Source organism: Xanthomonas cucurbitae, from assembly GCF_002939885.1.
GTDB lineage: Bacteria > Pseudomonadota > Gammaproteobacteria > Xanthomonadales > Xanthomonadaceae > Xanthomonas > Xanthomonas cucurbitae.
In genome coordinates, this window is the sequence record NZ_MDED01000010.1 from 57,672 (window position 1) to 114,069 (window position 56,398).

The 56,398-nt window shown below is 65.8% G+C and carries 51 protein-coding genes and 2 pseudogenes; 28 read left to right on the forward strand and 25 right to left on the reverse strand.

What is annotated here, in order from left to right; translation table 11 throughout:
* Positions 1-53: 53 nt before the first annotated feature.
* The 7 genes from XcuCFBP2542_RS07380 to purU all read left to right on the forward strand — a co-directional run bounded on the left by XcuCFBP2542_RS07380 (position 54) and on the right by purU (position 6,977).
* The gene (locus tag XcuCFBP2542_RS07380) at positions 54-971 is read left to right on the forward strand and encodes a LysR family transcriptional regulator (protein ID WP_104602952.1); all 918 of its coding nucleotides are present in this window, start codon (positions 54-56) and stop codon (positions 969-971) included.
* Between the two features lie 283 nt (positions 972-1,254).
* Positions 1,255-2,061: a TatD family hydrolase gene (locus tag XcuCFBP2542_RS07385; protein WP_104602953.1), complete on the forward strand. Its 807-nt coding sequence runs from the start codon at positions 1,255-1,257 to the stop codon at positions 2,059-2,061.
* Positions 2,062-2,388: 327 nt separating this feature from the next.
* A complete protein-coding gene (locus XcuCFBP2542_RS07390; RefSeq protein ID WP_104602954.1) occupies positions 2,389-2,892 on the forward strand; it encodes a hypothetical protein in 504 nt (167 codons plus the stop codon).
* 359 nt (positions 2,893-3,251) lie between these two features.
* Positions 3,252-4,133, forward strand: a complete 882-nt coding sequence (locus XcuCFBP2542_RS07395; protein WP_104602955.1) for an NAD-dependent protein deacetylase — start codon at positions 3,252-3,254, stop codon at positions 4,131-4,133.
* Positions 4,134-4,181: 48 nt separating this feature from the next.
* Positions 4,182-5,321, forward strand: coding sequence for an NADH:flavin oxidoreductase/NADH oxidase (locus XcuCFBP2542_RS07400; protein WP_167526809.1), 1,140 nt, complete (start codon positions 4,182-4,184; stop codon positions 5,319-5,321).
* A 180-nt stretch (positions 5,322-5,501) separates the two neighbouring features.
* Positions 5,502-5,897 carry an XVIPCD domain-containing protein gene (locus XcuCFBP2542_RS07405; RefSeq protein WP_104603006.1) on the forward strand — a complete coding sequence of 132 codons (396 nt, stop codon included), beginning with the start codon at positions 5,502-5,504 and terminating at the stop codon, positions 5,895-5,897.
* 228 nt (positions 5,898-6,125) lie between these two features.
* Positions 6,126-6,977 carry a formyltetrahydrofolate deformylase gene (purU, locus tag XcuCFBP2542_RS07410; protein WP_104603007.1) on the forward strand — a complete coding sequence of 284 codons (852 nt, stop codon included), beginning with the start codon at positions 6,126-6,128 and terminating at the stop codon, positions 6,975-6,977.
* A 201-nt stretch (positions 6,978-7,178) separates the two neighbouring features.
* Here purU and XcuCFBP2542_RS07415 read toward each other — a convergent pair whose 3' ends face one another.
* On the reverse strand, positions 7,179-8,060 hold the full coding sequence (locus XcuCFBP2542_RS07415) for a methylenetetrahydrofolate reductase (RefSeq protein ID WP_104602956.1): 882 nt from the start codon (positions 8,058-8,060) through the stop codon (positions 7,179-7,181).
* A 163-nt stretch (positions 8,061-8,223) separates the two neighbouring features.
* Positions 8,224-9,138 (reverse strand): LysR family transcriptional regulator, encoded by a 915-nt coding sequence (locus XcuCFBP2542_RS07420; protein WP_104602957.1) that lies wholly within the window; start codon positions 9,136-9,138, stop codon positions 8,224-8,226.
* Between the two features lie 181 nt (positions 9,139-9,319).
* Between XcuCFBP2542_RS07420 and msuE the strand changes: the two genes are divergently transcribed.
* From msuE to XcuCFBP2542_RS07435, 3 genes are all read left to right on the forward strand, one after another.
* Positions 9,320-9,913, forward strand: a complete 594-nt coding sequence (msuE, locus tag XcuCFBP2542_RS07425; RefSeq protein WP_104602958.1) for an FMN reductase — start codon at positions 9,320-9,322, stop codon at positions 9,911-9,913.
* Between the two features lie 155 nt (positions 9,914-10,068).
* On the forward strand, positions 10,069-11,052 hold the full coding sequence (locus XcuCFBP2542_RS07430) for a DUF1852 domain-containing protein (RefSeq protein ID WP_104602959.1): 984 nt from the start codon (positions 10,069-10,071) through the stop codon (positions 11,050-11,052).
* Positions 11,053-11,080: 28 nt separating this feature from the next.
* Entirely contained in the window at positions 11,081-12,109 is a 1,029-nt protein-coding gene (locus XcuCFBP2542_RS07435; protein ID WP_104602960.1) for a methionine synthase, read from the forward strand.
* A 150-nt stretch (positions 12,110-12,259) separates the two neighbouring features.
* Here the strand turns inward: XcuCFBP2542_RS07435 and XcuCFBP2542_RS07440 are convergent, their stop codons facing one another.
* Positions 12,260-13,702 carry an OprO/OprP family phosphate-selective porin gene (locus tag XcuCFBP2542_RS07440; RefSeq protein ID WP_104602961.1) on the reverse strand — a complete coding sequence of 481 codons (1,443 nt, stop codon included), beginning with the start codon at positions 13,700-13,702 and terminating at the stop codon, positions 12,260-12,262.
* A gap of 442 nt (positions 13,703-14,144) precedes the next feature.
* The gene (locus XcuCFBP2542_RS07445) at positions 14,145-15,032 is read right to left on the reverse strand and encodes an NmrA family NAD(P)-binding protein (protein ID WP_104603008.1); all 888 of its coding nucleotides are present in this window, start codon (positions 15,030-15,032) and stop codon (positions 14,145-14,147) included.
* A 135-nt stretch (positions 15,033-15,167) separates the two neighbouring features.
* On the opposite strand from XcuCFBP2542_RS07445, the gene XcuCFBP2542_RS07450 reads away from it, so the two are divergent.
* The 3 genes from XcuCFBP2542_RS07450 to XcuCFBP2542_RS07460 all read left to right on the forward strand — a co-directional run bounded on the left by XcuCFBP2542_RS07450 (position 15,168) and on the right by XcuCFBP2542_RS07460 (position 17,099).
* Positions 15,168-15,599 carry a winged helix-turn-helix transcriptional regulator gene (locus XcuCFBP2542_RS07450; RefSeq protein ID WP_104602962.1) on the forward strand — a complete coding sequence of 144 codons (432 nt, stop codon included), beginning with the start codon at positions 15,168-15,170 and terminating at the stop codon, positions 15,597-15,599.
* A 364-nt stretch (positions 15,600-15,963) separates the two neighbouring features.
* Entirely contained in the window at positions 15,964-16,434 is a 471-nt protein-coding gene (locus XcuCFBP2542_RS07455; RefSeq protein ID WP_223214389.1) for an SCO family protein, read from the forward strand.
* A gap of 83 nt (positions 16,435-16,517) precedes the next feature.
* Entirely contained in the window at positions 16,518-17,099 is a 582-nt protein-coding gene (locus tag XcuCFBP2542_RS07460) for a copper chaperone PCu(A)C (protein WP_104602964.1), read from the forward strand.
* Between the two features lie 158 nt (positions 17,100-17,257).
* Here XcuCFBP2542_RS07460 and XcuCFBP2542_RS07465 read toward each other — a convergent pair whose 3' ends face one another.
* From XcuCFBP2542_RS07465 to XcuCFBP2542_RS07510, 8 genes are all read right to left on the reverse strand, one after another.
* Positions 17,258-19,393, reverse strand: a complete 2,136-nt coding sequence (locus XcuCFBP2542_RS07465; protein ID WP_104602965.1) for a TonB-dependent receptor — start codon at positions 19,391-19,393, stop codon at positions 17,258-17,260.
* A 482-nt stretch (positions 19,394-19,875) separates the two neighbouring features.
* A complete protein-coding gene (locus XcuCFBP2542_RS07475) occupies positions 19,876-20,583 on the reverse strand; it encodes a superoxide dismutase (RefSeq protein ID WP_104602966.1) in 708 nt (235 codons plus the stop codon).
* 68 nt (positions 20,584-20,651) lie between these two features.
* Positions 20,652-22,097 (reverse strand): PepSY-associated TM helix domain-containing protein, encoded by a 1,446-nt coding sequence (locus XcuCFBP2542_RS07480; RefSeq protein WP_425478011.1) that lies wholly within the window; start codon positions 22,095-22,097, stop codon positions 20,652-20,654.
* 310 nt (positions 22,098-22,407) lie between these two features.
* Positions 22,408-22,908 carry a DUF2946 family protein gene (locus XcuCFBP2542_RS07485; RefSeq protein ID WP_249027624.1) on the reverse strand — a complete coding sequence of 167 codons (501 nt, stop codon included), beginning with the start codon at positions 22,906-22,908 and terminating at the stop codon, positions 22,408-22,410.
* A 192-nt stretch (positions 22,909-23,100) separates the two neighbouring features.
* Positions 23,101-23,436, reverse strand: a complete 336-nt coding sequence (locus XcuCFBP2542_RS07490; RefSeq protein ID WP_104602967.1) for a hypothetical protein — start codon at positions 23,434-23,436, stop codon at positions 23,101-23,103.
* Between the two features lie 13 nt (positions 23,437-23,449).
* Entirely contained in the window at positions 23,450-23,704 is a 255-nt protein-coding gene (locus XcuCFBP2542_RS07495) for a hypothetical protein (RefSeq protein ID WP_104602968.1), read from the reverse strand.
* Between the two features lie 234 nt (positions 23,705-23,938).
* Complete coding sequence (ilvD, locus tag XcuCFBP2542_RS07500; RefSeq protein WP_104602969.1) at positions 23,939-25,777, reverse strand: dihydroxy-acid dehydratase; 1,839 nt, start codon at positions 25,775-25,777, stop codon at positions 23,939-23,941.
* A 351-nt stretch (positions 25,778-26,128) separates the two neighbouring features.
* Positions 26,129-26,671, reverse strand: a complete 543-nt coding sequence (locus XcuCFBP2542_RS07510; RefSeq protein WP_104603013.1) for a gamma carbonic anhydrase family protein — start codon at positions 26,669-26,671, stop codon at positions 26,129-26,131.
* Between the two features lie 421 nt (positions 26,672-27,092).
* On the opposite strand from XcuCFBP2542_RS07510, the gene XcuCFBP2542_RS07515 reads away from it, so the two are divergent.
* The 5 genes from XcuCFBP2542_RS07515 to XcuCFBP2542_RS07535 all read left to right on the forward strand — a co-directional run bounded on the left by XcuCFBP2542_RS07515 (position 27,093) and on the right by XcuCFBP2542_RS07535 (position 33,164).
* A complete protein-coding gene (locus XcuCFBP2542_RS07515) occupies positions 27,093-28,403 on the forward strand; it encodes an MFS transporter (RefSeq protein WP_104602970.1) in 1,311 nt (436 codons plus the stop codon).
* Positions 28,404-28,531: 128 nt separating this feature from the next.
* Positions 28,532-29,755: a cyclic di-GMP phosphodiesterase gene (locus XcuCFBP2542_RS07520; protein WP_104603014.1), complete on the forward strand. Its 1,224-nt coding sequence runs from the start codon at positions 28,532-28,534 to the stop codon at positions 29,753-29,755.
* A 454-nt stretch (positions 29,756-30,209) separates the two neighbouring features.
* Positions 30,210-30,695: a MarR family winged helix-turn-helix transcriptional regulator gene (locus tag XcuCFBP2542_RS07525; RefSeq protein WP_104602971.1), complete on the forward strand. Its 486-nt coding sequence runs from the start codon at positions 30,210-30,212 to the stop codon at positions 30,693-30,695.
* A 175-nt stretch (positions 30,696-30,870) separates the two neighbouring features.
* Positions 30,871-31,638, forward strand: coding sequence for a coniferyl-alcohol dehydrogenase (locus XcuCFBP2542_RS07530; protein ID WP_104602972.1), 768 nt, complete (start codon positions 30,871-30,873; stop codon positions 31,636-31,638).
* Positions 31,639-31,682: 44 nt separating this feature from the next.
* The gene (locus XcuCFBP2542_RS07535; RefSeq protein ID WP_104602973.1) at positions 31,683-33,164 is read left to right on the forward strand and encodes a benzaldehyde dehydrogenase; all 1,482 of its coding nucleotides are present in this window, start codon (positions 31,683-31,685) and stop codon (positions 33,162-33,164) included.
* Positions 33,165-33,252: 88 nt separating this feature from the next.
* Here the strand turns inward: XcuCFBP2542_RS07535 and XcuCFBP2542_RS07540 are convergent, their stop codons facing one another.
* Positions 33,253-34,149, reverse strand: a complete 897-nt coding sequence (locus tag XcuCFBP2542_RS07540) for a helix-turn-helix domain-containing protein (protein WP_104602974.1) — start codon at positions 34,147-34,149, stop codon at positions 33,253-33,255.
* A gap of 98 nt (positions 34,150-34,247) precedes the next feature.
* Here XcuCFBP2542_RS07540 and pobA point away from each other — a divergent pair, with 98 nt between their 5' ends.
* Complete coding sequence (pobA, locus tag XcuCFBP2542_RS07545; RefSeq protein WP_104602975.1) at positions 34,248-35,435, forward strand: 4-hydroxybenzoate 3-monooxygenase; 1,188 nt, start codon at positions 34,248-34,250, stop codon at positions 35,433-35,435.
* A gap of 98 nt (positions 35,436-35,533) precedes the next feature.
* Positions 35,534-36,091 carry a helix-turn-helix domain-containing protein gene (locus tag XcuCFBP2542_RS07550; protein ID WP_146090311.1) on the forward strand — a complete coding sequence of 186 codons (558 nt, stop codon included), beginning with the start codon at positions 35,534-35,536 and terminating at the stop codon, positions 36,089-36,091.
* Here the strand turns inward: XcuCFBP2542_RS07550 and XcuCFBP2542_RS07555 are convergent.
* The 12 genes and pseudogenes from XcuCFBP2542_RS07555 to XcuCFBP2542_RS07610 all read right to left on the reverse strand — a co-directional run bounded on the left by XcuCFBP2542_RS07555 (position 36,088) and on the right by XcuCFBP2542_RS07610 (position 49,063).
* A protein-coding gene (locus tag XcuCFBP2542_RS07555) for an IS3 family transposase (protein ID WP_104603015.1) occupies positions 36,088-37,190 on the reverse strand; the annotation gives its coding sequence in 2 pieces (ribosomal slippage) (positions 36,088-36,941 and positions 36,941-37,190; 1,104 coding nt in all). The genes XcuCFBP2542_RS07550 and XcuCFBP2542_RS07555 overlap by 4 nt on opposite strands.
* Positions 37,191-37,251: 61 nt before the next feature.
* Positions 37,252-37,368, reverse strand: a pseudogene (locus XcuCFBP2542_RS20285) (helix-turn-helix domain-containing protein); the annotation flags it as partial.
* A gap of 46 nt (positions 37,369-37,414) precedes the next feature.
* Entirely contained in the window at positions 37,415-38,302 is an 888-nt protein-coding gene (locus XcuCFBP2542_RS19985; RefSeq protein WP_104602978.1) for a hypothetical protein, read from the reverse strand.
* Between the two features lie 278 nt (positions 38,303-38,580).
* Positions 38,581-39,270, reverse strand: a pseudogene (locus tag XcuCFBP2542_RS07570) (IS5 family transposase); the annotation flags it as partial.
* Between the two features lie 109 nt (positions 39,271-39,379).
* Positions 39,380-40,774 carry a trypsin-like serine peptidase gene (locus XcuCFBP2542_RS07575; protein ID WP_104602979.1) on the reverse strand — a complete coding sequence of 465 codons (1,395 nt, stop codon included), beginning with the start codon at positions 40,772-40,774 and terminating at the stop codon, positions 39,380-39,382.
* Positions 40,775-40,976: 202 nt separating this feature from the next.
* Positions 40,977-42,476 carry a glycerol kinase GlpK gene (gene glpK, locus XcuCFBP2542_RS07580; protein WP_104602980.1) on the reverse strand — a complete coding sequence of 500 codons (1,500 nt, stop codon included), beginning with the start codon at positions 42,474-42,476 and terminating at the stop codon, positions 40,977-40,979.
* Positions 42,477-42,606: 130 nt separating this feature from the next.
* Positions 42,607-43,428 carry an MIP/aquaporin family protein gene (locus XcuCFBP2542_RS07585; protein WP_104602981.1) on the reverse strand — a complete coding sequence of 274 codons (822 nt, stop codon included), beginning with the start codon at positions 43,426-43,428 and terminating at the stop codon, positions 42,607-42,609.
* A 166-nt stretch (positions 43,429-43,594) separates the two neighbouring features.
* Positions 43,595-45,109, reverse strand: coding sequence for a glycerol-3-phosphate dehydrogenase (gene glpD / locus XcuCFBP2542_RS07590; RefSeq protein ID WP_104602982.1), 1,515 nt, complete (start codon positions 45,107-45,109; stop codon positions 43,595-43,597).
* Positions 45,110-45,325: 216 nt separating this feature from the next.
* Complete coding sequence (locus XcuCFBP2542_RS07595; RefSeq protein ID WP_104602983.1) at positions 45,326-46,150, reverse strand: DeoR/GlpR family DNA-binding transcription regulator; 825 nt, start codon at positions 46,148-46,150, stop codon at positions 45,326-45,328.
* A 34-nt stretch (positions 46,151-46,184) separates the two neighbouring features.
* Positions 46,185-47,168: a PDR/VanB family oxidoreductase gene (locus tag XcuCFBP2542_RS07600; RefSeq protein WP_104602984.1), complete on the reverse strand. Its 984-nt coding sequence runs from the start codon at positions 47,166-47,168 to the stop codon at positions 46,185-46,187.
* A complete protein-coding gene (locus tag XcuCFBP2542_RS07605) occupies positions 47,161-47,964 on the reverse strand; it encodes a GntR family transcriptional regulator (RefSeq protein WP_104602985.1) in 804 nt (267 codons plus the stop codon). The genes XcuCFBP2542_RS07600 and XcuCFBP2542_RS07605 overlap by 8 nt, the downstream gene beginning before the upstream one ends.
* A gap of 22 nt (positions 47,965-47,986) precedes the next feature.
* Positions 47,987-49,063 carry an aromatic ring-hydroxylating dioxygenase subunit alpha gene (locus XcuCFBP2542_RS07610; protein WP_104602986.1) on the reverse strand — a complete coding sequence of 359 codons (1,077 nt, stop codon included), beginning with the start codon at positions 49,061-49,063 and terminating at the stop codon, positions 47,987-47,989.
* 256 nt (positions 49,064-49,319) lie between these two features.
* Here XcuCFBP2542_RS07610 and XcuCFBP2542_RS07615 point away from each other — a divergent pair, with 256 nt between their 5' ends.
* The 8 genes from XcuCFBP2542_RS07615 (at position 49,320) to pcaC (ending at position 56,357) form a co-directional block, all read left to right on the forward strand.
* Positions 49,320-50,183 (forward strand): CoA transferase subunit A, encoded by an 864-nt coding sequence (locus tag XcuCFBP2542_RS07615; protein ID WP_104602987.1) that lies wholly within the window; start codon positions 49,320-49,322, stop codon positions 50,181-50,183.
* The gene (locus tag XcuCFBP2542_RS07620) at positions 50,180-50,968 is read left to right on the forward strand and encodes a CoA-transferase subunit beta (protein WP_104602988.1); all 789 of its coding nucleotides are present in this window, start codon (positions 50,180-50,182) and stop codon (positions 50,966-50,968) included. Before XcuCFBP2542_RS07615 ends, XcuCFBP2542_RS07620 begins: the two co-directional genes overlap by 4 nt.
* On the forward strand, positions 50,965-52,173 hold the full coding sequence (pcaF, locus tag XcuCFBP2542_RS07625) for a 3-oxoadipyl-CoA thiolase (RefSeq protein WP_104602989.1): 1,209 nt from the start codon (positions 50,965-50,967) through the stop codon (positions 52,171-52,173). Before XcuCFBP2542_RS07620 ends, pcaF begins: the two co-directional genes overlap by 4 nt.
* An 82-nt stretch (positions 52,174-52,255) precedes the next feature.
* Positions 52,256-52,987 (forward strand): protocatechuate 3,4-dioxygenase subunit beta, encoded by a 732-nt coding sequence (gene pcaH / locus XcuCFBP2542_RS07630; protein WP_104602990.1) that lies wholly within the window; start codon positions 52,256-52,258, stop codon positions 52,985-52,987.
* A gap of 4 nt (positions 52,988-52,991) precedes the next feature.
* Positions 52,992-53,555, forward strand: coding sequence for a protocatechuate 3,4-dioxygenase subunit alpha (pcaG, locus tag XcuCFBP2542_RS07635; RefSeq protein WP_104602991.1), 564 nt, complete (start codon positions 52,992-52,994; stop codon positions 53,553-53,555).
* 247 nt (positions 53,556-53,802) lie between these two features.
* Entirely contained in the window at positions 53,803-55,155 is a 1,353-nt protein-coding gene (locus XcuCFBP2542_RS07640) for a 3-carboxy-cis,cis-muconate cycloisomerase (RefSeq protein ID WP_104602992.1), read from the forward strand.
* Between the two features lie 10 nt (positions 55,156-55,165).
* Positions 55,166-55,948, forward strand: coding sequence for a 3-oxoadipate enol-lactonase (gene pcaD / locus XcuCFBP2542_RS07645; protein WP_104602993.1), 783 nt, complete (start codon positions 55,166-55,168; stop codon positions 55,946-55,948).
* Between the two features lie 22 nt (positions 55,949-55,970).
* Positions 55,971-56,357: a 4-carboxymuconolactone decarboxylase gene (gene pcaC, locus XcuCFBP2542_RS07650; RefSeq protein WP_104602994.1), complete on the forward strand. Its 387-nt coding sequence runs from the start codon at positions 55,971-55,973 to the stop codon at positions 56,355-56,357.
* Positions 56,358-56,398 lie beyond the last annotated feature (41 nt).

Here is a 56,398-nt window from a genome sequence, read left to right on the forward strand (position 1 = left end):
TGCGTGTTCCTCTTGCCAACGCACGCCATGCAACGCCAGCCCAACTCCAGCGCATGCTGACCTTCTCCCGCTTCACCCGCTACTTCATCGAGGTGGCCCGCTGCGGGAGCATCCGCAAGGCGTCGGAGGTGCTGCATGTGTCGGCCTCGGCGATCGACCGGCAGATCCTCAAGGCCGAGGCCGAACTGGGCGCGCAGCTGTTCGAGCGCCTGCCCGGGCGGCTGCGCCTCACGGCCGCCGGCGAGCTGCTGCTGGTGGACGTGCGCGGCTGGGAGCAGGCCTATGCACGTACGCTGGAACGCTTCGACGAGCTCAAGGGGCTGCGCCGCGGGCATGTGGAGATCGCCATGATCGACGCGCTCAGCGAAGGCGTGGTGCCGGCGGCGGTGGCCGCCCTGGTGCAGGAGTACCCCGGCCTTACCTTCAACCTGTCCACCGCCGGCAACCAGCAGGTGATGGAGAGGGTGACCTCGGCGGACGTGGACATCGGCCTGCTGCTGGACCCGGTGAGCGGGGCGGACCTGGAAGTGCGGGCATTCGCGGACATCCCGCTGGGCATCGCGATGCCGGTGGGCCACCCGCTGAGCGCACGCACCGAGGTGCAGCTGAACGAGGCGCTGGAGCATCGGCTATTGCTGCCGGCAGCGCCATTGATTGTTGGCGAGCACGCCAAGGTGCTGTACCAGCGCCAGCATATCGACGTGAAGCGGCTGACCCATTGCAATGACGTGCGCAGCTTGCGCGGCCTGGTGCTGGCCGGTGCCGGGGTGGCGCTGATGTCGTGGCTGGACGCGGCGCCGGACGTGGCCGACGGCCGTCTGGCCTTCGTCCCGTTTCGCCGGCATCTGACCAAGCCGATGACGCTGGCCTTGTGCGTGGCCCCGCAACGCCAGTTGTCGCGCGCGGCGCAGTTGGCGATCCAGGCGCTGGCCGCACGCATCGATGCGATGGCGGTGCCCGTGGTGGGTTGAGTGTGTTGCGCAAGCGGCCCTCACCCCTGCCTCTCTCCCGCAGGCGGGAGAGGGGAACGGCAACGCACTGGCTGCGGGGCGATGGTGTGCAGGTGCTGCTGGTGGCATGCAGTGCTGTCAGCCGTGTTCGGGCAGGTAAAGCGCGCGCAGCTGCTGACGAAAGTAGGCAGATGGTGCAGCAGCTGTCCCTTCTCCCGCTTGCGGGAGAAGGTGCCCGCAGGGCGGATGAGGGCAACCCTCACCCAGTACAATCGCATCTGCTCTTTCAGGCCACACCCGCACCATGCAGTTGATCGATATCGGCGCCAACCTCACCCATGACTCGTTCGATCGCGATTGTGAGGCAGTGCTGCAACGCGCCCGCGACGCCGGCGTGACGCAGCTGGTCGTCACCGGCGCCAGTCGCGAGCATTCGCCGCTGGCGCTGCAACTGGCGCAGCAGCATCCTGGGTTCCTGTACGCCACCGCCGGCGTGCACCCGCATCACGCAGTGGAATTCACTGCCGAATGCGAAGCGGAAATGCGCGCCTTGCATGCGCATCCGCAGGTGGTGGCGGTGGGCGAATGCGGGCTGGACTACTTTCGCGATTTTGCGCCGCGTCCCGCTCAGCACAAGGCGTTCGAACGCCAGCTGCAATTGGCGGTGGACAGTGGCAAGCCGCTGTTCCTGCACCAGCGCGATGCGCACGAGGACTTCATGGACATCCTGCGCAACTTCGATGGCAAGCTGGGTGCGGCGGTGGTGCATTGCTTCACCGGCACGCGCGAGGAATTGTTCGCCTACCTGGATCGCGACTACTACATCGGCGTTACCGGCTGGCTATGCGACGAGCGTCGCGGCGCGCACCTGCGCGAGCTGGTGCGCAACATCCCCGCCAACCGGCTGATGATCGAAACCGATGCGCCCTACCTGCTGCCACGCACGCTCCAGCCCATGCCCAAGGATCGCCGCAACGAGCCAATGTTCCTGGCCCATATCGCCGAGGAGCTGGCGCGTGATCGTGGCGAAGCGGTGGAGGTGACCGCCGCCAACAGCACCGCGGCGGCGCGTCGCTTCTTTCGATTGCCGATGCCTGCCGCAGACGCTTGAATAAGCGGCTGTACGCGGTGACTGCGTTGACGAGCGGGCGCAGTGCCACGATGCAGATGCCTTGACCATCACTGCGTCGGCGTGTCTTACCACGCCTGCCAATGCAGCCGGCAGGTGTGTTGTACTGCATCGGTATGCGTCATTGGCCTTACTACCAACATAGAGACCAGGGTGCGTTTGGATATCAAGGTGCACTCATGGAGTGCACATTTTCTACCGTCGAAAGCGCTGTACAGTGCGGTATTTGACGGCATCTGACACATTCAGTTGCTGCGTAATCTCACGAGATGGTTTGGTCATCCTGCGGTCTTTTTGCGGTCACAGCGCATGTCCATCTTCCCCTGCGGGCAATTGGCCCATCGCAACGAAAGGAAGAAAAACATGCACATTCCCAGCGCACTGAACCGCAGCATGCTCGCCGTGGCTGCAGTGCTCACTCTCTCACTGTGTGGCGTCACTTCAGCCTATGCGCAAGCGGTCAGAGCCAGCGGTGACTTCTCCTATCAGGCCACCGCCGTCAAACGTCTCGCCAACTGCGCGGCATCGGCGTGGTACAACGATTCAAGGGTTGGCGGTGCCATCAACGAATGCAATAACGCCGACACCGACGCCAAGTGGGACAGCGTCCATCTGAACGCGGCAACCTACATGGAGATCACTGGTGAACGGGTCGGTTACGGAAATGGCGCATGCCCTGCACAGCACGGTTTTCAGTACATCAAGTGTTTCTACGTGGCAGGCCGCAAAAAAGGCAATCCGGTCATGACGGTATCGGCGGTGTCGTACGGGTCAGGAGGAATGACGGCCCGAGTCAGCTGGTACTATCAGTAACGCGATGACGGGCCGTGTACTGCGCCGTCTCGATGATCGGGACGGCGCAGTGCCGCCTTACGCAAGCCGGAATAGATGTAATCGCCAATGCTAGCCGCACCAGCGGCATGCGCCTGTCGATATCCAGTGGGCCAGGCCGACAGGGGAAGCGGTCATCATCTGCAAAGCGTCTCTGGCGCGCCATGCGTGACCTTCACAGATGTTGCGCCGTGTCCGGTGACAATGCGCACTGCAGTACGCACGGTTCGCTTCGCTGCACCATCGCGGCATCCCGTGCTGCAGTCGGTTCGGTAACGCTTGCGGTACGTTGCGCGCGACTTGCATTTGCAAGGTGACCTCATGGCGATTGGAGTTGTTCGATGACCGCTGCCCCCGCCCAAGCCGACGACGCGTTGCAGGCGTTCATCCAGCGCCACCAGCGCCTGTTCGTGCTCAGTGGCGCCGGGTGCAGCACCGATTCGGGCATTCCCGATTACCGCGACCTGCAGGGTGGCTGGAAGCGTCCACAACCGGTGACGTTCCAGGCCTTCATGGGTGAGTTATCCACGCGCCAGCGTTACTGGGCACGCAGCCTGGTCGGCTGGCCAAGGTTCGGGCTGGCCAAGCCCAATGCCACCCATCACGCACTCGCCGCACTGGAAGCGCGTGGCCAACTGGAATTGCTACTCACCCAGAACGTGGACCGCCTGCACCAGGCTGCCGGCAGCCTGGCGGTGATCGATCTGCACGGCCGGCTGGATGTGGTGCGCTGCATGGGCTGCGAACGCCGCCTGCCGCGCACCGAATTCCAGCTGCTGCTCGAACAAGCCAACCCCGGTTGGGCGGAACTGGACGCCGCCCAGGCCCCCGATGGCGATGCGGATCTGGACGATGTGGCGTTCGATCGCTTCGTGGTGCCGCCATGCCCGGTATGCGGCGGGGTGCTCAAGCCAGACGTGGTGTTCTTCGGCGAGAACGTGCCGCGCGAGCGGGTGGAGCGCGCGTTTGCGCATCTGCAGGCCGCCGATGCGGTGCTGGTGGTGGGGTCGTCGCTGATGGTTTATTCGGGCTTTCGCTTCGTGCAGGCGGCAGCGCGCAACGGCGTGCCAATCGCGGCGCTGAACTTCGGGCGTACGCGCGCCGACGCGCTGTTGAGCCTGAAGGTGGAGCGTTCGTGCGCGGATGCGCTGGCCTTTCTGCAGCCATCGCCTGATCCGCTGCACACCGTAGCGGCTAGCGACGCCAGTGCACGCTGTGCATGACGCTGTGATCCATTGCAGCGGTTGTGCAGTGGTGCGGCACGCAGTGCAATGGGGATCTTCCCTGTGTGCCTGGATGCTGCCTTGAGCCAGTTGTTTACTCCCATCGCGTTCGGCCCGCTGACGCTCGCCAACCGCATCGTCATCGCACCGATGTGCCAGTACTCCGCACAGGATGGCTGCGCCACCGATTGGCATCGCATTCACCTGGGTACGCTGTCGCAATCGGGCGCGGGCCTGTTGATCCTGGAAGCCGCTGCGGTGCTGCCGGAAGGGCGCATCAGCTACGCCGATCTCGGGCTGTACAACGATGCCAGCGAGCGCGCGCTGGCTGACGTGCTGCACTCGGTGCGCCGCTGGTCGCCGATGCCGATCGGTGTCCAGCTGGCACATGCCGGGCGCAAGGCCTCCACCGACCTGCCGTGGAATGGCGGCGAGGCGATCGCATCCGACCACGCCAATGGCTGGCAGACCGTGTCGGCCTCGGTGCTGCCGTTCCGCGACGGCCAGCCATTGCCGCAGGCGTTGGACCAGGCCGGTATCGATATGGTGGTGGCCGCGTTCGTGGACTCGGCCATCCGCGCCGAACGCCTGGGCCTGCAGCTGATCGAGTTGCATGCCGCGCATGGCTATCTGATGCATCAGTTTCTATCGCCGTTGAGCAACCAGCGCAGCGATGCCTATGGCGGCTCATTGGAAAACCGCATGCGGCTGACGCTGCGCATCTTCGATGCGGTGCGCGCGGCGATATCTGCACGGATGGCGGTGGGCGTGCGTCTCTCGGCCACCGACTGGGTGGACGGTGGCTGGGATCTGGAACAGAGCATCGCGCTGTCCAAGGCGCTGGATGCGCGCGGAGCGCACTACATCCATGTCTCCAGCGGCGGGCTGGATCCACGCCAGCAGATCGCGTTGCAGGACGGTTACCAGATTCCGTTCGCGCAGGCGATCCGCGCGCAGGTGGGCACGCCGGTGATCGGCGTGGGCCTGGTTACCGAGCCGGCGCATGCCGAAGCGATTCTGCAGCAGGGCCAGGCCGACGCCATCGCGCTGGCGCGCGGCCTCCTGTACGACCCGCGTTGGCCGTGGCATGCCGCCGCTGCGCTGGGCGCCAGCGTCACGCCGGCACCGCAATACCTGCGCTGCGAGCCACGCCAGGCGCGCGGTGTGTTCGCCAGTGGCCCGGCTTGAGGCAAGCTGCGCGAGCGGCTAAGGTGCCTGCTCGATTCCGTCTGGCGACGATCTGCGCGATGCGCAACGCATTCCAGCCACCACAGCGCCTTCCAAGGAGAATGCGATGCGACACCCGCACATCAGGCCCGGTTCCCGCGCGTGTCCATCGCGCGTAGCGGCCTGTGCCGGGCACGCAGCATGAGCACGCCGCCTCCGGTCGTCGATCAGGGCCAGGTCGGCCCGGACCATCCCGAGCATCCGGACCATTGCCTGTACGCGCAGATTCGCGAGGCGGTGTGCGCACTCGATACCGAATTGAACAAACCTGCCGACGAGGCCAGCGAACGCATGGTCGCGCGCCTGCTGCCGCTGGCCAAGCAACATGGCCTGGACCGGGTGGATCATGTGGTGCTCAGCCGGCACCTGGGCGAAGTGGGCGAGAACGTGTTCCTGGTGCGCGGCGAGCTGTCCGACCCGGCGCATCTACGCGCACATATCACCACCCAGGAAGTGATGGACACCACGGTGGAGGCGTCGATGCTGCAATTGAACGAGATCAACCGCCGGCTGATGCTGCGCCTGCCGCCGCGTTGAGCGCGACCAATCGGCCTGGCTGGGTGGCCGCGTGATGCAACGCCCTGCTGCCTGTTGCGCTCCAGACGTATCCATCAAGGCTGTCAGAGCGGCGGATGTGTGGCCCGGATATGTGCGCAGTCATCTGCGTCGGGTCAGGGCTGTAGTTGGCCCCGCGCTGCATCCGCTGCGACAGTTACGTACGCAAGCACCGCGCCGGGGGAGATGCGCATTGGCTATCATCGCCCGATGCGCTCCGACTACATTCTTACGCTGTCCTGCCCCGACCGCACCGGTATCGTCTATCGCGTGACCGGCCTGCTGTTCGACCTGGCGTGCAACATCCTCGATGCCCAGCAATTCGGCGATGACGAAAGCGGCCGGTTCTTCCTGCGCGTGCATTTCGACAAGCCGCCCGGCACCGGGATCGCCAGCCTGGAGCAGCGGTTTGCGCTGCTCGCCGACACGTTCCAGATGACCTGGCAATTGCACGATGCGCGCCGCCGCGCGCGGCTGCTGGTGCTGGTGAGCAAGCAGGGGCACTGCCTCAACGATCTGCTGTTTCGCACGCACAGCCGGCAATTGCCGGTGGATATCGTGGCGGTGGTCTCCAACCATGCCGATTTCGCGCCGCTGGCTGCGTCCTACGGCATCGACTTCCACCATCTGCCGGTCAACGCCGATACCCGCGCCACGCAGGAAGGCCGGTTGCTCGCCCTGGTGGAGCACTTGCAGATCGACCTGGTGGTGCTGGCCCGCTACATGCAGATCCTCTCGCCCACGCTGTGCCGCGCACTGGCCGGGCGCGCGATCAACATCCACCACAGCTTCCTGCCCAGCTTCAAGGGCGCGCAGCCGTATCACCAGGCGCACGCACGCGGGGTCAAGATCATTGGCGCCACCGCCCATTACGTCACCGAAGACCTGGACGAAGGTCCCATCATCGAACAGGACGTCGCCCGCGTGGACCACGCCATGACCCCGCGCGATCTGGTGCGCGTGGGCAGCGATACCGAATCGCTGGTGCTCGCCCGCGCCGTGCGCCGCCACGTCGAGCACCGCATCGTGCTCAATGGGCATCGCACGGTGGTGTTTCGCTGACGACGTGCCCGCCGTCAGTGCAGCATTGGGCAGCGACCCATTCCGCAGCAAGGCGGCGTTTCCCTCGGGACGTGGATTGGCGAGTGGTGTCGATCGATCCATGACGGCTATCCCAGTCACGAAGATGGCCGTCTCCTTGGGGCCGGGCATTGCATTTGCCGCCTGGCTTACGTCCGCTTCGCCTTGCCGCGTTGGTATTGCTCACCGCAGTGCGGTTGGCGTCCAGGTACTGCTCCGGGAGCGGTAGTGCTCCACCCACGCGACCGAACGTGCAACACCGCCGAACGGAAACACGTGCAGGCGGACATCGCCATGTGCATGCATCAGGCCGGCGGCAAGGCGATCGACGAAGCGGTCCGGCCCTGCCGTTCCAAGCAGCTTGCCGATCGAGATGCCGTAGCTGGACAGCATCGCCGCGCTGGTGCTCACACCGCACCTTGCGGCATAGCGGGCGAGCACTGCAACGCCGGCAGGACCTGGCACACCCACGCGCACCGGCGTGTCAATGCCACGCGCGCGTAGTGCCTCCAGCCACCGCAATACAAGGTCGGCATCGAACGCGAATTGCGTCACGATCAGCGGGGCCATGCCGCGCTCGGCGATGCTGCGACACTTGCGGTCCAGTACATCCCATTGGGCGCCTGCATGCATGGCTGGATGGCCTTCCGGGTGTCCGGCCACGCCGATGCTCTTGATCCCTGCGCGCTCGAAGACGCCTGTGGCGATCAGCGACGCGCTGTCCGGAAAGGGCCCGATCGGAGACGACCGATCACCCGCGATCACCAGGCAGTGCTCAACGCCGGCAGTATCGACGGCGCGGCTGAGGAAGGCTTGCAAGTCGTCGAGCGAGGTGACGCGGCGCGCCACCAGGTGCGGCATGGGCGCAAAACCAAGCGCGCGCACGTTCCGCGCGGCGGCCAGACGCATCGCGTCGTCCTGGCCGGGAAGGGATGGGATGGCAATGAGGGAGCCGGGTATGATCCGCAGCGCCACTGCGGACAGCGCGGCAATGTCGTTCGCGCCCACTTCCAACGAATAGGCGTCGATGCGTGTGCCGGCGGGCCCGATCGTGTCTTGATGCATCAACGGTTGTGCCGTCCTTCAATGATGGGGTGGCTTCGGAACATCCGCACGGAGTGAACACCGCAGAACGGCGCCCTGGCCCTCATCGGCGCAGCAGCCATGCAGCGGATGACGTCGTGGCAGCCAGGCAGGGCACGTGGCGCGCGCCGGGCGATGGTGCACATCAGCGGGTTGCCGGCGGACGGGCGGTGGCATTGGCAGGCTGGCGCGCCAGTTCGATGAAGGCCCGCAGGTAGTCGATGGCGATATCGGCCTCGCGCGCGCCCAGGAAGATCTGCTTGGGAATGCCGCGCGCACCCAGCCGGACCGGCACCACGTCCATCCTCGCCGCATATTCCTCGACCAGCCAGCGCGGCATGGCGGCCACGCCGCGGCCACTGGCCACCATCTGCATCATGATGTCGGTGGTTTCGATGGCCTTGTGGCGGCGGGGCGTGACACCGGCCGGCAGCAAGAACTGGCTGTAGATATCCAGCCGCTCCAGGTCCACGGGGTAGCTGATGAGCACCTCGCGGGTCAGCTGTTGGGGCTTGACGTAGGCCGCCGACGCCAGCGCGTGGTCCTTGGCCACGACCAGCACCTGCTCGTAGTCGAACACCGGCTCGAACCTCAGCCCGGGTTTGAACAGCGGGTCGGGGGTGACCAGCAGATCGATCTCGTAGCCAAACAACGCGCCAATGCCGCCGAACTGGAACTTCTGCTTCACGTCCACATCCACATCCGGCCACGTGGCCAGATAAGGCGACACCAGCTTGAGCAGCCATTGGTAGCAGGGATGGCATTCCATGCCGATGCGCAGCGCGCCGCGCTCGCCCTGCGCAAACTGCCCCAGGCGCTCTTCGGCCAGATCCAGTTGCGGCAGCACCCGGTTCGCCACCGCCAGCAGGTATTGGCCGGCCTGGGTCAGCCGCAGGCTGCGCCCCTCGCGCAGCCACACGTCGGTGCCCAGCTGCTGCTCCAGCTTCTTCATGCTGTGGCTCAGCGCGGACTGGGTCAGGTTCAACACGCCGGCAGCGGCCGTCAGCGAGCCTTGCTGCTCGACCTGCTGGACGATGGTGAGATGGATGCGCTCAAGCATTCAGATGATCCGAATTCATGGATTGTTGAAATAACACCATTTTACTTCATTGAATGCCAGCCCTAGCATCGGGTTTGTCGTCGTTCGCCTGCGTTTGAACACGTCCGCACCAGGATCACCATGGGTCGGGCCTGCACGTTCTGGCGGCAAACCCGCTTTCCCACTGCTCAGGTCGACCTGCATGACTGTCACCCCGCCACCTCCACTTCGCGTCGTTGCCGTCTCTGGCGGGCTGCAGCGTCCCTCCAAGGCCGCCGCGCTGGCACACCACCTGATGGCCCTGATCGGCGACGAAGTCCCGTGCGCGCCGCATCTGGTCGAACTCGGAGCGTTGGCACCGCACTTTGCCGGCGCGCTCTGGCGCTCGCAGGTACATGAAACGGTAGAGCAGGAACTTGCCGCCGTAGAGCAGGCCGACGTGCTGGTGGTGGCAACGCCGGTGTATCGCGGCTCGTTCACCGGGCTGTTCAAGCACTTCTTTGACTTCATCCGCCAGGACGCCCTCGTCGACATCCCGGTATTGCTGGCAGCGACCGGCGGCAGCGAACGCCATGCCTTGGTGATCGACCATCAACTGCGGCCGCTTTTCAGTTTTTTCCAGGCGCGCACGTTGCCGCTGGGCATCTATGCGACCGACCGGGATTTCCTGGACTACCGCGTGCACAACGAGGCACTGGCGGAGCGGGCCAGGTTGGCGGTGCAGCGGGCACTGCCGCTGATCGCGTTGACGCGGCAGGCGCGCACCAGCACCGCAACCGCAGTGGCCGCCGCTTGAGCGCCATCGGCTGCACGGCGGGCCACCCGCGCTTGCCGCGAGAGGATGCGTTGGGGCGTGCCTGCCGATCCAGCGTCCAGGCGCGCATCCAGCCGGCACCCATCGCTGCGCCGCAGGGCGCGCGTCTCACCCAAAGAAACAAGGCGTCCGTTGCAATGACTCAGGAATTCACCTTCACCATCAAAAGCCTCCGGTTTGACGAGGACTACCAGCCCGCAGCCACGACGCGCAACACCACCAACTTCGCCAACCTGGCCAGAGGGCAGCGTCGTCAGGAGAATCTGCGCAACACGCTGGCGATGATCAACAACCGCTTCAACGATCTGGCGCATTGGGACAACCCCGCGCGTGATCGCTACGTGGTCGGGCTCGACATCATCTCTGCCGAGATGCATATCGGTGGTCATCACGCCGGTGAGGCTTTTCCGTTGATCGAGATATTGAAGCCCCACATCGTCGATCACCACACCGGTGCGCGCATCGACGGCATTGCAGGGAATAATTTTTCATCCTACGTGCGCGACTACGATTTCAGCGTGTTGCTGCCAGCGCACAATCAGGACAGCTCCGCTTTCAACATTCCCGAGGATTTTGGCAGCCTGCACGGCAGGCTGTTCAAGCACTTCGTGCACTCCGATGCCTATGCTGCGCGCTTCGACAAGCCGCCGGTCATCTGTATCAGCGTCTCCACCAGCAGAACCTATCACCGCACCGGAAACCAGCACCCCATCTTGGGTATCGAGTACAGGCAGGATGCGTTTTCGCTGACAGATCAGTATTTCGAAAAGATGGGCCTGCAGGTGCGCTACTTCATGCCACCGAACAGCGTTGCCCCGTTGGCGTTTTACTTCTTCGGCGACCTGCTTGGTGACTACAGCAACCTGGAGCTGGTCGGCACCATCAGCACGATGGAAACCTTCCAGAAGATTTACCGGCCAGAAATCTACAACGCCAATTCTGCAGCCGGTGCGATCTATCAGCCGAGCCTGAAACATCAGGATTATTCGTCCACCCAGATCGTCTACGACAGAGAAGAGCGTAGCCAGCTCGCCGTGACTCAGGGCAAATTCACCGAAGAGCACTTCATCCGGCCCTACGGCAACCTGCTTGCGCAATGGGCGTCCCGCCACGCTTCCTGACCAACCCCAAGGCAAGACATCACTCATCATGAATCAGCTGCTCCCCACCTCAACTGCCGGCAGCCTGCCCAAGCCGTCCTGGCTTGCGCAACCGGAAACACTCTGGTCGCCCTGGAAACTGCAGGACGACGCACTGATCGAAGGCAAGCAGGACGCCTTGCGCCTGTCGCTGCAGGAACAGCAGCATGCCGGCATCGACATCGTGAGCGACGGCGAGCAGACCCGCCAGCATTTCGTGACCACCTTCATCGAACACCTCAGCGGTGTCGATTTCCAGAAGCGCGAGACGGTCAGGATTCGCGACCGCTACGACGCGAGCGTGCCGACCGTGGTTGGCGCGGTGAGTCGCCCGAAATCGGTGTTTGTGGACGATGCGAAATTCCTGCGCCAGCAAACCCGCCAGCCCATCAAGTGGGCGCTGCCCGGTCCCATGACCATGATCGATACGCTCTTTGACGCGCACTACAAGAGCCGTGAAAAGCTGGCCTGGGAATTTGCCAAGATCCTCAATCAGGAAGCCAGGGAACTCGAAGCCGCTGGCGTGGACATCATCCAGTTCGACGAGCCGGCCTTCAATGTCTTCTTCGACGAGGTCAATGACTGGGGTGTTGCGACCCTTGAGCGCGCGGTCGAAGGACTCACCTGCGAGACCGCCGTCCACATCTGCTACGGCTACGGCATCAAGGCCAATACCGACTGGAAGCAGACCCTGGGGTCGGAGTGGCGCCAGTACGAAGCGTCGTTCCCCAAGTTGCAGGCATCCAGCATCGATATCATCTCGCTGGAGTGCCACAACTCGCACGTGCCGATCGATCTGATCGAACTGGTGCGCGGCAAGAAAGTCATGGTCGGCGCCATCGACGTGGCCAGCACGACGATCGAAACACCCCAGGACGTGGCCGACACCCTGCGCAAGGCGCTGCGGTTTGTCGATGCCGACAAGCTCTACCCGTCCACCAACTGCGGCATGGCGCCGCTTGCCCGCCATGTCGCACGCGGCAAGCTCCAGGCGCTCAGTGCCGGCGCGCAGATCGTGCGGGCAGAGCTGTTGGCTTGACGGGCCAGCAAGACGGTTGCGCAGCGGCACTTGGTCGCAAGCCAATGCCGCCGCCGATCAGCGGCGGTCCTGGCGCAGTGGATCTGGCGACGCACTCACGCACAAGCCCCGGAAAACCGGGGCTTGTGCATTTTCCATCATGTCGAAGGATCAGTAATTGACTTGCAACTGCACCCGCAGCAAGTCGCCTTCCACCACCGGGTAGGGTGCGGTGGTGACATCGGTGCGCTTCATCTTCGAATACGCGAACACCAGTTCCAGCGCATCCATCGGCTGCCATTCAACACCGGCCTCCACCTCGTCCAGCTGCATGCGCGGTGCATTGGTGTCGAACTTGGAGCCGCCACGGTAGGTCTGCCACTTGAGATAGGGCAACAACGTGCCGTAATTGAAGTCGTGCTTGAACATCGCCTGGACGTACCCACCACTCAGCGAGCGGGTGCGGATACGGCGCTGTTCCACGTCCAGTTCGGGGCCGCGGCCCACCGTCCACTCGGCCTGCAGGCCGAACGGTTGCGGGTAATAGATGATGTGCGCGGCCACGCGCTGATCGGTATAGCCGTCTGGATCGGTGATGGCCGGAGTGAAGTTGCGCCCGCCGATGTTCACCGCTGCCGCGCTTGGCACGAAGCGGCCGGAATAGGCGTCTGCACCCACTTCCAGGTATTGCCCGTTGGCGAACTTGAACGGGTAGGTGGCGTGCACCACTGCATGCATGCTGTCGTTGCGTTCTGGACGGTTGGCGCCCTGGCCGTTGTACACGCCCGCACCCAGCACGCCGTAGTCGCCCGAGCCCTTCAGGCCGGACTTGACCAGATCCTGGAAGCGGCCCTTGGCCACGGTGGGGCTGTAGTAGAACACCGCGCCCAGATCGCGTTCGTCACGCAGGCCGGAATTGAGCGCATCGGCGCGGTCCAGGGTCAGGCGGTTCTGGCTGGACTGCAGGTTTTCCCAGCCGTAAGGCATTTTCGACTGGCCCACCCGCACGCGGTACTCGCGCTGCTTGTCGAAGTAGATGTCCGCGTACGCATCGCGCAGCTGGGCGAAGTTGGTGGTATTGGTGCCGGCCGGCGTGCTGGCAAAGTCCGGCTGGAAGTACAGCGAGACGTACTCGTTGAGATCGCCGCTCAACACCAGGCGCGCACGCCGGATGCCCAGGCTCTGGTCGTTGCCGATAAAGCGGTCGCCCGGTGCACGCAGGTCCTGCGCATCGCCGCCAATGCCATGGTTGTAGCGAATCTGGGTGTAGCCACGCAGGCTGAGCTTGTCGTACCACTTCTTGGGCGCATCGCTCGGCTTGGCCGCTGCTGCCGGTACTGGTGCCGGCACGGTGGCTGCCTGTGCGACGGCGGTTTCCGCTGTGCCTGGCACCGCCGGCGGCGGTGCAGGGGCGGCCGGCAACGCCGAGGCCGGCAGCTTGCCGCTGTCGTCCACCTGCACGAATTTGCCCAGTTTGTCGCGCCCGGGCGCCGGCTCGGCGAAGATCTGCTTGGTCTTGCGGTCGACGTACAGCTCCAGCTCGGCGGCAGCGATGCTGCCGCTGGCGGTAACGCCCAGGGCGCACAGAACAGTGGCGAGATTGCGTTTTTTCATTGGTCCGGCTCGTACAAGGGAAACGGGTCGGCGGCTGCGTCGCGCCGGCGCTGCACCGGTGGCGGCGAGCAAGGCGGCAAAGCGCCGGCCCCGGCGCCCGGTCTTCCTGACGTAGCGGCAATGGCGCTAGTTATATTTAGATTTCATGTCAGTTTGGTGACATCGGTAGGGCAGTCAGGTGTGGCCCTTGCGACAGTAGCGTGTCGGCGCGATGGCAGTGATGCGACCGAGGCGAGGCGAGCCCATCTGCGCGCAGGGGGCAGCGGGCTGCTGGCGCCCTGGCGCACGCCGGCGGCCCTGTGAAGGACGCATCGGCAGGTCCCGAGGGGCCTGCCGATGCCTGTCCGTGGCCCGTTTGCTCGTGGACATGGTGTGCCACCCATGTCGTGCGGGTGGCCGTTGATACGTGCCGGCGTATCGACTGCGCGGCACTGCGCCCAGCTCAGCCCAGCTCGGCGTGTCGCAATCCTGTTGCCACCGCCTCGCGCAGCGGCGTGGTCGGGCGGCCGATCAGGCGGCTCAGGGTACGACTGTCGTCGAACAGGCTGCCGCCGCGCGAGGACGCCGAGCACTGCGCCAGTGCCTGCGCAAACCCGGCCGGCAAGCCAACCTGCACCAGCGCCGCCGCGTAGTCGGCTTCGGCAAGGTCGTGATACGCCACCGGCTTGCCCGACTGCCGAGCCACCTCGGCGGCGTACTCGGCCATCGTAAAGGCCGTATCGCCGGCCAACTCGTAGACCTGCCCGGCCTGCGGTGCATCGGAGGCCAGTACCGCTGCGGCGGCTGCGGCATAGTCGGCACGCGTGGCGGCGCTGATCCTGCCATCGCCCGAGCTGCCCATCGCCCCGCCGTGTTCCACTTCGGCCGCGATGGAGCCGGTGTAGTTCTCGGTATACCAGCCGTTACGCAGCAACACATGCGGCACGCCGCTGTCGCGCAGCAGCGCCTCGGTGGCGACATGTTCCTCGGCCAACGACAGCGTGCTGGTATCGGCGTGCAGGATGCTGGTGTAGGCGAGCAATTCCACGCCGGCGCGCTTGGCCGCCTCGATCACATGGCGATGCTGCGGCACACGGGCGCCGACGGCATTGGACGACACCAGCAGCACCCGGCCGACGCCTGCAAACGCCTGGTCCAGGCTGTGCGGGTTGGCGTAGTCGGCCTGACGCACCGTGATGTCGCGTTTTGCGAACCCCGCAAGTGACGCTGTATCGCGCGCCGTTGCTACGATGCGGCTGGCAGGCACGCGCTCAAGCAGCGCATCGACGACCAGCGCGCCCAGTTGCCCGCTGGCGCCGGTGACAAGGATCAGGGGGGAAGTAACTGCCATGGTGCGCTCCAATAGGTTTAGAAGTGAGATTTGGTCTAAAATTTAGACTGCGTGGTTTGCGAGCCTATTGTCATGACCGCGCGTCCCTTCGCAAGGAGGCAGATTTATTCCCCCTGGTTACCATGAGATACCCTCGTGAACGCGATTGCCTTGTTCCCGCCACCGCCGTCCCTTGAAGGCCCGTTCGACGCCACCAAGTGCCCGGTTCGCGATGTGCTTGACCAGATCGGCGACAAGTGGACCTTGCTGATCCTGTTGACGCTGGTCCCTGGCCCGTCCCGTTTCAGCGTCATCCAGCGCGCGGTCCCGGACATCTCCAAGCGGATGCTCACCCAGACCCTGCGGAATCTGGAACGCAACGGCATGATTACGCGCAAGGTCTATGCGACCAAACCGCCTAGCGTTGAATATGCACTGTCCAAGCTCGGCGTCGCGTTGCTTGGCCCGGTGTCGCAACTGCTCAACTGGGCGGGCGAACACCATGCCGACATCTGTGCCGCGCGCGAGCGGTTCGATCGCGCGCAGCACGCGGCTACTGCATTGGATGCCGAGGACGCGCTGGCGTGAGGGCCTGGCCGTTGCGTGTGTGGTTGCAGCCAGCGTGGTCGTCTTGTAGATGTGTGTCTTTGATCCAACCCATTTGCGCCTCAAGCACACTGTGATCTGGCAGGCGCAAGGCTCACGGCGCAGTGGGCGGGTGGATGTCTGTGCATGACCGCATGCCCGGCTACAATGGCCGGATATGCAGAACAGGCAGGCATCCACGCCCATGCGGCTGTCCTCAGGCGAACGTTCATTGCGCAGGTCTGCGCAACATCCCATGCAGGATCTCTTGCGACATGTAGCGACCGCAATGGCCATCCTGTGCCTGCTGTGCGGGTGCAGCCGGCCACCCCTGCATGGCGCTGATCTGGGCGCGATGGGGCGCGGAGTGAGCGTGTATCTGAAGGACACCGACGGTCGCCCGCGGCCATCGCAGAGCTTTCGCGGCAAGGTGCTGGTGCTGTTCTTCGGCTTCACCCGTTGCCCGGAAATCTGCCCCACCACGCTGGTACGCGCGGTGCAGATCAAGCGCCAGCTCGGCGAGGACGCACGCGACGTGCAGTTCGCGTTCGCCACGCTGGACCCGGAAAGAGATACCCCACAGGTGCTGCGCACCTATGTGCACGCCTTCGACCCGGACTTCGTGGGTTTGACCGGCACCGAGAACGAGGTCAAGGCCGCCGCCGCGCAGCTCAATGTGGTCTACGTCAAGGTGCCGATCGGCAACACCTACACCATCGACCACTCCACGCGCAGTTTCGTCTTCGACCGTACAGGCCAGTTGCGCGTTGGCCTGGCGCATGCACAGAGCGTCGAAGACTGCGTTGCCGATATTCGACAGGTGCTGGAGAACCACTGACGCTGCTGTCCGAACCTCTCACCCCGACGCCTGCCCGTCACCATGCGGCGGGTCTTTCCATCATGAGCCAGAGGTAGTCCGCCATGAAAACGCACGCCCTGTTGTTCGTCACTGCGACACTTGCGCTGACAGCCTGTCAGCCTGCCAGCGATCATGCTGGCCGCGACGGTTCGACAGCATCCGTGTCGGCACCGGCACCGGCACCGGCACCGGCACCGACATCGACATCGACATCGACACCACCGGCCGCCAACGCGGCCGTGCAGGTCGACCATGCCTGGTCGCGTGCCACCCCGCCGGGTGCCGCAGTGGGCGGTGGCTACCTGACCCTGCGCAATCACGCCAAGGCGGCAGACCGGCTGTTGAAAGTGGAGTCGGCCGCCAGCGCGCGGGTGGAGATCCATGAAATGCGCATGGAGGGCGATGTCATGAAGATGCGCCAGCTGGACAATGGCCTGGAATTGCCGGCCGGCCAGGCCGTCACCCTGGCACCGGGTGGCAACCATCTGATGTTCATCGAACTGCATTCGCCATTGGTTGCTGGCACGCCAATCGAAGCGACCCTGCGCTTCGAGCATGCACCCAGTGTGACCGTGCGCTTCGATGTCCTGCCCATGGGAGCGGATGCACCGGGCGCAGATGCATCCATGCAGCATCATCATTGAGGTCAGACCGCCCCGGCGTCAGGCGGCGCCGGGGCGAACTTGCGTGTCGGCTGCGTGCATTCGGCGCCGCTGCGATCGCGCAACTGTACGACCATGGACAGGCCGACGCCCAACCTGCGGTCACGCGCACTCACGATGCGTGAGTGCGCGCAAGGCGATCAGAACCGATGGTCCACGGTGAACTCCACGCGTCGATCCGCGCCCAGGAACCACTGGGTGTCGGTGTAGTAGGCCGTCTCGTAGAACACCTTGTCGAAGACGTTGAACACGCGTGCGGTCAGGCGGGTTGCGGGGCGCGCCTGCCAGGTCAAGGACACGTCCGTGGAGCTGTAACCCGGTAGCTCCAGGCGGTTGGCGTTATCGGCGTAGCGCTTGCCGACATAGCGCACGCCGGTGCCGGCACTCCAGCGCGGGGCAAACTCCCAGCTCACCCATGCATTGGCCAGCCGCTCGGCGACGTTCGGCGGCACGTTGCCGTCGCGCGAGACCGCCATGGCCGGCGTGCCGGTGGTTTCCAGGAAATCTGCGAACTCGGCCTTGAGCACAGTGGCGTTGAGATCCAGCGACCACGCCGGAGTGAACGCCCAGTTCAACGCGGCCTCCAGCCCCTTGGAGGTCTGTGCGCCGATCTGGCGCTGACGCGCTGGATCGAGCGGATCGCGGCTGAGCAGCCCGGTCTTGCGGATCCGGTAGGCGGCCAGGGTCCACTCGCCGCGGTCAAAACCCTGCTTGAAACCCACTTCCACCTGCCTGCCCCTGGACAGGTCGAACGCCGCGTTGCCGGGGCTTAGCATCAGCAGACCGCTGACCGGATCCGATGCCTGCGAAAACTGCGCGTAGAAACTCGCGCCGGGTTGCACTGCAAACACGCTTCCCACACGCCAGCCGGTGTTGGAATAGGTCTTGGAGAATGTCTTCTGCCCGATGAGCAGGTCGTTGCGCTGAATCGTTGCACGGTCGTGACGCAGGCCAGCCAGGACCGACCACCGCTCCGTGAGGGCCAGGCGGTCTTCGACGAACAGCGCGGATTGTTCGGCATTGTTGCGATACCTGGGCAGCGTGGGCGCATCGCTGACGAACAGCCCTGGCACCGGTCGAAACGGATCCACCGGACCAGAGCTGCCCGAATAGGTGTTGTTGATGTGCTTGAAGTGGGCACGGTTGGCATCCAGGCCTACCGCCAGGGTGTTGGCCATCTCCCCGATGGCGCTGCGCAAGCGCAGCGTGGAGGTCAGGCCGGTCTGGTCCTGGCGATGGGTGATCTGCGTATTGTCGGACCGGTCGATGAGGCCGCTGGCAGGGTTGTAGACATAGCCTTCGGCGTTGCGCCACTCCCGCCGGCTATCGACCTGGTACAGGCGAGTGCGCCACTCCACTGCCTCGCTGGGTGTCCACACTGCATCCAGTTGGCTCCAGCGATCCCGAAAGCGGATGAGGCTGTCTGACACGTTGTAATTCTTGCGACGCAACGCCGCACGTTGCCGGCCATCGATCAGCGGAGTGCCGAAGTAGCGCATCGGGCGCTGGTCGCCTTCGGCATGGGTCAGCGTCAATTGCAGGTCGGGGCGGGCCTGCCACAGTAGCGCCGCGGAGAGGGTGGCATTGCCGTTGTAGCCGCGATCCACCCAGCCGCTGCTGTAGTTGCCGCTGACATCCAGCCGATAGGCCAGCGTGGGGCTCAACCCGCCACCGCTGCCCACGCCCAGCCTGGCCGTGTCCTGGCTGCCCACGGTGGCCTGCAGCGCGTTCTCTATCGTGCCCAGGTGGGGGCGCTTGGGCACGATGTTGACCACGCCGCCGATGGCCCCGTCGCCGTAGATCACCGAGGCCGGCCCGCGCAGCACTTCGATCCGCTCGATCGACCAGGTATCGAACGGGAAGGTGACACCCACGCCCCCGTATTGGCGGATGCCATCGTACAGCCGCATGACCGATGCACTATCGGTGAAGCCACGGCTGGACAGCGCACTCAGGCCATTGCCGGGATGCGGCATGGGGCTGATCGCGCCCGCGCGGCGGATGGCATCGTTGAGGTTGGCATCGCCGCGCGCGCTCAGCTGCGCGCGCGCGATCACGGTGAGACTGGCTGGCGTGTCGAGCACGCTCAAGGCAAGTGCAGAACCGGTGGTGCTGGTATCGGCCAGCGTGCCGACGCTGGCGTCGACAACGCGGATCGTGTCCAGCGTGGTGGGCGTGGCGCGTTCCTGGGCGAATGCGGCAGCCGGATGCAGCAGGAGTGAAGCGATGGCCAGGGCGAGTCGCCCCGGATGCAGGATCAAGGGAACGCAGGACATGGAAGATTCCAGACAATGAAGCGCTGAAGTGCGCGGGCAGACGTCGTGAAACGACTACGCCATCACTGGAGGGCCACGGGGACGATGCGCCGCGCTGTGGGCGAACCGCGGTGCGCAGAGCGCGAATGCTTCGCTGCAGGAATCAGGGCAGGCGGGAGCTGCGCCGTGCAATGTCCAGTCATGCGGGGTGAGCAGCAATGCCGCCAGGACGCAGTGTTCGCACGCGGCCTCGTGCGGCAGCGCGTGATCTGCAGCGCCCGATGGCTGCCTTGGTGGGCCGTAAGCCCAGTCCAACGGCAGGCCGGCCACCAGATGCCCACCTCGGCACATCGCCTGCGCTGCGGCATGCCCGGGTGCAGATTGCATCCAATGGCTGACGGCCGGCGCGCCAGCCAGCAGCAAGGCCGACAGAACGGCCAGGCTGCGGAAGACGGTGGCGAACAGGCTGCGCGCAGGCATGGGCGGTTGCAGGCGGCGAAGGGTCAAGGCTGGGTAGTGGCTGCCTCAAGGCGAGCGTTGACCTGGTTCCAGTTGACCAGCGGCCACCACGCCTTGATGTAGTCCGCGCGCTTGTTCTGATAATGCAGGTAGTACGCGTGCTCCCACACGTCCAGTGCCAATAGCGGCGTACCGCGCTCGGACACCACGTCCATCAGTGGATTGTCCTGGTTGGGCGTGGTGGTGATCGCCAACGCACCATCCGGCTTGAGGATCAGCCAGGCCCAGCCCGAGCCGAAGAGCTTGGTCGCCACCTCGGAGAACCTGGCCTGGAAGGCGGCTTCAGAGCCGAAGGACTGGACCAGCCTTGCCTTCAGTGCGGGTGATGCCGTACCGCCTTGTCCAATAGGTGCCATGAGGGTCCAGAACAGGCTGTGGTTGTAATGCCCACCGGCGTTGTTTCGCACCGCTGCGTCGTAGCGGGAGATATGCGCCTGGATGTCTTCCAGCGATGTATCCGACAGGACGGGGTAGTCCTTGACCTTGGCGTTGAGGTTGTCCACGTAGGCCTTGTGATGGCGCGCATGGTGGATCTCCATCGTCTCGGCGTCGATGGCCGGTTCCAGTGCGTTGGTCGCATACGGCAGGGCAGGCAGGGAGAACGGCGCCGTGGCCGCCTCGCTTGCAGATACGTTGCCGGCAAACGTCAGCAGTGCGCTCAGGCCCAGTGTCTTCAGGGAACGGTAGTTCATGCGGTCTTGCCTCCAGTAAGGGAAGGAGCTGTGTGATTGCCCCGACAGGGGGCGTGGAACGATCGACATCAGGAACCGACCTGGCGGCGCCAGCCCTGCGTGGCGAGAAAATCCAGTGCACCCACCATCAGCAGCGACAGGCCGACCAGGGGAAACAGCACCCCGCCAATGCACAACAAGGCGAAGACAGCGAGGACGCTGCGGCCTTGCCTGGGCAGTGGCGGCACGCCCAGCCCGCCGAGCGGGCGGCGCTTCCACCACATCACCGCGCCGCTGACGCATAGCAGCACAATTCCTGCGCAGGCCACCACAAAAAACAACCGATTGGCCGTGCCGTATTCCTGGCCCAGATGCACATTGATGCCCCACTCCAGGCCACGGCCGAGCGGCCCATAGTCGTGGTAACCCATGTCCAGCAAGACCTTGCCGCTGTATTGATCCAGGTGCATCACGCGTTGCTGGTCCAGGGCCTCCGGGTAGACCGATGCCGTATAGACGCCCATCCGGCCCTGCGGCAGGCTGACGCTGTAGCCGGGGGCCAGGCCTGCGGCCGCGAAATGCTGCATGGCCGCATCGATGCCGATGGCGCCGGGCTGGGGGGATAGCTTCGCCAGTGCCGCCGTGCCAGGACCGTCGTGTCCCTGGTGGCCGTCGTGTTGCGGTGGAGCGGCGTGCGGCGGTACCTGCGAGGTCGGCAGCTGCGCCTGTTGCATCGACCAGGTGGGGGTGGTGGTGTCAGCCAGCCGCTGTTGCGACATGGGGAGATTCACGCGCACCCCCGCGGGATAGCCGTCGTTGTGACCGTTGGCCCACGCATTGACCTGCTTGCCCCACACCACCGACCAGGGCATGCCGGTGATGCACAGGAACAGCAGCACCAAGCCCACCCAGACCCCGGTGACTGCATGCAGGTCGCGCCAGAACAGCCGTTGCCGTGGACGTCCACGCACGCTGGTGACACCGCCTTGTTGCCCGCGCGGCCACCACAGGTAGATCCCGGTCAGCACCAGCAGGATGGCCCACCCGGCAGCGATCTCGATCAACGCACTGGCGTAGTCTCCCAGCAGGTCCAGGCTGTGCAGGCGGCGCACGATGCCGGAAAACGTGCCTTTCTCCGGCAGCTGGCCCAGGATCCTGGACGACCACGGATTGACGTAATAGACGGTGCGCCGACCGTCTGCTGCGAGCACGCCGATCTCGATACTGCCGTCGGCACGCTCGGGCGTGGTGTAGCGGAACGCATGGCCGGGGGCCGCTGCCTCCACGGCCGCGATGTTGGCGCTGGGCAGCGCCCTTGGTGAAGCAGTGGCAATAGCGACCTTCAAATCGTGGTGGACCCAACGGTCGATCGGCTTCTGATAGAGATAGACCGCACCGGTGAGGGCCAGCCAAGCAATGAGCGGCAGCACGAACAGGCCCGCATAGAAGTGCCACCGCCACACCGCGCGGTAGAAGCGCAAGCGGTCGACGGGGCGCGCTTCAGTGGTGAGGTTCACGTCAGACCTCCCTTGTATAGGTCACGCACAAGGCACTGCGATTATCGGCTGTGCAGCCCGAGCAATCGCTGTCATTCCAGACAAGCAGGGTGCAACGATGGCGCCCCTTGTCCAGTGGCAAGCTCGTACAGGTGTAGCTGCCGAGGCGGCGGTCGGCACTTGAGCCGGTGCAGTGAGGAGCCGTGTCATTCATGGTCGCAGCAAACAGCGCCGCCCCGCCGCATGGGCGAGGAGCGAAAAGGGTGCGGGAATGCGCAAACGAATCCGATCACGTCGTGATCGGATTGCGGCGACACAACAGATCGCCCCGGAAGTGCGGGGCGCGCGATCAGGCGGACAGCGGAGGTCCGCGTGCGCCCAGATGGCCGGCATGAACCAGCACAAGCCGGCCAACGACCGCTGGCAGACGATGGCGAGGCGACACCCATGTCAGCAGCACCAGCAGCACCGCAACCAACAGGCTGAGCAGGCGCGCTGCCATCAGGCAATAGTCGCAGTCGGCCGCCATCTCGTGGCCGGCATGCCGGTCAGCCACGGGCAGGTCGGGCAGGGTCGTCGATAGGTGGTGGTGTGCGTGCCCCTGTTGGACCTGCGCAGCAGGCAGCGCCGCGCCATCGTGCGTGTGCGGTGCGCCAGCATGCAGATGCGCGTGGCCAGTGCCACCGCCTGCCGGCTCCTCCTGCGGAGCTGGCGTCAGCGCAACCGCCGCAGTGGGTGCCGCGTGTGCGCCGTGCAAGATCCAGCGGCTCACCAGCGGCGCGCAGACGATCAGCACCATCGCCAGCGAAGCCAGCAGGCACAAGCTGCGGTGGAAGGGGACGGTGTGCACGAGTGCCATTGTAGGGAATGTGGAGCAACTTCCCACCGCTCGACAACCAGGACTTCGGTGCGACCACTTGCCGCAGCCTGGATTCAATCCGGAGCCGGCTAGTCTGCGTAGCCCCTGACAACGGCGATGCCTTACCGAACGCAGGCGCTCTGGCGCTGCAATCGCCCAGGCTTGCAACGCCGCTTCGCGTGGCTAGGCCTTGCCGTCAGGCTTCGGGCGCAAGGCGACAACGCTGCCGGTACTGGAGGCCTTGACGCTCTTTGTCGAGGCTGGCTGGAGAAAGCCTGGTGCGACCGTCCAACGCCGGCCATCGTCGGTCAGCACGGACACCGACTTCTTGTTGTACCGAGTGATGACGCCAAAGATTGGGCCGCGCAGGTCCGGCTCGAACGTGACGCGATCACCGATGCTGAAGCGCAGCATGGTTGCATGATCCCGCGCACTCTGTAAAAACCGCAGTCTTTCAACCACCCGGTGATTGAGGTCGACCAGCTCGGCTTCGGTCAATGTATCGATGTTGATGCTCATGGCGACGGTCGCATTACTGATCGCTGTCACTGGGAGAGCCAATGAGCGACGCTATACCCTCATCGGCAATGGTGCGCAGCGCCTCATCCAGCGCGGCCTGGTCTGTCGCAAACAACGCGTCCCACACGGTGGAATTGTCGAATTCATCCACGGCCTCAAGGGTCCACTCGGTATCGACGCCGCGATAGATCTCCAGGCGAACGCAATGCCCTTGATCGGTGATTGTTTGGCGAAGCGGAGACATGACAAGTTGGAAGTCGTGATTCATCTGGATATCTCGGTTGCCTGACGTCTACTGCAACGCTCGAGTGCGCGGTGTGGTGCCTAGTATCGGCAATCGCCCTACATTTGGAAACGGCAGTTTCCTGCACACAAGCGACCAGCTGTCTGATCGCGCCAGGCGAGCAGAACGTCGATGCTGGCGCTGTCGTCCAACCTTGTGAGCAGGCAGATGGGTTACATCGGTGAAGATGAAGGCGCAATGGCCCATGGTCTCGCTGTCTCACCCATCCAGCAGCGCCTTGTCGCGTACCGCGCCCTTGTCCGCACTGGTCGCCAGCAGCGCATACGCCTTCAGCGCGGTGGTGACCTTGCGTGGACGCAGCTCGACTGGTTTCCACCCCTTGGCATCCTGCGCGGCGCGGCGGGTGGCGAGTTCTGCCTCGGACACCAGCAGGTTGATGCCACGTTGCGGGATGTCGATGCGGATGCGGTCGCCGTCGCGGACCAGGCCGATCGCACCGCCTGCAGCGGCTTCTGGCGACGCATGGCCGATCGACAGGCCCGAGGTGCCGCCGGAGAAGCGGCCGTCGGTGAGCAGGGCGCACTGCTTGCCCAGGCCTTTGGATTTCAGGTAACTGGTGGGGTAGAGCATTTCCTGCATGCCCGGGCCGCCCTTGGGGCCTTCGTAGCGGATGACCACGACGTCGCCGGCGACCACCTCGTCGGCCAGGATGCCCTTGACCGCCGCATCCTGGCTCTCGTAGACGCGGGCGTTGCCTTCGAAGACGTGGATGGATTCGTCCACGCCGGCGGTTTTCACCACGCAGCCGTCGCGGGCGATATTGCCGTACAGCACGGCCAGGCCGCCTTCTTGCGAGAACGCATGCGCCACATCGCGGATGCAGCCTTCGCTGCGGTCGGCATCCAGCGTGTCCCAGCGCGTGGCCTGGCTGAAGGCGATCTGCGTCGGAATTCCGGCCGGGCCGGCCTTGTAGAACGTGTGCACGTTCTCGTCGTCAGTCCGGGTGATGTCCCATTGCGCGATGGCATCGGCGAGGGTGCGCGCATGCACGGTGGCGGCGTGGGTGTGCAGCAAGCCGCCGCGTGCCAGCTCGCCAAGAATGGCCATGATGCCGCCGGCGCGATGCACGTCTTCGATATGGTATTTCGGCGTATTCGGCGCCACCTTGCACAGCTGCGGCACGCGTTTGGACAGGCGGTCGATATCGCGCATGCCAAACGGCACCTCGCCTTCCTGCGCGGCGGCGAGCAGGTGCAGGATGGTGTTGGTGGAACCGCCCATGGCGATATCCAGCGTCATCGCGTTTTCGAACGCTTCGAAGGTGGCGATGCCGCGCGGCAAGGCAGTGGGATCTTCGCCGCCATACCAGCGGTGGCACAGTTCCACCGCCACACGGCCGGCGCGCAGGAACAATTGTTCGCGGTCGGCGTGCGTGGCCACCACGGTGCCGTTGCCCGGCAGCGACAGCCCCAGCGCTTCGGTCAGGCAGTTCATCGAATTGGCGGTGAACATGCCCGAGCACGAGCCACAGGTGGGGCAGGCGCTGCGTTCGAACTCGGCCACTTTTTCGTCGGAGGCGCTGTCGTCGGCGGCGATCACCATCGCATCGATCAAGTCGAGCTTATGTTCGGCCAGCTTGGTCTTGCCGGCTTCCATCGGGCCGCCGGAGACGAGTACGGTCGGGATGTTGAGCCGCAGCGCGGCCATCAACATGCCGGGGGTGATCTTGTCGCAATTGGAAATGCACACCAGCGCATCGGCGCAATGTGCGTTGACCATGTATTCGACCGAATCGGCGATGATTTCGCGGCTGGGCAGCGAATACAGCATGCCGTCATGGCCCATCGCGATACCGTCGTCCACCGCGATGGTGTCGAACTCCTTGGCGACCCCGCCGACACGCTCGATCTCGCGCGCGACCAGCTGTCCGAGATCTTTGAGGTGCACATGCCCGGGCACGAACTGGGTGAACGAATTGGCGATGGCGATGATGGGCTTGTGGAAATCGCCATCCTGCATGCCGGTGGCACGCCAGAGTGCGCGTGCGCCAGCCATGTTGCGGCCGTGGGTGGACGTCTTGGAGCGGTATTCGGGCATGGCAGATTCGACGACAAAGGCGAGCGGTGGCTGGCAATTAGACCGCGCCAGGACTGTTACTGCTGCAACCGTCAGCGTTGCGATCCGGCGAGCGGCCACCGTAGCACTCGCCGCCGCACGCTGTCGTGGTCGCGGCGTTCGCCGAAGCCGTGGCCAGGCTTCAGCCAGCGTGCGGCGCTGGACCCGCAACTGGGCTGCCGCTTGTTCGGCTCGCCGAAGCGGCCGGCCGTCTGCAGCAACCTGCGGCCTTCGCCGCGGATGTGCGGCAGCTCGCGCGGCCAGGCGTTGCGCGTGCTCGCTGCGCTGGAGCATGCAACCCGGCCTTGACGGCAGGCCGTTGCGCGGCCGCGATCAACCGCCGTGCATCCCCAGATACTGGTCCTTGAGCCGCACATAATGCTGGGCGGAGTAATGCAGGCTTTCGATTTCCTTGTCGCTGAGCGTGCGTGCCAGGCGGGCCGGATTGCCCAGCCACAACTCGGCCTCGCCAACCACCTTGCCCGGGCCGACCACTGCACCGGCGCCGACAAAACCGTAGCGTTTGACGGTGGCACCATCGAGCACGCAAGCGCCCATGCCGATCAGGCACAGGTCCTCGATGGTGCAGGCATGCAGAATGGTGCCGTGGCCCACAGTGACGTCGGCACCGATCACGGTCGGGTAGCCGGCCTGGTTGAACGGGCTGTGGTGGCTGACATGAATGATGGTGCCGTCCTGCACATTGGTGCGTGCGCCGATCTGCACATGATTGACGTCGCCGCGGATCACCGTGCCGGGCCACACCGACACATCGTCGCCCAGGCTCACCTTACCGATGATGGTGCAGGCCGGGTCGATATAGACGCGTGCGCCCAGTTGCGGGGCGTGGTCCAGGAAGGAACGAATCGCGGTCACGGCAATCTCCGGCAGGTCAGCGTGCTGCCCAGTGCAGGCACACACGCATGATACCCGTGCGGTCGGCGCGCTCGGCTGCAGGCGATAGCCGGATCGCACGATGCCTTCTTGCTTCGCCAATGCAATGGCGGCCGGCCATGCGATTGCGGCAGAAGCCTGCTGCATCGTGGCCGCATGGCAGCAGCAGACCCTTGCCGATGTGGACCGATCCGCGCGCACCCATCGGGCGAACGCTGCCGTGCGTTCGATAAACGCACGGCAGCGTTCGAAAGTGCCTTGAAGCGCCGGCGCATTCGCCCTAGCGTGCCTGCCGTGGTGTGCAGCAATGCGTATGCCCGTTGCAGTGCGTGCCGCGGCGGTACGGCGAGCCCGCAACCGCTGCGCGTCGTGCTCCCTTCCGTCACCCGCACAGGAACATTCCATGTCGCACAGTACTTCCGCAGCCGGGCACTTCGCGCTGCAGCACATGACGCCATTCCAGTGGAGGGCGGTGGCGGTGTGCGTGGTGCTGACCATGCTCGACGGCTTCGATGTGATGGCGATGGCGTTCACTGCACCGCATGTCTCGGCGCAGTGGCAGCTGTCGGGCAAGCTGCTGGGAATCCTCTTCAGTGCGGGGCTGGTCGGCATGGCGATGGGGTCGTTGCTGCTCGCACCCCTGGCCGATCGGATCGGACGTCGCGCGCTGACATTGATCTGCCTGGCGATCCTGACCGTGGGCATGGGCGCCTCGGCGCTGGCGATCGATGCCTGGCAGCTGGCCGCCCTGCGCGCCTTCACCGGCCTGGGAATCGGCGGCATGCTGGCCTGCGTGGCGGTCACCGCAGCCGAGTACTCGAACGCGCGCTGGCGGACCACCGCCACGGTGCTGCAAGCCACGGGCTATCCGCTCGGCGCCACGCTGGGCGGCGCGATCGCGGGACTGCTGCTGCAGCAGTGGTCCTGGCAGGCGGTGTTCGTGCTCGGTGCGGTCGGCTCGTTGCTCTGCGTGCCGCTGGTGCTGGCGCTGCTGCCCGAATCGCTGGAGTTCCTGGTCGTACGCCGACGGCCGGATGCATTGGCGCGCTTCAATGCCGCACTGGCGCGCATGGGGATGCCGCCGCAGGAGACGCTACCGCTGCCGCCGCCACGGGCATCCGGTCAGGGGCACGGGTATGTGGCGTTGTTCGTGGAGGGGCTGTGGCGGCGGTCGTTGCTGATCGCGCTGGCATTTTTCCTGCTGATGTTCACGTTCTACTTCGTGATGAGCTGGACCCCCAAATTGCTGGTGGCTGCAGGCCTGTCGGCGGCGCAGGGATTGGCCGGCGGCGTGTTGCTGAACCTGGGAGGCATTGCCGGGGGCACGGTGTTCGGTTGGCTGGCCTTGCGCGCGCGGCTGTCGCGGCTGACCGTCGCGGCGCTGTTGCTGTCGGCACTGGCACTGCTGGCATTCGGCGTGTACAGCACGGTGTTGAGCCGGGCGTTCGTGGCCGCGCTCCTGACCGGTGCCGCCATGACGGCGGCGATGGGTGGGTTGTATGCGGTTGCCCCGGTCGTCTTCGATGCAGCGGTGCGCTCCACCGGCCTGGGCTGGGCGATCGGGGTGGGGCGCCTGGGCGCCATCGCCTCGCCCCTATGCGCTGGGGTCCTGCTGGACGCGGGTTGGTCCCCGGCGGCGCTGTACCTGGCGTGCGCGGTGCCGGTGCTGCTTGCTGCCGCAGCGGTGCTGGCGATGCGCCTGCCGGTGCGCTGAACCGCCGCGCGCGCGGGCGCCGGTGTGCGCAGTGACCGACCAAAGAAAACACCCCACCTGCCGATAACCGGGAAGACCGCCATGTCCGTGGCGGCTTCTTCCTGGACATCGTGCACACCGGCGCCGGCATGCTCAGAACCATCGACTCCGACCAACTGCGGCCCGGCATGTATGTCTACAAGTTGCTGGGTGCGTGGGTGCACCATCCATTCTGGAAAACGTCCTTCCTGGTCGATTCCGAGGATGTGGACAGGATCCATTCCAGTCGCATCGAACAACTGGTGATCGACACCGCGCGCGGCCTGGATGTGGAGAGCGGGGCGCAGCCCGTCCAGGAGCCGGTGGAGCAGGCGCCTGCCGCCATGCCGGAGCCGCCGTCCACCCGCACCGCCCGTACCAATGGCGTGACCGCGCAGGTCGGCATCGAGGCCGAAGTGGTGCGTGCGCGGCGCATCGTCGAAGATGGCCGCGACACGGTGGAGGCGATGTTCCGCGACGTGCGGCTCGGGCGCACCGTCGACACCGAGGCGGCGATGCCGTTGGTGGAAGCCATCAACGCCTCGGTCCTGCGCCACCCGCAGGCCTTGATTAGCGTGGCGCGGCTCAAGACCGCCGATGACTACACCTATCTGCATTCGATGGCCGTGGCCGGGTTGATGAGCGGATTGGGCCGGCAGCTTGGCCTGCCGGAGGCACAGGTGGTGGAGGCGGCCATGGGTGGCCTGCTGCACGACATGGGCAAGGCGGTGACGCCGCTGGACATTCTCAACAAACCCGGGCGGCTCACCAGCGAAGAGATGGAGGTCATGCGCCAGCATCCGCTGGATGGCCACCGCCTGCTGCTGGCCGGCGGCGTGCAGAATGCGGTGGTGCTGGAAATCGCACTGCATCACCACGAGAAGATGGACGGCAGCGGGTATCCGAATGGCCTGGTCGGTGAGGGCATCTCGCTGATGTCACGGATGGGCGCGGTGTGCGATGTGTACGATGCGATCAGCTCCGACCGTCCCTACAAGCGCGGCTGGGATCCGGCCGAATCGCTCAAGCAGATGGCCTCCTGGAAGGGCCACTTCGATCCAGTGATCTTCCAGGCTTTCGTCCGCCGGCTCGGCATCTACCCGGTCGGCTCGCTGGTGCGTCTGGAGTCGCAGAAGCTGGCCGTAGTGATCGAGCAGGCGCCCGGCGCCCTGCTCAAGCCGAAGGTGCGGGTGTTCTACTCGGCCAGGCTGCGCAGCCACGTGCTGCTGCAGGACATCGACCTGTCGCGGCCGGAGTGCCAGGACCGCATTGTGCAGATGGAAAGCCCCGCCGACTGGGGCTTCCGCGATCTAGAGAAACTCTGGTTGCCCTGAGCGGGCATGGGGCTGGCCGCCATGCAGCGGCGCCAGGCGGTCGCCGGCGTTCGCGTACCTCGCTCCAGCCGTGCCGTACACACCACAGGCGCCTGAACCGTCCGCCGTCAGCGAGCGCGACCATGTTGCGTTGCAGCTTGGCAATGTAGTTATGATCGATAACTATTCCATGACGTAATCAATTGCCGATACTCCCCCATGTCCAAGCCGTGCCTGGATCCCTGCCGTGTCTCGCATGCCGTCGTGCTGGCGCAGCGCGTGTGGGCGGGGTCACGCGCTGGTAGCCAGCGCGGAAATGGGGCGCCTGTGCACAACCTACCTGCACCGGTGGCAGGCTCATCCACCGCGCGCTGTCGGGTGGCGTCTACAATCGGGCGCACGCCGGGGATCGGCGTTGCGGAAGCGGCGCAGCGCGCGCAACGCTCCGCCAGCTGCCTTTGTTGCGAGAATCGCCATGTCTGCCACCGCCGCTGTCCTCCCATTGCCCGACGCCATCACCGAAGTGGATCAGGCGCGTCTGCTCCGGCTGTTGGGCTATCGCATCACCCGCACCGAGTTGATGGTGCGGCGGATGTTTCAGGAGTGCGTGGCCGCGTTCGACCTGAAGCCGGTGGACTTCTCGCTGTTGATGCTGGTGGATGGCAATCCCGGCATCAACCAGCGGCAGATCGGCGATGTGTTGCACGTATCGCCGCCCAACCTGGCGATCGTGGTGGCGCGGCTGGTCAAGCGCCGCCTGCTGCGGCAGGTACGTGGTCGCCAGGACCGGCGCATGCAGCATCTGTCGCTGACCGCTGCCGGCGTGGCCCTGCTTACCGAGGCCGAGGCGCAGGTGCTGCGTATGGAGCAGCAGCTCAGCGCCGCGCTCGGTTCCAGCGAGGCGCCATTGCTGCGCGCACTGCACCGTCTGGACCGTCTGGACCGTCCCACCCCGGCGTAAACCGCGCCGATCAGGCCCTGGCCGGGCCTTATTGCAGAACACCCATACCTGTGCTGCGCGCAGCTGCACGGTCGCCCGCCGCTGCGGGCGACAGCATCGCTGCCGGTCACATCTTCACTGGCAATCCCTTCCCGTGGTTCCGCGTCGGCGCAGCCGGCTTTTTCGGAGAGTGGCAATGACCTTGCAAAACAAGACGATCGTGGTGACTGGTGTGGCGTCGGGGATCGGCGCGGAGGTCGCGCGGCTGGCGCGGTTCCACGGCGCCACCGTGATCGGCGTGGATCGCACGCCGGTGCAGATGACCCTGCACGGCTTCCATCAGGCCGACCTCGGCGATCCGGCGTCCATCGATGCGCTGGTGCAGGCCTTGCCGGACCGCATCGACGCCCTGGCCAACGTGGCCGGCGTGCCCGGGACCGCGCCGCTGGACGTGGTGGCGCGCGTCAATTACCTGGGCCTGCGGCATCTCAGCCACGCGCTGTTGCCGCGCATCGCCTCCGGTGGCGCCATCATCAATGTGGCCTCCATCCTCGGCGCCGAGTGGCCACAGCGGCTGGATCTGCACAAGCAGCTGGCCGCCGCCGAGAGTTTCGAGGCCGGCAGCGCCTGGCTGGCCGCGCATCCGGTCGCGCACGACACCTGCTACCAATACTTCAAGGAAGCGCTGATCGTCTGGACCTTGCTGCAATCGCGGCCCTGGTTCGCCGAGCGCGGCGTACGCGTCAACAACGTCGCCCCCGGGCCGGTCTTTACCCCGATCCTTGGCGATTTCGTCACCATGCTCGGCGAAGAACGCGTCCAGGCCGATGCCAAGCGCATGACGCGCCCCGCCTACGCCGACGAAGTGGCCGAGGCGATCGTGTTCCTGGCCTCGGATGCGGCGCGCTGGATCAATGGCATCACCTTGCCGGTCGATGGCGGCTTGGCATCCACCACCCTGTAACGTCCTCACCCAACTTCCTCATCGTTTCAGCAGGAGACCAGACCATGAATGCTCTTCCCAGCGCAGTCGCATCGGCGAATGCCACTCCGGCGTGGCACGGCCGCCTCTTCAACGGCGAATGGGTACCCGGCAACGGCGGCGTGCTGCCGGTGCTGGAACCCGCCACCGGTGCGGTGTTGCACGAGGTCGGCAAGGCCGACCTGAGCGATGTGGCTGCCGCCGTGGCGCAGGCCAAGCAGGCACAGCATGCCTGGGCAGCGACCGCGCCGCGTGAGCGCGCAGCGGTCTTCCATCGTGCGGCGCAGCTGATGCAGGCGCGGCGTGCGGAGGCGACCTTGCTGATCGCGCGCGAGACCGGCGGCATCCTGCCCAAGGCCGAGCGCGAGGTGGATGAAGCGGTGGTCATCCTGCAGCAGGCGGCCGGCATGCCGTTGCAGGCCTCGGGCCAGATGTTGCCGACCACGTCCGGCCAGCTCAGTCTGGCCCGCCGTCTGCCGCTGGTCGTGATCGCGGTGATCTCGCCGTTCAATTTTCCGTTGATCCTGTCGCTGCGCTCGGTCGCGCCGGCGCTGGCCGTGGGCAATGCGGTGGTCCTCAAGCCCGACCCGCGCACGCCCTATACCGGCGGTGTCCTCATCGCGCAGGTGCTGGAAGAGGCCGGCCTGCCCAAGGGCGTGCTGCATGTCCTGCCTGGCGATGGCCAGATCGGGCAGGCGCTGGTGGAGTCGCCGGACGTGCCGATGATCGCCTTTACCGGCTCTACCGGCGCTGGTCGGCGCATCGGCGAGCTGGCCGGGCGCCACCTGAAGAAGGTATCGCTGGAGCTTGGCGGCAACAATGCGGTGATCGTGCTCGACGACGCCGACCTGGACCGCGCGGCCTCGGCCATCGCCTTCGGCGCCTACATGCACCAGGGCCAGATCTGCATGGCCACCGGCCGGGTCCTGGTACAGCGCAGCGTGGCCGAAGCGCTGACCCAACGGCTGGCAGAGAAGGCGCGCCACCTGCCCGTCGGCGATCCGGTCAGCGGCACGGTCGCGCTGGGGCCCATCATCGATCAGCGTCAGTTGCAGCATGTGGTCGACATCGTCAACGACAGCGTGGCCGCCGGTGCGGTGGTGGAAGCCGGCGCCACCCACGAGGGGTTGTTCTATGCGGCCACCGTCTTGTCCAACGTGCGTCCGGGCATCCGCTCCTTCGATGAAGAGGTATTCGGGCCGGTCATCAATATCTGCGTCTTCGATACCGATGACGAAGCCGTCGCGCTGGCCAACGGCAGCGAGTACGGACTGGCTGCCGGCATCATGTCCGCCTCGGTCTCGCGCGCGCTGTCCGTCGGCGAACGCCTGCACACCGGCTTGCTGCACATCAACGACCAGACCGTGGCCGACGAAGTGGTCAATCCGTTCGGAGGCACCGGTGCCTCCGGCAACGGCACCAGCGTCTGCGGCCCGACCGATTGGGAGCAGTACACCCATTGGCAATGGCTGACGATCAGGAGCGAAGTGCCGCAGTACCCGTTCTGAGGACGCGGCCGGGACCGGGTTGCCGGTCCCGGCATGGCGGGAGTGTTCTCGCGGCGCTGGGCGTTGTCGGCTGGCGCAGGCGCGCGCATCAATCGCCGGCACGGAAGCGTGTCGGTGAACAGCCGGCATGCCGCGTGAAGTAGCGGCTGAAGTAGGCAGCATCGAAAAATCCAAGCGCTGCGGCGATCTGCTGCACGCTCAGGCTGGTATAGCGCAAGCTGCGGCGCGCTTCCAGCATGATCCGCCGTTGCAACAATTCCAGCGCGCTGGCGCCGGTCAGGCGCTTGCACAGTGCGTTGAGATGGCCTGGAGTCACGCCCAGTTGGTCGGCGTATTTGGACATTGGCCAATGCATGCGGTAATGCTGGTCGATCAGCGCCTGGTAGCCGCGCAGATGGCGCAGCGCGGGATCGCCTTGCGGGCCTTCCGCATTGGTGGCGTGGGCATCTTCCAGCACGGCGCGCGCGGTCCAGATCAACAACTGCGCGGCGGCGGCCTGCACGGCTGCCTCGTAGCCGATGCGCTGGTGTGCGTGATCGCTGGCAACGCTGGCGAACAACGCATCGAGCAAGCCCCGCGCCTGCGTCACCTGCACCACGGCAGGCGCGGTCATGGCACGTTCCAGCAGCGGGGCGGCGCCGAGTGCATGGCGCACCAGCGGCATGCACAGGGTGATGACGTGCCCACGCACACGCGGGCCGAATGCGAAACCGTGTACGCACAACGGCGGCAGCCACACCACCGTGGCGCCGCGCAGCCGTTGGGTGCGCCCATCCAGTTGCAGCGTCGCCGGCCCGCGTTGCAGGTAGAGCAGTTGCGCCAGCGCGGCATGGCGGTGCGGGACGATACGCCAGTCGTGCAGCCGGCTGCGCGCGGCAATCGACTCCCAATGCAGCCACTCCGGTGGATCGCAGCGGTGTTCGCCGTACAACCCGTAGGCGGGGACGGCGACGCTGGAGGTACTGCGCGGTGGTCGGGTCGGCATCGGCGAAAAGTCCAAGGGCTGCCCGCAATCATCCCTTCAATCCAGGCGCCTGGCTACCGACACTGCAGCTCTGGTCATTCCCAAGGCAGGAGTCGCGTATGCGCACGCAGGTTGCGATCATCGGTGGCGGTCCGTCCGGTCTGTTGCTGGGCGAGTTATTGCAGCGCAGCGGGATCGATACCGTCATCGTCGAGCGGCAGACGCCCGAGCACGTGCTGGGGCGCATCCGCGCCGGAGTGCTGGAGCAGGGCAGCGTGGAACTGCTGCAGCGTGCCGGTGTGGGCGAGCGCGTGCAGCGTGAAGGCCTGTTGCATCATGGTTTCGAGCTGTCGGTCGACGGCCGCCGGGAACGCATCGACCTGCTGCGCGGCTGCGGGCGTGGCGTCACCGTCTACGGCCAGACCGAGGTCACCGCCGATCTGATGCAGGCCCGCACACGCAGCGCCGCCCCTACCTATTACGGCGCAGGCGATGTCGTGCTGCATGCGCTGGACAGCGATGCCCCCGTCGTCGAGTTCGTGCACGACGGCACCCGCCAGCGCATCGCGTGCGATTACGTGGTTGGTTGCGACGGCTTCCACGGCATCAGCCGCGCCAGCATTCCATCGGAGCGCTTGCGTGTGTTCGAGCGTGTCTATCCATTCGGATGGCTGGGCGTGCTGGCCGACACGCCGCCGGTCCACGATGAATTGATCTACGCGCGGCACCCGCGCGGCTTTGCACTGTGCTCGATGCGTTCGTCCACGCGCACGCGCTACTACGTGCAGGTGCCTGCCGATGCACGGGTGGAGGCATGGAGCGATGCGGCGTTCTGGGACGAATTGCGGGCACGCCTGCCGGCAGAGTTGGCCACGCAACTGGTCACTGGCCCCTCGATCGAAAAGAGTATTGCCCCACTGCGCAGTTTCGTCGTCGAGCCGATGCAGTATGGGCGGTTGTTCCTGGCCGGCGATGCCGCGCACATCGTGCCGCCGACCGGCGCCAAGGGCCTGAACCTGGCGTTGGCCGATGTCGGCCTGCTGGCGCAACTTTTCACGCGCTGGAAGGCCTCGGGCGACGCAGCGGTGTTGCAGCAGTATTCGGCGCTGGCCCTGCAACGGGTGTGGAAGGCCGAGCGCTTTTCGTGGTGGATGACCACCCTGCTGCACCGCTTCGATAACGAGGATGCCTTCACCGCGCGCATCCACGCCGCCGAGCTGGATTACCTGCTGGGCAGCGAAGCCGGGCGCGCCACCATCGCGGAGAATTACGTGGGACTGCCGTTGGCCACGTTGCCGGCTGCCTAATCCGCTGAATCATTGAAATCGGGTGTGAGGTCTCCAGATATAGATGCATGCAAAGATCCCTACTGACGATCGACCAGCGCGCTGAACTGGATGCATTGATGCGCAATGCCCCACGGCAGCGCCGCCTTGGCGCGTCGTACGTCGTGCTTCGGGGCGATGGAGAACGTCGGGTCGATACTCGCAGCAAGCTGGCCTGTAACGATGCTTTCGTCTCCAAATGGACTGCCGCGTTCCAGGCGCAGGGGTTGGCCGGCCTGGTGTCCTTGCATCCCGGGCGTGCACCCAAGATGCCAACGGCCAAGCTGGAATCACGGGTGCTCAATCGCACGCTCAAGCACAGCTCCACGGATGGCTCAACGCACTGGAGCAATCGCAAGCTGCCGGCCGAACTGGGCGATGTGTCGTTCTCTACGGTGCAGCGTATCGGGCGTAAGCATGGTGTGCGCCCTCACCGGCTGGAGACCCACATAGACTCCAACGATCCGGACTTCGAGACCAAAGCGGCGGATGTGATCGGCATGTATCTGCAGCCGCCTGCGCACGCTGCGGTGTTCTGCGTGGACGAGAAAACCGCGATCCAGGCGCTGAACCGCAAGGATCGGATGCTGTCGCTGGCGCCCCGACGTCCCCCCGTCCTGAGTAGCAGGCGGGTCTAGAGTCCTGGGTTGATGATATCTTTGTTGGCCAGCTGTTGGGCATACGCGGAGGGCGTCAGTCCGCCGATGGCTTTTTTGGGTTGCTCCTGGTTGTACTCGCGTCGCCAGCGCTCGATCTCGGTGCGCGCATGCAGCAGTGTGGGGAACCAGTGTTCGTTGAGGCATTCATCGCGCAACCGGCCGTTGAACGATTCGACATAGGCGTTCTGGTTTGGCTTGCCGGGTTGGATCAGCCGCAGCTGCACGCCGCGGGCATGCGCCCAGGCGACCATGGCCTTGCCGCAGAACTCCTTGCCGTTGTCGGTGCGGATCACCTTCGGCAAGCCGCGGCTGATGGCCAGCCGATCCAGCACACGCGTCACGCCGTGCCCGCAGATCGCTCGCTCCACGTCGATGGCGACCGCTTCATGCGTGGCGTCGTCCACGATCACCAGACACTTGATCGCCCGGCCTTCGGCGGTGCGGTTGAACACAACGTCCATCGACCACACCTGGTTGGCCTGTGATGGCCGCGACAACGGCTGACGCTCGCCCACCGGCACTTTCTTGCGCTTGCGGCGTCGGACTTGCAGCTGCTGCTCGCGGTACAACCGCTCCACACGTTTGTAATTCACGATGCGTCCTTCCTGCCGGAGTTTGAGATAGATCATCCCCACGCCGTAGCGCTTGTGGCGATGCGCCAGTTCCACGATGCGCTCGCGCAACGCAACGTTGCGATCCTCGCGCGGGCAATGGCGCAGCGCACTGGCGCTCATACCCATCGCCGCCAAGGCGCTCCGCTCGCTGGCCCCTCGCCCTACCCACTCGCGCACCAGTGCTCGCCGTGCCGGTGCGCTCACCATTTTTTTTACAGTGCCTCCTTGATCAGATCGTTCTGGAACACCTGCTCGGCGAGCAGCTTCTTCAGGCGCGTGTTCTCGGCCTCCAAGTCCTTGAGCCGCTTGGCATCAGGCACGCTCATCCCACCGAACTTGCTGCGCCACAGGTAGTACGAGGCCTCGCTGAAACCGTGGCGCCGGCACAGATCCTTGATCGCCACGCCGCTTTCGGCCTCACGCAGAAAGCCGATGACCTGCTCGTCAGTAAAACGCTTCTTCACGTCCAATCTCCTTCGGGGTAGGCAATTGGACTCTAGACTGGCGTGCTACTCAAAATCGGGGGGACGTCGGGCTTCTGCCTAGCAGCCTGGAGATCGAGCGTAAGCTTTGGCCGCGTCGGGTTTCGATTTGCAGCATCGCGCGCTCTTCTGAACTCAGATGAAAATAGCTTTTTGACATGTGCATACCCTACTTGCCATTGGGGTGTTGCACTTGGAAGTTGAGTCTAAGCATCTTCGTCTGTGCGTACTGCAGCACTTACGTCTGCGGGTGGTTCGGAGCCCTGTTCGGAATTGCTGAGTCTGCTGCGGCTATCAAGCAACCTGACCGCCCCAGACGGCGCTTCACGCGGGCCCGCCATCCATGCCGATCCAAACGCAGCCGCCGCGCCGACACCCCATGCCACGGATGAAGCAGTGCCCAGATTGACTGCCTTGAGCGGCGCGTCCTGCTGAGCGGCCGCAGTGGCGGCGGCAGCGAGCCCGGCAGCCGCGATATTGGCCGCACCGCTGACACCCTGCAGCACCCGGCTCGGCATAACGGCGGCGGTGTCGCTGGCAGCACGCACGAGGTTAGCTCCCCCATTCAATGCCCAAGCAGACGCCGACGCATACGCTACGCGGCTACTGTCGCTTCCGCTCAACGATGTCGCCAGCGAACTGAGTACGCCAGCGGCAGCGCCTACCGCATTGGCGCTTGATATCACCGCTTTGGCAGGCACGTTGCCGAGCTGGTTGACGACCGCGCCACCAGCCCACAGTGCACCGCTGACGATGCCCGTGAGCTTGGCTGGTAGCTGCTGCGAGACGGACAGTCGCGCAGCAGCTACCGAGAGACCCGATGCCGCCGCATCCATCAGCGGGCCACCGTAGGCGCCTAGCTGTTGCAACATGCCTGGCACATTGGCAGGCGGAGGCTGCGACGATGCGTCCGTACGCGTTCGAACCAGCGGCCGGGAAGGTGCTCTGCCAAGAGCGGACAAGGCTGTTTCCCCGGGCGGCGTGGTCGAGACGGATTCTGCCTGGACAGCAGGACCCAATTCCAAGTCGGTGAATTCCAGGGCGGTGCCCGTGTCAGCGTGCGACGCTACCGAAGACAGGTTGCTAGTAACCATCTCTATTCCTGATCGATCATGACATAGGCAAATTAAACGACTGTTGCGTAAAAAAAAAACAAACCCACACAAGCCAAGCGTAAATCTTATGCAGCGCTGCGTGATTCATTACACATGGTTCATCTGCGGGATGTGGCGCACAGGTAACCCAGGCCAATGGCTCAGAGCGTCCGGGCGACTACCTCGACAAGCACGCACCTCCACCGTAAGCGTCCGGCAACCTCACCTATACACGCCGCCAGCAGCTCGTTGGGATATCGCACGGGCGAGGCGTCGGACCGATTGACCCAACCGAAACTGCGCTCCGCGACCCAGCGGCGCGGCAGCAATACAAAGCCTTTCTTGTCCTCCGGCAGTTTTAAGACGTGCAGTTCGATGCCTTCCTCACTGCGCGGCTTGGGCTGGTCCTTCGCCTGTGTAGCCTCGATCGACGAAGGCCGGTTTTACCGTCGCGCCTGTGACATGCTGAACTTCCTGCGCCAGCGCTCCCACTTGGGGCGTTCCTGCTCGTCGGCTTGGGTGACCTGCACTGCCAGCAGATGGTCAAGCATGTCCGCCGCCATGTGCACCTTGCTGCCCCTTTTGCGCTTGTAGCCGTCGTAGCCAGCACATGGTCCGCTTTCGCATGTGGACTGCAGCTTTCGGCCATCCAGGATCACGGCGCCGGGCTGCCCCTGCGTGCCTTGCGCCACCCGCAAGATCGAACGCAAGCCGTTGAGCATGGCCTCAAAGCAGCCAGCCTGCAACCACCGTTGGGTTTGCTGGTAGAACGCCTCCCACGGCGGAAACTCGTGGGGAATCAGGTGCCAGGGCGCTCCGGCTCGCGCCATCCGGCGCTATGCGTTGAACATCAAGCGCAGGTCGTACTTGCGCTGCTGTGCCTGCGGATCCATCAGCGTCCAGTAGGGCGCAGCGAAGGCCCATTCTTCATCGGATACGTCGGTCGGATAAGGGCGTGGTGGCTCCATCTGCTTACGATAGTCGCGCGAGCCTCAAGTTCATAACACGCTCTAGGCGGAAAGCACCCCGCAGCAATCCAGCGCGGCAGGCACCTGGCCTGCCACGCGCCATCACCGCTTACTTGCCGAAGTAGGTCGAGATGAGCGGATACACATCCGAGAAGCGCGAATAGTAGTCAGGATTGGTCTTTGCTTCACAGCTCGAATCTCCCCCCAACAGTCCGCCACGCAGCTGATACGAACCGTCACCGGCAATGGTGAACAGGCCGGAGCCAGATGAGCCAACTTCGGTGATGCCCTGGCTCCAGACCACGCCATTCATCGGCTTATTGTCCCCCGAGGTCGCATTGAGTGCAGTAACGGTGCCTAGCGAATATTTCTTGAAGCCGCCCAGCGGGTGGTGGATGCCCTCCATCGGGGTGCCCGTCGCAGCGATGGCCTTGCTGCTCCAGCCCCCATAAAACGCGCCGTTTGGCGGTGCATTCTTGAGCTCCAGCAATGCAGTGTCACGGGTCAAGTCGAAATGGCGCAGGATTGCACCGCCGCTCACGGTAGTGGCACGTGGGCTAACGGTGCTGCCGTTGCAGCTCGTTGTCTCATAGAACCAGGACGTCTGCAGCGTGTCGGCCACCGCCTGCGTATTGATGCAGTGCGCCGCTGTCCAGACCAGGTAGCGCTTGGGCGTATTGTTGTTGTTGAGCAAGGTGCCTGTGCAAGTGAACGTTCCGATGTTGTTGGTGGCGATCAGCCGCATCACCGCCTTGGTGGCGTTGGTAAACCCGGTCGTGGGATTGGCGCGGCACACCACGTTGTTCTCGCAGGACGTACTGGCGGCGGCAATGGTCATCATCTCGCGTGTGCTGGCGGTGGGGCTGATATCCAGATGTGACAGCCGCGGGATGGAGAGGCTGAAATTTTCGGGGTATTGACCGGCCGGTAGCGCCAGCTCGATCAACAGGTTCTGGCCATTCACCGCTGGCGACCAACCTGCGTTCTTGCCATTGGCAGCAAACGTGGCACCGGATTGTTCGAATACCTGGCCATCGTCGCCAGTGAAACGCAGTGTCACCTTGGAAGGGTCGCCCGGTGTTGCACCTGCACCACGCAGCACCAGCGAGGCGCGCAGCGCAGCCGCTTGAGCAGAACTCACGTTGAATGTTGCAACACGCGATCCATCGCCGGCCAGCTTCCAATCGAGCTTGGAAAGATTCACCAGTGGCTGTGCCACCATCCGCGTAAAGCCGATCTGAAACGGTTGACCATGTTTGACCTGATCGACGCGGCGCGCGTGCAGGCCGCTGAGTTCAGCCTGCGTGGGAGCGGCGAGTTGCACGACGCGGCTCGGCACGATCCCACCGCGCAAGCGCGCAGACTGCAGTTGCGCGGTTCCCAGCGCGGATGCCTGTGGTGTGCCGACAACCGGCGCCGCGCCCATTTCGGTGGGCGGCGACGCCAGTGCGGTGCCGGAAACTGCAGTCAACAACGCCAGATACAACGCCTTCTTGCGATTCATGAAGAGTCCTTGTCGTCAGGGAGTGATGCGGCGCGGCAGCGGCCGTGCGCGGACGCTAGCGTGAGCGCCGAGTGAGACTAGCGACTGTTCATGGATGAATGTGTGCCATGTGTTGACAATCTCGTTCAGACCGCATGGTTCGACGCATACGATGCCGAGAGCTGCACAAATGGCCGATTCAGCGCAGCGCCTCGATGACGCCTCAGCTGATCCGGAAGCCCATGGTGGCCTCGACCGCCTGCTGCCATCCGGCATAGAGCTGCTCGCGCTTGTCGGCGGCCATGGCCGGTTCGAAGCGACGATCCACTGCCCACTGCTTGGCGATTTCCTCGCGGCTGCTCCAGAACCCGGTCGCCAGCCCAGCCAGATAGGCCGCGCCCAGCGCGGTGGTTTCGGGCACTTCCGGCCGCAGCACCGGTACATCGAGGATATCGCTCTGGAACTGCGCCATGAAGTCGTTGGCGATGGCGCCACCGTCGGCGCGCAGCTCCTTCAGCTCGATGCCCGAATCGCTCTGCATCGCGGTGAGCACGTCGCGGGTCTGATACGCCATCGACTCCACCGCCGCACGCACGAAGTGTTCCTTGCTGGTGCCACGGGTCAGGCCGAACACCGCGCCACGGATATCGCTGCGCCAGTAAGGCGCGCCCAGGCCGACGAAGGCCGGCACCAGATACACGCCATCGTTGTCGCCGGCACGCTCGGCATAGGCCTGCGAGTCGCTGGCCTTGCCGAGCATGCGTAGACCATCGCGCAGCCACTGCACTACCGAACCGGCGACGAAGATCGCTCCTTCCAGGGCGTATTCCACCTTGCCGTCGATGCCCCAGGCGATGGTGGTCAGCAGCCCGGCCTTGGAGGCCACCGCCTTGTCGCCGGTATTCATCAGCATGAAACAGCCGGTGCCATAGGTGTTCTTCGCCATGCCCGGCTCGAAGCAGGCCTGGCCGAACAGCGCGGCCTGCTGGTCGCCGGCGATGCCGGCGATCGGCACCTGCTCGCCATAGAAATACTGGGTCTGGGTCATGCCGTAGACCTCGCTGGAAGAGCGCACTTCCGGCAGCAGTTGTGCCGGCACGTCCAGCATCTGCAGCAGGTCGGCATCCCACTCCAGGGTGTGGATGTTGAACATCATGGTGCGCGAGGCATTGGTGTAGTCGGTGACATGCACCTTGCCGCCGGTAAGGTTCCAGATCAGCCAGCTGTCGATGGTGCCGAAGGCCAGCTCGCCGTTGCGGGCGCGCTCACGCGCGCCTTCCACATGGTCGAGGATCCATTTGACCTTGGTGCCGGAAAAATACGCATCGATCAGCAACCCGGTCTTGTCGCGCACCATCTGCTCGTGCCCGGCCTCTTTGAGCTGGGTGCAGATGTCCTTGGTCTGCCGTGATTGCCAGACGATGGCGTTGTAGATCGGCTGGCCGGTGGCCTTGTCCCACACCACCGCGGTTTCGCGCTGGTTGGTGATGCCGATACCGGAAATCGCACGCGCATCGATCTGCGCGTTGTTGAGCAGCTCCGTAATGGTGGTGTAGACGCTGGTCATGATCTCGCGCGGGTTGTGTTCCACCCAACCCGGCTGCGGAAAAATCTGCGCGAACTCGCGTTGCGCCACGCCGGCCACCTTGCCCTGGCGGTCGAACAACATTGCGCGCGAGCTGGTGGTGCCTTGATCGATCGCCAGGACGTAGTGCTTTTCCATCGAAGATTCCTCGAACAATGCCGGCGTTGCCGCACGGCGAGAGTGGTCGGTGCAACCGGGGACGCTGCACGCATGGCACGCCAGCGGCGGCGATGGGTGCTGCGGCCTCATGGGCCGCAAGGCTCGGCGATCAGTGCGGATCCAGCGGCGGCGCGTCGCCTTGCAGGTGCCGCACGCGTGCCGGCAGGAACGGCAGGATCAGCCACTGATACGCCAACGCACCAATCGGCCCGCCGATCAACGGCCCGACGATCGGCACCCACCAGTAATTGTCCTTGGCCGGCAGGGCGGCTTCGCCCCAGCCTGCGAAGTAGGCGAACACGCGTGGGCCGAAATCGCGTGCCGGATTCATCGCCCAGGCTTCCAGATATCCCATCGAGGCCCCCAGCGTGGCCACCAGCAGGCCGATCATCAATGCGCCCGAGTTGGCGCCGGGTGCGGCTTCGTTGAAGCGCTCGGTGATGGCGAAGATGCCGAAGATCAGGAACGCGGTGATGATGATCTGGTCGACCAGGGCGTGCATCGGCGTGACCGCCAGACCCGGCGCGGTGAAGAACACGCCAGCGGCACCGCCGGCTTCGCGGGTGAGCTGCTGCACCTGGTTGTAGTGATCGATCACCGGCCCGTAGAGCTGGTAGACGATGGCCGCGCCCAGGAAGGCGCCGATCACCTGCGCGATCCAGTACGGCAGCACCTTCTTCCAGGAAAAGTCGCGGAACAGCGCCAGTGCCAGGGTCACCGCCGGATTGGCGTGGGTGCCGGAGACCGCGCCGGTGACATAGATGGCTAGCGTGACCGCCAGTCCCCAGGCGATGCACACCCCCCAGTAGGCATTCTGGTACGGGCTGGGGTCGTACAGCACGTACATCGCCGCCACCGAATCGCCCAGCGCGATGATGATGAGCATCGCCACCGCTTCGGAAATCAACTCACCCACGTATTGACGGTTCATGCGGGCAGGCCCGCGTTGCAGTCACGCTTGCGTGATGTACGCACTGGTGCGCAGGGAGATTGGTTGGTGCTCATCGGGTGTGCCCTCCACATAGATCGTCATACTGCCGGCAATACGCCAGGATACGTTGCCGCAACGACCCGTCCTCGCCGGCAACGCGGTGTGTTCAAACTGCGGCGGTGTCGATGGCCTGCACCGGCTGCGTTTGCAGATAATCCTCAAGACGCTGGCGGCCTTGCGCATCGATGCGCAAGCCGAGTTTGCTGCGGCGCCACAGGATATCGTCGGCGCTGCGCGCCCATTCGTGCTGCCGCAGGTAATCCACCTCGGCCTGGTACAGGTCTGCGCCGAAGTGCGTACCCAGCCCGGCCAGGTCGGTTGCAGCGCCCAGCAGTTGTTCGGCGCAGGTGCCGTAATTGCGCACCAGGCGCTGTGCAGTGGCGGCAGGCAACCAGGGACGCGCAGTGCGTACGCGATCGAGCAGGCTGGCGATGTCGCGCTGCTCGCCGCCGGGCAGCGCCTCGCCGCGCGCAGTCCATGCCGGCTTGCGGGTGCCCAGGGCCTGCGTGATCCGGTCGACCGCTTCTTCGGCCAGCTTGCGATAGGTGGTCAGCTTGCCGCCGAACACGTTGAGCAACGGCGCGCCCTCGTTGACCACTTCCAGCTGATAGTCGCGCGTCACCTCGGCGGCGTTATCTTCGGCATCGTCCAGCAACGGACGCACGCCGCTGTAGTTCCACACCACGTCCTGCGGGCCGATCTGCTGCTGGAAATACAGGTTCGCCGCATCGCACAGGTATTGCACCTCGGCCGCATCGATCTTCGGCGCGGCGGGGTCGGCCTCGTAGTCGACATCGGTGGTGCCGATCAAGGTGAAGTCGTGCTCGTAGGGAATGGCGAACACGATGCGCCGGTCCGGTTGCTGGAAGATGTAGGCATGGTCGTGATCGAACAACTTGGGCACCACGATGTGGCTACCCTTGACCAGGCGCAGCGCGTGCTGGTGTGGCACCGCCGCGACCTTGTCCAGGAACGCCACCGCCCACGGGCCGGCCGCGTTGGCCAAAGCGCGCGCCTGCACGGTGCGGCGGTGGCCTTCGCGGTCTTCGAGTTCGGCATACCAGAACCCGGCATCGCGCCAGGCGCCGACGCAGCGGGTACGGGTGTGGATCTGCGCGCCACGCCTGGCCGCGTCCATCGCATTGAGCACCACCAGGCGGGCATCCTGTACCCAGGCATCGGAATACACGAAGCCGGTGCGCAGCGATTCCTGCAGCGGCGCGCCCACCGGGTGCGTACGCAGTGACAGCCGGCGCGAGCGCGGCAGGCTGCGCTTGCTGCCGCCCAGGTGGTCGTACAGGAACAGGCCGGCGCGGATCATCCAGGCCGGGCGCAGATGCGGCTGGTGCGGCAGCAGGAAGCGCAGCGGCCAGATGATGTGCGGGGCCAGCCGCAGCAGCACTTCGCGCTCGGCCAGCGCCTTGCCGACCAGGGCGAATTCGTACTGCTCCAGGTAGCGCAGGCCGCCGTGGATGAGTTTGGTGCTGGCGCTGCTGGTATGCGAGGCCAGGTCGTCCTGCTCGCACAGGCACACCGACAAGCCGCGCCCGGCCGCATCGCGGGCGATGCCAACCCCATTGATGCCGCCGCCGATCACCAGTAGATCGTAGGTTTCGCCCATTGCTGCCCTCCATCCGGGCACGCCAGTCGCGAACCCAATTCATCATGTTCGAACATATTCGAACATGCAACCTTCTGGCGGCGTGAAGACTTCCACCTTGCAGTGGGGCAGCTCGTGCCGTCCAGTGCGCCGCATCGCCTGCAGGGCGCAGTGGAGGAGGGGCTTGTAGCCTGCGAAAGAATTCCAAAAACGAACAGGATCGAACATCTTGCCCGGTCAGGCGGCGCCGGTCCCGGCAACATGCACGCGCGTCCCCGCCTCGGCCAGGACCGGGTCCAGGTCCTGCGGTGGCGGCCGGTCGGTGAACCAGTCGTGCACCTGCGCCAGCGCGCCCAGCCGCACCATGGCATTGCGGCCGAGCTTGCTGTGGTCGGCGGCCAGCAGCACCTGGCGCGAATGCGCGATGATGGCCTGGGCCACGCGCACTTCCTGATAGTCGAAATCCAGCAGGGTACCGTCGCGGTCGATGCCGGAAATGCCGATCACCCCGAAATCCACCTTGAACTGCCGGATCAGTTCCACCGTGGCCTCGCCCGTCACGCCTTGGTCGCGACCGCGCACCACGCCACCGGCCACGATCACCTCGAAGCTGGGATTGGCGCTGAGCATCACCGCCACGTTGAGGTTATTGGTGATGACACGCAGCCCGCGGTGCTGCAGCAGTGCGCGCGCCACCTCTTCGTTGGTGGTGCCGAGATTGATGAACAACGAGGCATCGTCGGGGATGAACCCGGCCACCTGTGCGGCGATATGGCGCTTTTCGTGCGCCTGCAATGTCTTGCGGGCGGTATAGGCCAGGTTCTCCACGCTCGATGGCATGCTGACACCGCCGTGATAGCGGCGCAGCACCCCGGCATCGCACAGCAGGGTCAGGTCGCGGCGAATGGTTTGCGGCGTCACCTCGAAGCGCGTCGCAAGGCCTTCGACGTCTGCAAACCCTTGCTGCCGCACCAAGGCCACCAATTGTTCCTGGCGCGGGTTCAAGGCCGGCGCCGGGACAGTCCTGTAATGAGTCGACTCCATGCGCCGATGATCGCGCATGCGCGTGAGGATGCAAACACGCGCGACATGGCGCTCAACCCAGCTCGCGGCGATAACCGGTGTCGATGCTGACGCTGCCGCCCACCGCGCGCGAGACGCAGGCGCACAGTTTGCGGTTCTCGCGGCGCTGCGCGTCGCTGAAGAAGACGTCGCGGTGATCGATGTCCGCCGCGCTGTCGAGGATGTCCACCGCGCACAACCCGCATTCGCCGCGCCGGCATTCGGCGATCAGTTCCACGCCGGCATCGTTGAGCGCATCGAGCATCGACTGGTTCTCCGCCACCGGTACCTCCAGTCCAAGCCCCGGCAACTTGACCACGAAGGCCTGCGCGGGCACGCGCCCACTGTTGCCGAAGGTTTCAAAATGCAGCCGCGCACGCGGCCGGCCGGCCACGTGCCAGTGCTCGCGTACCGCTTCGAGCATGCCCAGCGGACCGCAGACGTAGACCTCGCCATTGGGCGGCAGGCGCGCCAGTTCGCCGGTCAGATCGGGCGGGCCGGCGCTGTCGTCGCAATGCAGCTGCAGGCGCTCGCCGAGCAAGGCGTGAAGTTCATCCACGTAGGCCATCGCATGGCGCGAGCGGCCGACGTAGAGCAAGCGGAACGCCGGGTGGCGCGCGGCTAGCCGTTGCGCCATGCCGACGATGGGGGTGATGCCGATGCCGCCGGCAATCAGCAGGATGTGCTCGCCGCGTTCGTCCAGTGCGAAGTTGTTGCTGGGCGGCGACATTTCCACCGCATCGCCCGGCTGCAGCGTCCACATGTAGCGCGAACCGCCGCGGCTCTCGGGCATCTGCCGGACCGCAATACAGTAATGGCCATCTGCGCGCGGTTCGCCCACCAGCGAATACGAACGCACATCGGCACGCCCTTGCAGCTCCACGCGGAAATCCAGATGACTGCCAACCGCAAAGCTGCGCGCGGCCGGGCCTGGATCGAACACGATCTCGCGGACGCCTTCGCACAGGTCGGCAATGCGGACCACGCGGGCGCGATGCCACTGGGTGTCTTTACGCATGAGGGGCTCCAGGCAGGACGTCTGGCCGGGCGCTGCCGGCATCGGGGGCGCAGGCGCGACCGATCAACGCGCCACCACGCAATTGGTCGATCGCCGCAGGGGTTTGCAGGACATGGCGCAGGTTGCGATGTGCCAGACGGGCGTGCTCGCGCATCAATGCTTCGGCGCGGCTGCCCTGGCGCTGCTGGATGGCCGCAATCACTTCGCGATGCTGGTCCTGCGCCAGGGTCAGATGCAGCTGGGCTTCGGCAGCGCCGCTCTGCGCCAGGACCAGTCCACTGGGGGAGGCGAACGGCAGCTGCACGATGCGGTGCACGGCGCGTTCAAGCACCTCGCTGTCGGCCATGTCCAGCAACAGCGTGTGGAACTGTGCATTGGCCTGCACGTAGGCTGCCAGGTCGATGGCATCGGCCGAGGCCCCGACGATGCCGTCGAGCCGGCCCAACAGCGCGTGCGCCTGCGCCAGCGCGGCGGCACCTACGCCGCGCTCGGCCGCCATGCGTGCGGCCACTCCTTCGAGCGTGCCGCGCAGTTCGATGGCATCGTACGCATCGCGTTCGCTGAACGCCTGCACCGCATAGCCGCCGCCGGGCAGGGCGCTGGCCAGGCCTTCCTCGCACAGGCGCTGCAGGGCCGCCCGCACGGGGGTGCGCGACATGCCCAGGCGCTGCACCACCGCCAGTTCGGACAGGCGGCTGCCGGCGGCCAGGCGGCCATCCAGAATCCATTCGCGCAGCGATAGCAGTGCGCGGGTGGTCTGTGTGGCGCTGTTGCGGAACGGGGTAGTCGGTGACATCGCTGGCTCCTGCGCGGCGCGCTCAACCCACCATGCGCAACGACAGCTCGCTCGCGCGTTGCTCCTGCGCGATCAGCCGGTCGATCACCCGCCGTGCCCACATGCCGCCGGCATCGACGTTGAGGTTGTAGAAGGTGTGGTCCGGGTGCGCGTCGATGGCGCGCTGCTGCGCCTCCAGCACCGCTTCGTCCTCGCCGAACACGCCGGTGACGCCAGCGCGCGTGAGCGTGGTCAAGGACTGATCGTGCAGCGCGTAGTTGCGCATGAACGCCCAAAAGTAGTGGCAGGTGGTGTCGGTTTCCGGGGTGATGGTGTTGAGCACGTAGCCGTTGACGCCCTGGCTGCGGTCGCCTTCCGGTGCGCCGGTGCCGGCGATGGCCACGCCGACATCGATGGCGATGGTGCCGGGCGCTTCGAAGCGGATGATCTGCCAGCGATCCACCTTGCCGTGGTAGTCCAGATGGCGCGCGATCTGGCTGGCCCAGAACGGCGGCGCGTCGATGTTGCGCATCCAGCGCGACACCACCACCGAGCGCTCGCCATGCACCACGTCGAACGGTGCTTCGGCGATTTCGTCCTGGCCGATGCTGGAGCCGTGCACGAAGGTTTCGTGGGTCAGGTCCATCAGGTTGTCCAGCACCAGCCGGTAGTCGCACTTGGCGTAGATGGTGCGGCCATCGCCGGCCCAGGCCGGGTCGTGCGCCCAGTGCAGGTCCGGGATCAGCGCCGGATCGGCCTTGACCGGGTCGCCCGGCCAGATCCACACGTAGCGGTGTTTCTCGGCCACCGGAAAGCTGCGCACGCAGGCCGAGGGATTGATGGTGTCCTGCGAGGGCATGTGCACGCAGCGGCCCTGCGTGTCGTAGACCAGCCCGTGGTAGCCGCAGACCACGTCATCGCCGCGCAGCTTGCCCATCGACAACGGCACCAGGCGGTGCCAGCAGGCGTCTTCCAGCGCCACCACCGCGCCGGCGGTGGTGCGATAGAGCACCACGTCCAGGTTGCAGACCTTGTGCGGCGCCAGCGCGTGCCTGATGTCGTGGTCCCAGGCAACGGCGTACCACGCGTTGAGCGGAAACAGCTGTCTGGACTGGGTCATGGACGTGGCTCCTGGGTTGTATACAGCCTGGGATGCGATGGGACGTGGCAACGTCGGTAGATCAAGCCATCAAGGCCGATTCCTGGCGCTGGCGTCTGCTTGCGGGTATGGTTATGTATACACCGGAAACAATGCGCAGGTGCAAGCGTGCGCACAGAACTGTGCGATTATCGAATTCATTTGCCGATAATCGCATTGACCGGCTCGCCTGGATGGGTCTACCGTGGTTGCACGTCCGCAGCCCCAGGCTCCGTCCATGGTCGAAATTGTCTCCCTGCCCGACGCCGTGTCCCAGCTGATCGCCGATGGCGATTGCGTGGCCATGGAGGGCTTCACCCATCTGATCCCGCATGCCGCCGGCCACGAGGTGATTCGCCAGCGCAAGCGCGACCTGCGCCTGGTGCGGATGACTCCGGACCTGATCTACGACCAGCTGATCGGTGCCGGCTGCGCGGCGGCGCTGCGGTTCTCGTGGGGTGGCAATCCGGGGGTGGGCTCGCTGCACCGGCTGCGCGATGCGGTCGAACATGCCTGGCCACAGCCCCTGCAACTGCGTGAGCACAGCCACGCCGACATGGCCAACGCCTATGTCGCTGGCGCCTCGGGGCTGCCGTTTGCGGTGTTGCGCGGCTATGTCGGCTCGGACCTGCCGCGCGTCAACGACAGCATCAAGTTCCTGCAGTGCCCGTTCACCGGCGAAACGCTGGCCGCCACGCCGGCCGTCAACCCCGATGTCACCGTGATCCACGCCCAGCAGGCCGACCGCCGCGGCAATGTGCTGCTGTGGGGGATTCTTGGCGTGCAGAAGGAAGCCGTGCTGGCCGCGCGCAAGGTAATCGTGACGGTGGAAGAGATCGTAGACACCCTCGACGCGCCGCCCAACGCCTGCATCCTGCCGCGCTGGGTGGTCGATGCGGTGTGTCATGTGCCGGGTGGCGCGGCACCGTCGTATGCGCATGGCTACTCTGCACGCGACAACCGCTTTTATCTGGCCTGGGATGCGATCGCCCGCGATCGTGCGCGGTTCCAGCAATGGATCCAGACGCACATCCTGGATACCGAGGATTTCACTGCGTTCCAGCGCGTGTACGCGCACTCGCAGCAGCAGGTGGCCGCATGAGCGAGGTCAGCACCAACGAAATGATGACCGTGGCCGCTGCGCGCCGGTTGCCCGACGGCGCCGTCTGTTTCGTCGGCATCGGCCTGCCGTCCACCGCGGCCAATCTGGCCCGGCTGACGCATGCGCCGGATGTCACCCTGATCTACGAATCCGGCCCGATCGGTGCCCGCCCGGATGTGCTGCCGTTGTCGATCGGCGATGGCGAACTGGCCGAGACCGCCGACACCGTGGTCTCCACGCCGGAGATCTTTCGCTACTGGCTGCAGGGCGGCCGCGTGGACGTGGGGTTCCTGGGCGCGGCGCAGATCGACCGCCACGCCAATCTCAACACCACCGTGATCGGCGACTACGCCGCGCCGAAGACGCGCCTGCCCGGGGCCGGCGGCGCGCCGGAGATCGCGGCCAGCGCCAAGCAGGTCTTCATCATCATGCGCCAGTCCAGGCGCAGCTTCGTGGCGACGCTGGATTTCATCACCACCGTCGGGCATCTGGACGGCGGCGATGCGCGCAAGCGCGCCGGCCTGCCCGGTGCCGGCCCCACCGTGGTGGTCACCGACCTGTGCGTGATGGAGCCGGACCCGGTGAGCCGCGAACTGACGGTGACCGCGTTGCATCCGGGGATCACCCGCGAGCAGGTGAGCGCGGCCACCGGCTGGCCGATCCGGTTTGCCGACGACCTGGCCCAGACACCTCCGCCCACCGCGACCGAGCTGCAGGCACTGCGCGCGCTGCAGGCACGCACCGATGCCGCGCACGGTACCCAATCCGCAGGGGCGCAGGCATGAGCGAGGTCTATCTGGTCGATGGCATCCGCACCCCCATCGGCCGTTACGGCGGCGCGCTTGCGAGCGTGCGTGCCGACGACCTGGGCGCGGTGCCGCTTGCGGCATTGCTGGCGCGTCATCCGGCGCTGGACCCGGCCGCCATCGACGACGTCTATCTGGGCTGCGCCAACCAGGCCGGCGAAGACAACCGCAACGTCGCACGCATGAGCTTGTTGCTGGCAGGCCTGCCCACCTCGGTGCCGGGCAGCACGCTCAACCGCCTGTGCGGTTCGGGGCTGGATGCGGTCGGCACGGTGGCGCGCGGCATCCGTGCCGGCGAGCTGGACTTGGCGATCGCCGGCGGCGTGGAATCGATGTCGCGTGCGCCCTGGGTGATGGGCAAGGCCGACAGCGCGTTCGCCCGTACCCAGCAACTGGAAGACACCACCATGGGCTGGCGCTTCGTCAACCCGCGCCTGCAGGCCGCCCACGGCACCGAGCTGATGGGCGAGACCGCAGAAAACCTCGCCCAGCGCCATGCCATCAGCCGCCAGGACCAGGATGCCTTCGCGCTGCGCAGCCAGCAGCGCGCCGCTGCCGCCCGCGCGGCGGGCTTCTTCGATGGCGAGATTACCCCGGTGTCGGTGGCCGGACGCAAGGGCGTTGCGCCCACGACGGTGGAACACGACGAACAGCCGCGCCCGGCCACCACGGCCGAGACGCTGGCCAAGCTCAAGCCGATCTTTCGCCAGCCGGGCACGGTCACCGCCGGCAATGCGTCGGGCATCAACGATGGCGCCGCCGCCGTGTTGCTGGCCTCCGCGCAGGCATTGCGCATGCATGGGCTGCAGGCGCGCGCGCGCGTGCTGGGCTTCGCCTGTGCGGGCGTGGAGCCGGCCTACATGGGCATCGGTCCGGTGCCGGCCACGCAGTGCCTGCTGGCGCGCCTGAACCTGCGCCTGGACCAATTCGACGCGATCGAACTCAACGAAGCCTTTGCCGCCCAGGCGCTGGCCTGCACGCGCCAGCTCGGCCTGGCCGATGATGCCGCACACGTCAACGCCAACGGTGGTGCGATTGCATTGGGCCATCCGCTCGGCATGAGTGGCGCGCGGTTGGCGCTCACCCTGCTGCGCCAGCTGGAAGCCGGCAACGGGCGGCTCGGGCTGGCCAGCATGTGTATCGGCGTCGGGCAAGGCGTGGCCCTGGCGATCGAACGCCTCTGACCCAACGCCAAGCCAGCAGTGCTGCCACCATCGCTTATCCACATCGTTTGAACGTGCCGCAGTGCGGCCAGGGAGATCCCTCATGCGCGATGCCACCACCGACGAACCGGGCGCCGATCCGCTGCTCGGCTATCGCCGCCCGCGTCCCGGCACCCAGCCGGCCTATCTGCATCCACCCTATGCATCCACCCGCCTGCGCGGACCCACCCGCGCGCCCATCGACATCCCGGCAACGCTGTCGGAGGTCACCGGCCCGCGCCTGGATCGTCTCACCCTGGGGGAGCATGCCGCCGACCTGACCGCCGGCTTTAGTGGCGAGCCGCTGGGCGAGCGCATCGTCGTGTCCGGCCGGGTGCTGGACGAGAACGGCAAGCCGGTGCGCAACAGCGTGGTGGAAGTGTGGCAATGCAATGCCGCCGGCCGCTATCAGCACGCCGGCGACCGCCACGATGCACCGCTGGACCCCAACTTCCGCGGCACCGGCCAGGTACTGACCGACGCGCAGGGCCGCTACGCGTTCAAGACCATCAAGCCGGGCGCCTATCCGTGGCGCAACCACTACAACGCCTGGCGGCCGGCACATATCCATTTCTCGCTGCATGGCGACGGGATCGGGCAACGCTTGGTCACGCAGATGTATTTCCCCGGCGACCCGCTGCTGGCGTACGACCCCATCTACAACTGCGTGGACGATGCATTGGCGCGCGAGCGCATGGTGTCCAGTTTCGACTGGGAGAACGCGATCAGCGAGTATGCGCTGGCGTACCGCTTCGACATCGTGCTGCGCGGTCGCAAGCAAACGGTCTGGGAGTGAACCGATGAGTCTTTCCACAACCCCTTCCCAAACCGTCGGCCCGTATTTCAGGCTCGGGCTGGAGCCTCTGTACCGCGACCGCCTGGCGGCCGCGCAGGCCGCAGGCACGCATGTGCAGATCAGCGGCTGCGTCCGCGATGGTGCCGGCGCACCGGTGGCCGATGCCGTGCTGGAACTGTGGCAGGCCGATGCGGCCGGCATCTATGCGCATCCAGCCGATCCGCGCTGGCAGGCGCATGCGCCGCAGGTCGATGGCTGGGGCCGTATCGCCACCGACGCCGAGGGGCGGTTCACCTTCGCGACCATCAAGCCGGGCGCGGTGGCCGGACCGGGCGAGGTTCCGCAGGCGGCGCATTTGACCGTGCTGGTGTTCATGCGCGGCCTGTTGCACAGCGTCTCGACCCGGGTGTACTTCGCCGACGACCCCCAGTTGGCCAGCGACCCCATCCTGGCCCTGGTGCCTGCGGCGCGGCGCGGGACCTTGCTGGCGCAACCGCGTGGCGACGGCGCCTACCACTGGGATATCCACATGCAGGGCGACGCCGAGACCGTGTTCTTCAACTACTGATGCGGCCGCCTGCCACCTGCGGGCGTGGTTGCGACTGTGGCCCGCCTGTTCGACCCGTGCACCGGCGTCCGCACCAGTGGTCGCGCGCGGCGGTGCGGCGCATGTGCACGTCATCCTCCCGCAATGCGCGTGCCCGCAGCGCGCATCGCCTGTGCATGAGGCGCAGTGATATCGCCCGCCTGCGGCGGGCTGGTTGGCAGCTTCGCATGGCGATGCCATGCTGCCGTCACGCCAAGAGAAGCACTGCATGAGTCCCACGTTCTCGCTGTTGGAATCCTTATTTGGCGACCCCGCGTGCGAGGCGCTGTTCGACGACGCGGCGCGGGTACAGGCGATGCTGCAATTCGAGGCAGCGCTGGCCCAGGCGCAGGCGCGCTGCGGCGTCATTCCCGCCGAGGTGGCGCCCGCCATCGTGCTGGCCTGCGATGTGCGCCAGTACGACCTGGCTGCGCTGGCGCAGGCCACCGCGCTGGCCGGCAATCCTGCCATCGGGCTGGTCAAGGCGCTCACCGCCCGGGTCGGCGAACACGATGCCGCCGCCGCGCGCTGGGTGCACTGGGGCGCCACCAGCCAGGACGTCATCGACACCGGTACGATGCTGCAGCTGCGCGCCGCGCTGGATCTGCTACTTCCGCAGTTGCAGCGCCTGTGCGGCACCCTGGCCGGGCTGGCCGAACGCGAGCGCGACACCGGCCTGCCCGGGCGCACCTTGCTGCAACACGCGGTGCCGGTGACCTTCGGGCTCAAGGCGGCCGGCTGGCTGGACGCTCTGCAACGCGCGCATCGCCGGCTGCACGCCGTGCGCGAGGAGGCGCTGGCGCTGCAGTTCGGCGGGGCGGCCGGCACGCTGGCCTCGCTGCAGACGCGTGGGCTGGAGGTGGCGCAGGCATTGGCCAGCACGCTGGCATTGCCGTTGCCGGCGTTGCCCTGGCATACCTCCCGCGATCGCATCGTCGAGATCGGCTGCGCCTTCGGCCTACTGGCCGGCACCCTGGGCAAGATCGCCGGCGATGTGGTGCTGCTGATGCAGTCGGAGGTCGGCGAAGCCTTCGAGCCCGCAGCGGCCGGCAAGGGGGGCTCGTCGGCGATGCCGCACAAGCGCAATCCGGTGTCCAGCGTCGCGGCGATCGCCGCGGCCACGCGCGTGCCCGGCCTGGTCGCCACCTTGTTCAGCGCGATGTTGCAGCCGCACGAGCGCGCCGCCGGCCAGTGGCATGCCGAATGGGACACGCTGCCGCAGATCGTGCGGCTCACCGCCGGCAGCCTGGCGCAGATGCAGGCCTGCCTGGACGGCCTGGAGCTGGACCGCGCGCGCATGCGCGCGCACCTGGACAGTCATGGTGGGGTGCTCTATGCCGAGGCGGCGGTCTTCGCGTTGGCGCCGCAGCTCGGCAAGGCGCAGGCGCATGCGCTGGTCGAACAGGCCGTGCGGCGCGCACAGCAGCAGCAACGGCATCTGCGCCAGGTGCTGGGCGAGGAGGCGCAGGTCGGCGCGATACTCACGCCGGTGCAACTGCAGGCGGTGTTCGATGGCGACAGCTGGCGCGGCATGTCGTCGGTCTGGATCGACCGCGCGCTGGCCGGCTTCCCATCCCGTTGACGGTGCCCCAATGGCCTATCTCCACTTGCCCACGCATCGCCTGCACTACCGCCTGGACGGCACCGAAGGAAAGCCCTGGCTGACCTTCTGCAACTCGCTCGGCACCGATCTGCACATGTGGGACGTGCAGATCGAAGCCTTCGCCCCGCACTACCGCATCCTGCGTTACGACCGCCGCGGCCACGGCGACTCGGAAGCCCCGCCCGGCCCCTACAGCATCGCCGAACTGGCCCAGGACGTGCTGGCGCTGTGGGACGCCCTGCAGATCGAACGCAGCGATTTCTGCGGGCTGTCGATCGGTGGGCTCACCGGGCAGTGGCTGAGCCTGCACGCGCCACAGCGGCTGCGCCGGGTGGTGGTGTGCGCCACCGCGCAGAAGATCGGCAGCTCCGCCAGCTGGGAGGCGCGCATCGAGCAGGTGCGCAGCGAAGGCCTGCCGACGCTGATCGACGCCACCTTGCAGCGCTGGTTCACCCCGGCCTTTGCGCTCAGCCACGCGCAGCGGCTGGACATGGTCGCAGCCGCCTTCGTCTCCACGTCGCCGGCGGGCTACGTTGCATGCTGCCAGGCCGTGGCCGAGGCGGATTTTCGCGGCGCGCTGGATGGCCTGGCGCTGCCGCTGCTGGCCGTGGCCGGCGACGACGACCCGGTATGTCCGCCGCCGGACCTGCGCGAGATCGCCTACGCCGCCCCCGACGGCCACTACGCCCAGGTTCCCGGCCGCCATATCTGCAACCTGGAATCGCCCGCCGCCTTCAACGAGGCGGTACTGGGCTTCCTGTTGAACGACTGACCCCCACCTGCAAGGACATCCGATGCACGAAGACGAGCGATACAAGGCTGGCTTGCGCGAACGCCGCCGCGTGCTGGGCGACGCGCACGTCGACCGCGCGCTGGCTGCACGCAGCCCGCTGACCGACGAATTCCAGGACCTGATTACCCGCTACGCCTGGGGCACCATCTGGACCCGCGATGGCCTGCCCGCGCATACCCGGTCGCTGATGACCCTGTCGATGATGGTCGCCCTGGGCCACGACGAGGAGTTCAAGCTGCATGTGCGGGCGGCGCGCAACAACGGCGTGACCCCGGAGCAGATCAAGGAAGTATTGTTGCAGGCGGCAATCTATTGCGGCGTGCCGGCCGCCAATCATGCCTTTGCGCTGGCTGCCCCGATCCTGCAGGAACAGGCGGCGGAAGACTGAAGCGGCCGGCGTGCAGCACGCTTGCGGTTCTTCTTGCGGTC

Excerpts from the sequence above, each read along its gene's own strand:
- XcuCFBP2542_RS07380 (WP_104602952.1), top strand. The coding sequence starts at position 54 with ATGCTGACCTTCTCCCGCTTCACCCGCTACTTCATCGAGGTGGCCCGC.
- XcuCFBP2542_RS07385 (WP_104602953.1), top strand. The coding sequence starts at position 1,255 with ATGCAGTTGATCGATATCGGCGCCAACCTCACCCATGACTCGTTCGAT.
- XcuCFBP2542_RS07390 (WP_104602954.1), top strand. The coding sequence starts at position 2,389 with ATGTCCATCTTCCCCTGCGGGCAATTGGCCCATCGCAACGAAAGGAAG.
- XcuCFBP2542_RS07395 (WP_104602955.1), top strand. The coding sequence starts at position 3,252 with ATGACCGCTGCCCCCGCCCAAGCCGACGACGCGTTGCAGGCGTTCATC.
- XcuCFBP2542_RS07400 (WP_167526809.1), top strand. The coding sequence starts at position 4,182 with ATGGGGATCTTCCCTGTGTGCCTGGATGCTGCCTTGAGCCAGTTGTTT.
- XcuCFBP2542_RS07405 (WP_104603006.1), top strand. The coding sequence starts at position 5,502 with ATGAGCACGCCGCCTCCGGTCGTCGATCAGGGCCAGGTCGGCCCGGAC.
- purU (WP_104603007.1), top strand. The coding sequence starts at position 6,126 with ATGCGCTCCGACTACATTCTTACGCTGTCCTGCCCCGACCGCACCGGT.
- XcuCFBP2542_RS07415 (WP_104602956.1), bottom strand. The coding sequence starts at position 8,060 with ATGCATCAAGACACGATCGGGCCCGCCGGCACACGCATCGACGCCTAT.
- XcuCFBP2542_RS07420 (WP_104602957.1), bottom strand. The coding sequence starts at position 9,138 with ATGCTTGAGCGCATCCATCTCACCATCGTCCAGCAGGTCGAGCAGCAA.
- msuE (WP_104602958.1), top strand. The coding sequence starts at position 9,320 with ATGACTGTCACCCCGCCACCTCCACTTCGCGTCGTTGCCGTCTCTGGC.
- XcuCFBP2542_RS07430 (WP_104602959.1), top strand. The coding sequence starts at position 10,069 with ATGACTCAGGAATTCACCTTCACCATCAAAAGCCTCCGGTTTGACGAG.
- XcuCFBP2542_RS07435 (WP_104602960.1), top strand. The coding sequence starts at position 11,081 with ATGAATCAGCTGCTCCCCACCTCAACTGCCGGCAGCCTGCCCAAGCCG.
- XcuCFBP2542_RS07440 (WP_104602961.1), bottom strand. The coding sequence starts at position 13,702 with ATGAAAAAACGCAATCTCGCCACTGTTCTGTGCGCCCTGGGCGTTACC.
- XcuCFBP2542_RS07445 (WP_104603008.1), bottom strand. The coding sequence starts at position 15,032 with ATGGCAGTTACTTCCCCCCTGATCCTTGTCACCGGCGCCAGCGGGCAA.
- XcuCFBP2542_RS07460 (WP_104602964.1), top strand. The coding sequence starts at position 16,518 with ATGAAAACGCACGCCCTGTTGTTCGTCACTGCGACACTTGCGCTGACA.
- XcuCFBP2542_RS07465 (WP_104602965.1), bottom strand. The coding sequence starts at position 19,393 with ATGTCCTGCGTTCCCTTGATCCTGCATCCGGGGCGACTCGCCCTGGCC.
- XcuCFBP2542_RS07475 (WP_104602966.1), bottom strand. The coding sequence starts at position 20,583 with ATGAACTACCGTTCCCTGAAGACACTGGGCCTGAGCGCACTGCTGACG.
- XcuCFBP2542_RS07490 (WP_104602967.1), bottom strand. The coding sequence starts at position 23,436 with ATGAGCATCAACATCGATACATTGACCGAAGCCGAGCTGGTCGACCTC.
- XcuCFBP2542_RS07495 (WP_104602968.1), bottom strand. The coding sequence starts at position 23,704 with ATGAATCACGACTTCCAACTTGTCATGTCTCCGCTTCGCCAAACAATC.
- ilvD (WP_104602969.1), bottom strand. The coding sequence starts at position 25,777 with ATGCCCGAATACCGCTCCAAGACGTCCACCCACGGCCGCAACATGGCT.
- XcuCFBP2542_RS07515 (WP_104602970.1), top strand. The coding sequence starts at position 27,093 with ATGTCGCACAGTACTTCCGCAGCCGGGCACTTCGCGCTGCAGCACATG.
- XcuCFBP2542_RS07520 (WP_104603014.1), top strand. The coding sequence starts at position 28,532 with ATGCTCAGAACCATCGACTCCGACCAACTGCGGCCCGGCATGTATGTC.
- XcuCFBP2542_RS07525 (WP_104602971.1), top strand. The coding sequence starts at position 30,210 with ATGTCTGCCACCGCCGCTGTCCTCCCATTGCCCGACGCCATCACCGAA.
- XcuCFBP2542_RS07530 (WP_104602972.1), top strand. The coding sequence starts at position 30,871 with ATGACCTTGCAAAACAAGACGATCGTGGTGACTGGTGTGGCGTCGGGG.
- XcuCFBP2542_RS07535 (WP_104602973.1), top strand. The coding sequence starts at position 31,683 with ATGAATGCTCTTCCCAGCGCAGTCGCATCGGCGAATGCCACTCCGGCG.
- XcuCFBP2542_RS07540 (WP_104602974.1), bottom strand. The coding sequence starts at position 34,149 with ATGCCGACCCGACCACCGCGCAGTACCTCCAGCGTCGCCGTCCCCGCC.
- pobA (WP_104602975.1), top strand. The coding sequence starts at position 34,248 with ATGCGCACGCAGGTTGCGATCATCGGTGGCGGTCCGTCCGGTCTGTTG.
- XcuCFBP2542_RS07550 (WP_146090311.1), top strand. The coding sequence starts at position 35,534 with ATGCGCAATGCCCCACGGCAGCGCCGCCTTGGCGCGTCGTACGTCGTG.
- XcuCFBP2542_RS19985 (WP_104602978.1), bottom strand. The coding sequence starts at position 38,302 with ATGGTTACTAGCAACCTGTCTTCGGTAGCGTCGCACGCTGACACGGGC.
- XcuCFBP2542_RS07575 (WP_104602979.1), bottom strand. The coding sequence starts at position 40,774 with ATGAATCGCAAGAAGGCGTTGTATCTGGCGTTGTTGACTGCAGTTTCC.
- glpK (WP_104602980.1), bottom strand. The coding sequence starts at position 42,476 with ATGGAAAAGCACTACGTCCTGGCGATCGATCAAGGCACCACCAGCTCG.
- XcuCFBP2542_RS07585 (WP_104602981.1), bottom strand. The coding sequence starts at position 43,428 with ATGAACCGTCAATACGTGGGTGAGTTGATTTCCGAAGCGGTGGCGATG.
- glpD (WP_104602982.1), bottom strand. The coding sequence starts at position 45,109 with ATGGGCGAAACCTACGATCTACTGGTGATCGGCGGCGGCATCAATGGG.
- XcuCFBP2542_RS07595 (WP_104602983.1), bottom strand. The coding sequence starts at position 46,150 with ATGCGCGATCATCGGCGCATGGAGTCGACTCATTACAGGACTGTCCCG.
- XcuCFBP2542_RS07600 (WP_104602984.1), bottom strand. The coding sequence starts at position 47,168 with ATGCGTAAAGACACCCAGTGGCATCGCGCCCGCGTGGTCCGCATTGCC.
- XcuCFBP2542_RS07605 (WP_104602985.1), bottom strand. The coding sequence starts at position 47,964 with ATGTCACCGACTACCCCGTTCCGCAACAGCGCCACACAGACCACCCGC.
- XcuCFBP2542_RS07610 (WP_104602986.1), bottom strand. The coding sequence starts at position 49,063 with ATGACCCAGTCCAGACAGCTGTTTCCGCTCAACGCGTGGTACGCCGTT.
- XcuCFBP2542_RS07615 (WP_104602987.1), top strand. The coding sequence starts at position 49,320 with ATGGTCGAAATTGTCTCCCTGCCCGACGCCGTGTCCCAGCTGATCGCC.
- XcuCFBP2542_RS07620 (WP_104602988.1), top strand. The coding sequence starts at position 50,180 with ATGAGCGAGGTCAGCACCAACGAAATGATGACCGTGGCCGCTGCGCGC.
- pcaF (WP_104602989.1), top strand. The coding sequence starts at position 50,965 with ATGAGCGAGGTCTATCTGGTCGATGGCATCCGCACCCCCATCGGCCGT.
- pcaH (WP_104602990.1), top strand. The coding sequence starts at position 52,256 with ATGCGCGATGCCACCACCGACGAACCGGGCGCCGATCCGCTGCTCGGC.
- pcaG (WP_104602991.1), top strand. The coding sequence starts at position 52,992 with ATGAGTCTTTCCACAACCCCTTCCCAAACCGTCGGCCCGTATTTCAGG.
- XcuCFBP2542_RS07640 (WP_104602992.1), top strand. The coding sequence starts at position 53,803 with ATGAGTCCCACGTTCTCGCTGTTGGAATCCTTATTTGGCGACCCCGCG.
- pcaD (WP_104602993.1), top strand. The coding sequence starts at position 55,166 with ATGGCCTATCTCCACTTGCCCACGCATCGCCTGCACTACCGCCTGGAC.
- pcaC (WP_104602994.1), top strand. The coding sequence starts at position 55,971 with ATGCACGAAGACGAGCGATACAAGGCTGGCTTGCGCGAACGCCGCCGC.